Here is a 57671-nt window from a genome sequence, read left to right on the forward strand (position 1 = left end):
TTCCTCTGGCGGTTTCCAAGCAGATCGCCTTAAGCCGCAGCGGAAAGAGGCCGGGGGACGTAAAACGGGTGTTTGACTGCGGCATCGCCTTCGGAGTGATCACCGGCGGCGTGATGACGGCGGTGCTTTTGGCGGGGGCGGACCTCATTGCCAGCCTGCTGTTTCAAAGCCCCGGCAGCGCCCTGCCTCTGCGGGTGATGGCCCCCACCATCCTGGTGTTTGCGGTGATGGGCGTGTTCCGCGGCTTTTTCCAGGGGCGGGGAAATATGATCCCCACCTCCGTCTCCCAGATCATCGAGCAGGTGGTTCACGCCGGCGTGAGCATCTGGGCCTCCTACGATTTCATGAACCGGTTCGCGGACAAGCCAAACCCCGCCTCCTACGGGGCGGCGGGCGGCACCCTGGGCACCTTTGTGGGGGCTTTGGCGGCCTTTTTGTTCCTGGCGGCGATGATGGCCCTCTACAGCCGGGGGCGGCGCAGGCGGGATCCTGGCCGCTGTTCCTCCTATAAGAGGGTGGCCCTGGCCCTGTTCCTCACCGTGGTCCCCATTATTTTAAGCCAGACGGTGTACCAGTTGAGCGGGACGGTGGATAACTCCATGTTCGGCATCATCATGGGTGGAAAAGGGTTTGCGGAGAAGGAGAGAATGGAGCTTTTGGGCATTTACAGCGGCAAATACCGCTTGCTCACCAATGTGCCGGTGGCCATCGCCACCTCCTTAGGCGCCTCCATGATCCCCAGCATCGTCACCTCCAAGACCACGAAAAAGTACGGCGAGGTGCGGCGAAAAATCTACATGACCATCAAGTTCAATATGCTCATCGCCATCCCCTGCGCCGTGGGAATGGGCGTTCTGGCATCCCCCATTTTGCAGCTCCTCTTTGGGGACAGCCGGGAGATGTCGGCCAGGCTTTTGATGATGGGCGCGTCGGCGGTGGTATTCTTCTCCCTGTCCACGGTGACCAACGCCGTGCTTCAGGGCATTGACCTGATGGCAAAATCCGTGACCCACTCCGCCATTTCCCTGGCCATCCACGTGGTGCTGGTATACGTGATGCTGGATCTGCTGGAGTGGGGCGTCTACGGCCTGGTGGTGGGAAATGTGACCTTCGCCCTGGTGGTCTGCGTGCTGAACTGGGTGTCCATTGGAACGGCCATGCGCTACCGCCAGGAGGTGATTTCCACCTTTGTAAAGCCCCTGCTGGTGTCGGTGGTGATGGGAGTGGTGGCCTTTGGGGCCTACCATCTGGTGCATTTCCTGATCCATTCCAACACTGTGGCCCTTCTGATTTCCGTGCCCCTGGCGATGGTGGTCTACGGAGTGGGCATCGTGGTCACGGGGACGGTGCGGAAAAAGGAGCTGATGGAAATGCCCATGGGCAGCCGCCTGTACCGGCTCTGCCGCAAAGTACATCTGATGTAAGATTTGAGATCCATGGTAGTTTTGACACTGCCAGATACAGTTTGGAGGGATAAAAAATGAGAATGGTCATTCAGCGGGTCACCTCCGCGTCCGTGACAGTGGACGGTCAGGTGATCGGAGAGATTGGAAAGGGATTTCTGGTGCTTTTAGGGGTCCAGGAGACGGACAGCGAGGAAATCGCCGATAAAATGGTGGATAAAATGTGCCGCCTGCGCATTTTTGAGGATGAAAACGGAAAGACAAACCGGGCGCTGGCGGATGTGGGCGGGGAGCTTTTGGTGGTGAGCCAGTTCACCCTCTACGCCGACTGCCGCAAGGGCAACCGCCCCAGCTTTATCAAGGCCGGCCCGCCGGATATGGCAGACCGGCTGTACCAGTACGTGCTGGAAAAGTGCCGCGGCTACGCCGGAAAGGTGGAGAGCGGCAGCTTTGGCGCCCATATGGAAGTGAAACTGGTAAACGACGGGCCCTTTACGGTGGTGCTGGACAGCGACGAGCTGTGGAAACAGACGGAGGACAGACGGTGAGACGAGAGGTGCGCATGGAGGACATCTCCGACGGGAAACTTTACACGGCGGAGGATATGGTGCGGGCCGGCTGCGGGGACTGCGCCGGCTGTTCCGCCTGCTGCCGCGGGATGGGGGATTCCCTGGTTTTGGATCCTCTGGACGTATATCGCCTGAATATTGAGGGAAAAGTGGGGCTTAACGAGCTGTTTTCCCGGTATTTGGACTTCCATGTGGAGGATGGCCTCATTCTCCCCCACATGAAGATGACGGAGGCCTGCGGCTTTCTGGATGAGAACGGCCGCTGTCAGGTCCACCCCTTCCGGCCGGGGATCTGCCGGCTGTTTCCCCTGGGGCGGTTTTACGAAAACGGCGGGTTCCGCTATTTTTTACAGGTGAACGAGTGTAAAAAGAAAAACCGTTCCAAGGGAAAGGTCAAACACTTCTTAGACACCCCCGACCTGCCCCGGTATGAGAAGTACGTGGCGGACTGGCACTATTTTCTGCTGGACGCGCAGAAGGGGATCAGGGCCATGGGAGACCAGGGGCGGGCGAAGGCGGCGAATCTGTACCTGCTGAACCGGTTTTTCCTCACACCCTATGACGGGAACCGGGAGTTTTACGGGCAGTTTTATGAGCGGCTGGAGGAGGCCCGCGCCAGATGGGAGGAGCTATGAGAGAAAACCGGTACGACGACCCGAAATTTTTTGAAAAATACAGCCAGATGGACCGCTCTGTAAAAGGCCTTTCCGGGGCGGGAGAGTGGGAGACCCTGCGGCCTCTGCTCCCGGATTTTGCGGGGAAGCGGGTGTTGGACATGGGCTGCGGCTACGGCTGGCACTGCCGCTACGCCGCGGAGCAGGGGGCGGCTTACGTCCTGGGCTTTGACCTGTCAGAGAAAATGCTTCAGACGGCAAAGGAAAAGACGGACAGCCCGGTGGTGGAATACCGCCGCCTGGCCATGGAGGATATGGACTTCCCGGCGGAAAGCTTTGACGTGGCCTTAAGCTCCCTGGCCCTTCACTACGTGGAGGACTACCGGGGCGTGGTGGAGCAGGTGAAAAGGGCGCTGGTTTCCGGAGGATCGTTCATTTTCTCCGTGGAACACCCGGTGTTTACCGCCGCCGGAAGCCAGGACTGGTATTACGGGGAAAACGGGGAGATTCTCCATTTTCCCGTGGACAACTACTATTATGAGGGAAAACGGAACGCGGTGTTTTTAGGGGAACAGGTGGTGAAGTACCACCGCACCTTGACCACCTATCTGGGGGGGTTGCAGGACTGCGGATTTTTGCTGAGCCGGGTGGCGGAGCCCATGCCTCCGGCATCCATGCTGGACACCGTTCCGGGAATGCGGGATGAGATGCGCCGGCCCATGATGCTCATTGTGGCGGCGGAAAAGAGATAGGAGGAGCTATGGAGTGCAATTATTTTGCCCTGGATCACGCGGTGGCCCGATGGGCGGGACGGACGGTGCGCTACGACGGCCCCACGGAGGCCCTGCAGGGAAAGACGGGCCGCCTGGAGGTGGTCTTTGATGAGAACTGCTGCGCCCCCACCCAGGAGCAGCGCTACCTTTTTCAGGGAAAGGACGCCACCTGGATGATGACGGGGGAGGAGTTTGAGCGGGAGCTGCCCCATTTTTCCTGCCCGGAGCCGGAGGCGGGGCTGTGAGGATCTACGCCGCCCCCATGGAGGGGATCACGGGATACATTTACCGGAACGCCCATTTCCGGTGGTTCGGCGGGGTGGACCGGTATTTTACCCCCTTTATCGTGCCGGGGAAAAAGCGGGGGTTCCGCTCCCGGGAGTTAAACGACATCCTTCCGGCCCACAACGAGGGGGTGCCGGTGACGCCCCAGATCCTCACCAACGACAGCGAGGACTTTCTCCACACCGCCGCCATTTTGCGGGATTACGGCTATGAGGAAGTGAATCTGAATCTGGGCTGCCCGTCGGGGACGGTGGTGTCCAAAGGCCGCGGCTCCGGGTTTCTGGCGGTTCCGGAGGAGCTGGACGGCTTTTTGGAGCGGATTTTTTCCGGAACGGAGATGAACATTTCCATCAAAACCAGGATCGGCCTGGAGGAGCCGGAGGAATTTGACCGGCTGTTGGAGATCTATAAAAAATACCCCATCCGGGAGCTGACGGTGCACCCGCGGGTACAACGGGATCTGTACCGGAACGAGCCGCGGTGGCAGGTGTTTGCCAAGGCCCTGGAGCTGCCTGGGATCCCCGTCTGCTATAACGGCGACCTGTTTTCCGTGGCGGACGCCGCCGCCTTCCGGGAGGAATTTCCCCAGGTGGAGGCGGTGATGCTGGGCCGCGGGCTCATCGCCGGTCCGGGGCTGGCAGCCGGGGTGCGGGCGCAGGCCCCTGTCACCGCGAAAAAAGAAACCTTTGCCGCCTTCCACCAGGAGCTGCTGGAGGGCTACTGCCGGGAAATGTCCGGGGACCGGAACGTGCTGTTTAAGATGAAGGAGCTGTGGGCCTACATGATCCACCTGTTTCCCGACGCCGGCGGCTACGCCAAAAAGCTGCGCAAGGCCAGCCGGGTGACGGAATACAGCCTGTGGGTAAACCGTCTGCTGGCGGAGCGGGAGCTTTTGCCGGAGGCGGACACCTCCTTCCTGCGGCAGGGGCGGTGAACCCAGCAAGGACGGTAACCCGGCGGGGGCGGTGACCCGGCGGGAGACGGCGGCCTGCTCGGAACACGCCCCGCCCCGTCCGGAACCCTTCTGCTGCCTGTTTCCACGCACACCGGGGGCGGTTTTGCCGTCCCCGAAACCAGATTGGAGAATCCAACAAATGAAAATGACCCCGATCCGCCTGTCCATCAACAAAAAGCTGCTCCTTCTCTCCCTGGGGCTGGTGCTGCCTTTCTGCGTGCTGATCGTCTTTCTGCTGCTGTCCATGACCCGGTACAGCCGCACCTACGACCAGATCGTAAGCAATCTGACGGTGGCCAACAATTACAACTTAAACTTCAAGGAGGAGATGGACGAAAGCCTTTACAAGCTGGTGGTGGGCTATATCGACTACGAACACATTTCCGAGGACGGGACTTTAAAAGACCCTTACGCCCTCATCGGCGAGCTGCGGGATGAATTTACCGACCTGCGCGACATCACCACCGAGGCGGAGAGCCGGGTGTGGCTGGAGAGCCTGCTGCGCAACATCGACACCCTGGAAAAGCGGGTGGACGACATCATGGAAAACATCCGCATCGGCGGCCGCTACGACGAAAACATCCGGGAGCTGGACAACAACATCTACATCCTGACGGAGTTGATCCAGGACAACATCCAGCACTACATCTACTACCAGACGCGAAGCATGGAACAGACCACCGCGGACCTAAACCACCAGATCACCAGTTTCATCGTGGTCTGCGGCAGCCTTCTGCTGGCCTTAGCCTGCATGGCGGTGGCGGCGGCCTTTGTCATCACCTCCGGCATCCTGCGGCCGGTGGGAGAGCTCTACGAGGCCACAAAACGGGTGGCGGCGGGAGATCTGGACGCCAGGGCCAGGGTGGACTCCAAGGACGAGCTGGAGACCCTGGCAGTGGGCTTTAACGACATGGCGGAGCATATGCAGGACCTCATCGGCAAGATCAAGGAGGACGAGCAGCGGATGCGCCGGGCCGACCTGCGCCTTCTTCAGGAGCAGATCAACCCCCATTTCCTCTATAACACCCTGGACACCATCGTCTGGCTCATCGAGTGCAACCAGGACGACGAGGCGGTGAACATGGTGGTGACTCTGTCCAACTTTTTCCGCCTGGTGCTAAGCCGCGGCAAGGAGTTCATCTCCCTGCGGGAGGAGGAGCAGCACATCCGCAGCTACCTGGAAATCCAGGAGGTGCGCTACCGGGATATTTTAGACTACGAGATCCGCATTTCCCCCTCCCTCTACGAGTACCAGATTCTGAAACTGACCCTCCAGCCCCTGGTGGAAAATGCCCTCTACCACGGCATCAAGTACAAGCGGGCCAGGGGCTGCATCCGGGTCACCGGGGAAAAACAGGGGGAAAACCTCCTGCTCACCGTCAGCGACGACGGGGTGGGCATGGAGGAGGCGGATCTTCTGGAGCTGCGCCGGGAGATTAAACGCCCCTGCAGCGAGACGGAAAAGGGCTTTGGCCTGGCAAACGTCAACGAGCGCATCCATATGTATTTCGGCCCCCAGTACGGCATGGAGATCCAGTCGGAGAAGGGAAAGGGAACCACGGTGAAACTGACGATCCCGGCAGTCTTAGCCTGGGAGGGAAGACCCTTTCCCGCAGGGGCGGAAGGAAACCTACCGGAGGCAGGCAGAACCGGGATTTCCGGAACAGATGGGGAGGTGCAGGGATGAAGAAGGAAAGAAACAGGAAAAAACGGCGTTCTCTCCTCTGGCTGACGGCCGTTCTGGGAGCGGGAACCGTCCTGGGAGCCGGCCTTCTCTCCGGCTGCGGACAGCCGGGGCCGGAGACCGGCAGCCAGGGACTTCCTGCGGAGACGGAAACCCTTTTGCCGGAGGAGGATCTGGTGGTGGTGGGAATGTCCCAGGTTGGCAGTGAGTCCATGTGGAGGACGGCAAACACCAACTCCATTCAGAACGTGTTTACCCAGGAAAACGGCTATTTCCTGCTGTTTGACAACGCCAGGCAGAAACAGGAAAATCAGATCAAAGCCCTCCGCAGCTTTATTTCCCAGCGGGTGGATTACATCATCTTTTCCCCCATTACGGAATCGGGCTGGGATACGGTTCTCCAGGAGGCGAAGGAGGCGCAGATCCCCGTCATCATCATCGACCGGAAGGTGGATGTGAAGGATCCCTCCCTCTACGTCTCCTGGGTGGGCTCTGACTTTATGAGAGAGGGGCGCCAGGCGGGGGAGACCCTGGCGGCGTACCTGGAACAGCAGGGCCGCACGGAGGAGAGCATCCGCATTGTGGTGCTGCGGGGCACAGAAGGATCCACCGCCACCATCGGCCGCACAGACGGATTCCGGGAGGTGGCTGCGGAGCATGAAAACTGGCTGATCTTAGAGGAGGCGGACGGGGATTTCACCACCGCCAAGGGCCATGAGGAGATGGAACGGATGCTGGAAACCTACCAGGACATCGACGTGCTCATTTCCCAGAACGACGATATGACCTTCGGCGCCCTGGAGGCCATCCAGGACGCGGGAAAGACGGTGGGAACAGAGGGGGACATCATGGTGTTTTCCTTTGACGCCACCAAGAGCGCTCTAAAACTGGTGGAACAGGGGATGGTCACCGCCGACATCGAGTGCAATCCCAATCAGGGGGAGTACGCCGAGGAGGTGATCCGCCGGTTGGAACAGGGAAAACCGGTGGCAAAGCTCTATTTTGTGCCGGGACAGATCTTTACGGAAGACAATGTGTCAGACGCCATCGAAGGACGGGCGTACTAGAGAAAGGAAGGCCTTGTGTTAAAAGTATTTATTGTAGAAGACGAGACGGTTATCCGGGAGGGATTCCGGGATAAAATCCCGTGGGAGCAGTACGGCTTTCAGCTGGTGGGAGACGCGGGGGACGGGGAGGTGGCCCTTCCCCTGATCCGGAAAATCCGGCCGGACGTACTGATCACCGACATCAAAATGCCCTTTATGGACGGGCTGTCCTTGAGCGAGATCGTAAAAGAGGAATTTCCCAAGACGAAAATTATCATCATCAGCGGGTACGACGATTTTGAGTACGCCAGGCAGGCCATCCGGGCGGGTGTGGACCAGTACCTGCTAAAGCCCATCACCAGGCAGACTTTAAGAGGGGTGCTGGTGGAGCTGCGGGAAAAGATTGAGCAGGAGACGGAGCAGCAGGACTACCAGGACCAGTATCAGGACGAGATGCAGGAGTTTGAGCAGTTCGCCCTCCGACGGTTTTTTGAGAAGATCCTGGACGGAAAGCTGTCGGTAAAGGAGATTTACGAGGAGGCGGCCAGGCTTTCCCTGCCCCTGACGGCGGCCAGCTATAACCTTCTCCTCTTTTCCGTCTACGAAGCCAGCGAGTCCTCCTCCCTGGAGCGGCGGGAGTGGTTTACGAGAAAGCAGGAGGAGGTGTTTCACTACTTTCTGCGCCATCCCCAGTACATCCTGTTCCGTCTGGACGTCAACTGCTACGGTGTGCTGATCAAGTCGGAGACAGCCCTGATGGAGGATCTGGCGGACCGGGCCCTGGATCACATCAAGCGGGTGTGCGGCCCGGAGGAGGAGCGGATCCGCTGGTACGTGGCGGTGGGGACGCCGGTGGAGCGGCTCAGCTCCCTGCCCCAGTGCTATGAGCGGGTGAATCACTGTTTCGCCTACCGGTTTATCATGCCCGCCCTTCACATCCTGTCGGAGACCACCCTGGCAGGCTTTCTGGCGGACCAGGAGGAGAAAAACATCGGCCAGGTGGACTTTATGCAGATGGATCCCGACATTATCCGGGACTTCCTCTCCCGGGGGACGAAAAAGGAGATCCACGGCTTTGTGGAATCCTACCTCCAGAACATCCAGAACGCCTTAAAGTCCAGGATGTTCCGGGATTACGTGATTTTAAACATCCGTTTCGCGGTGGTGGCCTTTTTAGAGTCCATCGGGGCCAAGCAGGCGGAGTACATGGGGCGGATCGAGCAGGCGGTGCAGGCCATCCACAGAGAGGATCGGGAAATCTCCCTCTATTTTGTGGAAATGCTGGGGACAGCCATGGACCAGCGGGAGGAAATCAACAGCTATCAGGGCGGAAAAATGTTAAAGAAGGCCCTGGAGTACATCGACGCCAACTTTGACAGCGAGACCCTGTCCCTCAACCAGGCGGCGGAGAGCATCGGGGCCAGCGCCAACTATTTAAGCGCCGTGTTCAGCCAGGGGATGCAGAAAACCTTTGTGGAATATGTGACGGAGAAGCGGATCGAGAAGGCCAAAAAGCTCCTCCGCCACACAGACAAGACCTCCGGCGAGATCGCCAGGGAGGTGGGATATAAGGACGCCAGGTACTTTGGCTTTGTGTTTAAAAAGCTCCAGGGGTGCAGCCCCAGGGAGTACCGGGGAGAGGGCCGGAAATAACGCTGGAACCGGAGCTACCGTTTCAGCTTTGTGCTCTCCCTGATAATCAGTTCCCAGCGGGATTCCTGTAAAGAAACGGGGATCCCGTTTAATGTTTTTATGACCGTCTCCGCCGTCAGCCGTCCCATCTCATGGGGGCGGTGGGCGAGGGAGGTGAGGGGGAGGCTGCTGTGGCTGCTTAAGTAGGTGTTGTCAAAGGAGGCGATGGCCATGGCGGCGGGGAGCTCATACCCGGCCCGCCGGAAGGCTCCCGCCAGGCGGTAGGCGACCCGGTCGTCAAAGCAGATCACGGCGGTGCAGGAGGACAGAAGGCGGGTCATGATCACCCGGAAAACCCTCACCTCCTCCTCCGGGGAAAGGCGGCGCAGCTCCCCGGAGCTGTACCAGCAGACGTGGCTGTCCTGGAAGGGCAGGCCCAGGGAAAGCAGAGTCTCGGAAAAGCCCAGATACCGCTCCTGTCCCCGCAGGTCGTCCCAGGGAAGGACGGCCCCCATGGCCCGGTGGCCCTGGGAGGCCAGATGGCGGACCAGCAGGGAGCTGCCGGAATCGTTGTCATCCTTCACCGTCAGGACGCCGGAAAGCCCGGGATAGGAGCTGCCCAGAAACACGGGACGGCAGCCCTCCCGGATCAGGCGGCGGTAGAGATCCAGGTTGGGATTTGGGAGGGCGCTGCGGCAGGGCTCTGCGACCATGCCGCGGGGCGGCCGGCAAAGCAGGTCGGAGAGGATGTCCCTCTCCCTGGCCACAGAGCCCTCCGTCACCAGCACTTCAGAGGAAAATCCCCCCTCAGAGAGGCGGGAGCGGATGTCCTCCAAAAGGCCGGGATAAAGGTAGTCCTGATCCTCGGAAATGAGGATGGGGATGAGGTTTTCCTGGGGGGCGGCGGACAGGCCGGTGATGTAGGAGCCGCTGCCCCGCCGTTTGGAGATCACTCCCTCCTGCTCCAATAAGGCCAGGGCCGCCCGCACCGTCTGGCGGCTCACCCCGTAGGTGGAGCACAGCTCCTGCTCTGTGGGAAGGCGGTGGATCCCGTCCCGGATGCTTTGGCGGATCAGCAGGGAGAGCTGTTCCTTCAGCCATTCATATTTCAGCGCCATAAAAATTCCTCCTGAAGGGCCAGGCAGCGGACAGACCTCAAAATTTGGGCGGGTCTGCCCGCCGTCCCGGCCGAAAATACGTAAAAAATCATACATTCATCGTAAAATAACATACATTTTCCTTCCATTCTGAAAAAATACACAGGACAATAGGAGGAAAAAATCCGGAACAGTTCCGGTAAAATCCGAAAAAATCTTCATTTTGCGGAAGAAAATCGGTGTTTCATCAAAAGTTGTCCGCAATTCCCATTATATCACCCCGAATTTGTATTGTAAACTATTGCCAAATCCTGGAAACCAGAGGGATTGTCCATTGAACCCCGCCGCCGTCTGCTATATGATGGAATCACAGGGAGGACATCTCCCAGTAGCTCGAAAACCATAAAAAAGCGGAGGTAACAATCATGAAAAAGAAAGCATTGGCAACCATGTTGGTAGTGTCTATGGCAGCAGCAGGACTGGCAGGCTGCGGCGGCGGTGGCACCGAGACCACGGCAGCTCCCACCGAGGCAGCAGCAGCTGAGGACGACGCAACGGAAGCAGCGGCTGAGGACGATGCGGAAGAAGCAGCGGCACCGGCAGCAGACGGCGAGCTGATCCGCGTAGGCATCATCAACAACGACCCCAACGAGTCCGGCTACCGCACCGCCAACGACGCGGATTTAAAGGCAATGTTCACCGAGGAGAACGGCTATGACGCCTCCTTCGCATACAGCTTAAAGAACGACGAGCAGATCACCGCGGCTCAGAAGTTCATCCAGGACGAGGTAGATTACTTACTTCTGTCCGCAGCGGATACGTCCGGCTGGGACAGCGTGCTCCAGGACGCTCAGGACGCAGGCATCGGCGTAATCCTGTTTGACCGTACCATCGACGCCAGCGAGGATCTGTACCTGGCATCCATCGTATCCGACATGGACAAAGAGGGCGAGACCGCAGTCAACTGGCTGGCAGATCAGGGCCTTGACGAGTACAACATCATCCACATCCAGGGCGTAATGGGTTCCGCGGCACAGCAGGGACGTACCGGCGCTCTTGACGCGAAGGTAGCCGCTGAGGACAACTGGAATCTGGTAACCCAGCAGACCGCTGAGTGGAACTCTGAGAAGGCACAGCAGATCGTTCAGTCCGTAATCGACGCCGGCACCGAGTTCAACGTAATCTACGCTGAGAACGACGACATGGCCAAGGGCGCTGTGGCAGCTCTGGACAAGGCAAACATCTCTCACGGCGTTGGCAAAGACGTGATCATCATGGGCTTTGACTGCAACAAGTGGGCTCTTGAGGAGCTGTTAGCACAGAACTGGAACTACGACGGACAGTGCAACCCGTTCCAGGCATCCTACATCGACGAGGTTATCAAGAAGGTAGAGAGCGGCGAGGAGATCACCGAGAAGACCATCATCCTGGAGGAGAAGGGCTTTGACGCTACCACCATCACCGAGGAGGATGTGGAGAAGTACGGAATCTAATAGACGGATCCGGACACACATAAACCGATCATAAGGAGCGCGGCGCGGCATTCCTGTTATGGTATGGACGCCCGCGCTCTTGTTAAATCAAAACGCAGGTCCGAAGGAAAGGACCGGCAGGAGAGGAGTGAAGATTGCCGGTGAAAGAGAACGCGGTATTGGAAATGAAAAACATACACAAAAGTTTCCCCGGCGTGCGCGCTTTAGACGGCGTGGATTTTTCTCTGTGTGAGGGGGAAATCCATGCTCTCATGGGCGAGAACGGGGCCGGAAAGTCCACCCTGATCAAGGTGCTGACCGGTGTGTATGAAAAAGACGAGGGAGACATTTTCTTAAAAGGCCATGATAAGGCCGTGGCCATCCGGTCTCCCCAGGACGCTCAGAATCTGGGCATCAGCACGGTGTATCAGGAGATCACCCTGTGCCCCAATCTGACGGTAGCGGAAAATATGTATATCGGCCGCGGAAAGTCCAAGCTCACCAAGTGGAGAAAGATGAACGCGGACGCCGACCGGATTCTGGAGAACCTGGGAATCCCGGCAAAGGCAAACCAGCAGCTTTCCGACTGTTCCATCGCCGTCCAGCAGATGGTGGCCATCGCCAGGGCGGTGGATATGGACTGTAAGGTGCTGATCTTAGACGAGCCTACTTCCTCCTTAGACGAGTCCGAGGTGGAAAAGCTGTTCGGGCTGATGAAGGATTTGAGAGCCAGAGGGGTGGGCATCATCTTCGTTACCCACTTCTTAGACCAGGTGTACGAGGTCTGCGACAAAATCACCGTGCTCCGGGACGGCCGTCTGGTGGGCGAGTACGTTATCGAGGATCTTCCCAGAGTAAAGCTGGTGGCGAAAATGCTGGGCAAAGAGCTGGACGACATGGAGGAAATCAAGGACGAGAATCAGATGTACAAAGGGCCGGACGAGCGGGTCATCGAGGTAGAAGGCTTACAGAGCGACGCCGGCATCAAGCCCTTTGACTTCTATATCAAGAAGGGCGAGGTCAATGGCTTTACTGGACTTTTGGGCTCCGGCCGAAGCGAGTGCGTCCGCGCCATTTTCGCCGCCGACAAGGTGGTGGCCGGCACTGTGAAGAAGAACGGCAAGGCCGTGAAGATCACGAAACCTCTGGACGCCATGAAAAACGGCATCGCCTACCTGCCGGAGGACCGGAAACGGGACGGCATCGTGGGAGATCTGTCCGTGCGGGACAACATCATTCTGGCCGCCCAGGTACTCCGCGGATTCTTCCGCCCCTTCTCCAAGGCAGAGGCGAACAAGTTCGCCGACGAGTACATCAAGCTTTTGGAGATCAAGACGGCTTCCGCCGATACTCCCATTAAATCCCTCTCCGGAGGAAACCAGCAGAAGGTGATTTTAGCCCGCTGGCTGCTCACCCATCCGGAGTATTTGATCTTAGACGAGCCCACCAGGGGAATCGACATCGGAACGAAGATCGAGATCCAGAAACTGGTGCTGAAACTGGCCTCCGAGGGAATGAGCGTGACCTTTATCTCCTCTGAGACGGACGAGATGCTGCGCACCTGCTCCCGCCTGGTGGTCATGCGTGACCGGAAGGTGGTAGGCGAGCTGTCCAAGGACGAGCTGACCCAGAGCAAGGTAATGGAGACCATAGCAGGAGGTGGAATGGAATGAAAGTGAAAAATAAACAGATATTTATTCCCCTGGCGGCCCTGCTGCTCCTGGCCCTCTTTAACCTGGCCATGGATCCCAGCTTTTTCAAGATCAGCCTGGGAAACAACAGCGCGGGAGACCCGGTGCTCACCGGATACCTGATGACGATTCTGGACTACGGCTCTGAGGTGGCGATCTTAGCCATCGGCATGACCCTGGTGACGGCGGCCTGCGGCGGACAGGACATCAGCGTAGGCGCGGCAGTGGCCATCGCCGGCTCTGTGATCCTGCGGGTATTAGTGGGACAGGGAGGAGACGGAACCCTCCAGGCCCCCATTATCGTGGCGTTTCTCATCGCCTGCGTGGTGGCCATGCTCTTTGGCGCCTTCAACGGCGTGCTGGTGGCCATCTTTAATATCCAGCCCATGGTGGCGACCCTGATCCTCTACACGGCAGGCCGCTCCATCGCCGCCTGGATCAACAACAACGAGCTGCCCATCGTGACGGATCAGACTTTCACCTACTTCGGCGGCTTTATCCCGGGAATCCCGGTGCCCACCCCCTTCTTTCTGGCTGTGGTGTGCGTGGTGCTGATCCTGCTGGCCTTAAAATTCACAAACCTGGGCCTTTACACCCAGGCGGTGGGAATCAACGCCAGCTCCTCCCGGTTAAACGGCTTAAATCCCACCTTCATCAAGTGGCTGAGCTTTGTGATCCTGGGCCTGTGCGTGGCCGTGGTGGGACTGATCAAGACCAGCCGCCTGTCCACCATCAACTACTCCGTAATCGCCAAGGACATTGAGATGGATGCCATCCTGGCGGTGGCCCTGGGCGGAAATGCCCTGAGCGGAGGCAAGTTCAACATCATGGCCTCCATCCTGGGCGCCTACGTGATCCAGTTCCTGACCACGACGCTCTACAAGTTCAACGTGTCCTCGGACGCCCTTCCGGCGTACAAGGCCGTGGTGGTGATCATCCTGGTGGTGATCAGCGCGCCGGCAGTGAAGGACAAGCTTGCCGCTTACGGCAAGAAATGGAAAAAGCAGAAGGAGGTCGGATGAGATGGCAAAAAAGAATACAGCGGCAGGAAATGCGGCGGCTGGCCGTAAGAAACTGACGGAATCGAATCTCCTGCTTTTGATCACAGTGGTCATTTTCGTCGTCATGTACGCGGGAGCTATGGTCTTTCTGCAGAAAGGCTTTTTAAAGCCCCAGACCTTTTTCAATATCTTAAACGCCAACGCGGCCCTCATCATCACGGCCTGCGGCATGAGCCTGGTGATGATCACCGGCGGAATCGACATTTCCGTGGGCGGTGTGGTGGCTCTGGTCAGTATGTGCTGCGCCGTTTACCTGGACTACATGGGCGGAAACGTGTTCGTTTCCCTTCTGATCGCTCTGGGCATCGGCCTGGCCTTCGGCGTGGTACAGGGGTATCTGGTGGCCTACCTGGACATCCAGCCCTTCATCGTGTCCCTGGCGGGAATGTTCTTTGCCAGAGGCATGACCACCATCGTCCACACCGCTCCCTTCAACGTGGAGAATGAGACGTTCGTGGCCTTAAAAAATACGAGAATCTACGTCCCCGGAATGGGAACGGTGAACAAGCTGGGCAAATACGTGCCCGCCTATGTGGAGATCGGCGTGATCATCGCCCTGTTAGTGGTGGTGGTTCTGTTCTGTGCCCTGAAGTGGACGAAGGCCGGGCGGAATTTCTACGCCGTGGGCGGAAACCGCCAGAGTGCCCTGATGTTAGGCATCAACGTGAAACGGACCAGGTTCCTGGCCCAGCTCCTCTGCGGAGTGCTGGCAGGCATCGGCGGCTACGTATATTTCCTCCACGTGGGCTCCGGCTCCGCCTCCCATGCCAGCGGCATGGAGATGAACGCCATCGCCTCCTCCATCATCGGAGGAACGCTGCTCACCGGCGGTGTGGGAAATATCTTTGGCACCTTTGTAGGCGTGCTTTCTTTGAGTACCATCCAGAACATCGTGTCCTCCATCGGCCTGGATCAGGCGTGGTGGACGGGCATCACCGTGGCGGCCATGCTCTGTATCTTCCTGATTATCCAGAGCGTGATCCTGCGGAGAAGACAGTGACGGCAGAAATGGCAGGGAATTGGTAGGAAATTAATAAGAAATTAATGAGAAATTTGGCCGGCGGCCGGAGGAACGTGAGATCCGTTCTTCCGGCCGCCGGTTGTTTTCCTGTGACAGCGTTTCGTCATGGGGGGCTGCTCCTTTCTGTCTGCCGGCATAGAAAAGGGACAGTCGATTTTCTCGGCTGCCCCTTGTAGGTGGTTTATTTAACTTTATTGTGTGTTGCTCGATAAACTGGAAGTTGCTTAATCAATATTATTTTCATAATCTGATGTATCAATAATAATTTGTCGCGCTGTTTCTTTAGGAAAAGCATAGCACGAATCTGTAGACAAATCTACATCATTCCATCCCTCTCTTGCATTTCAAAAACGGATCGAATATACTGAAACAAGATAAAACGCCGCCCGGCGGGAGAAAGGGGGAGATGGAGTGAAAATAGGAAGGATTGTAAACCGCCTCCTCTGTTTTCTGATCTGCCTGGGAACGGCCAATCTGCCGGTGCTGGTGAGCGCCGGACTGCCGGGGGCGGCAGCGGCGGCGCTGGCAGCCGGCTTTCTGTGGTGCAATTTATTTCCCCTGGCGGCAAACCGCAGGCTCCCGGCCAGGCGGCTGCGGATCTGCGCCGACGGCTGTGAGCTGCTGGGCCTGTTTCTGGTGTCTGTGACGGTGTCGGCGGTGGGGACGCTGGCTCTGACGGGAATCCTGTTTCCGGAGCGGAAGGGGCTGTGGGCGCTCAACCTGGCGGTGACGGTGGCGGCAGAAACGGCCCTGTTCTGGAACGGGATTCTGCGGGTGTACATCACCTCCCTTCAGCTGGGAGTGAAATGGCGGGTGATCGGCATTCTCTGCGGGTGGGTTCCCGTGGCCAATCTGGTGGCTTTGTGTCATATCATCTCCGTGGCGTCCCGGGAGACGGCCTTTGAGAGTTTCCGGATCCGGCGGAACCGGGAGCGGAAGGAGGAGGCGGTCTGCCGGACCAAGTATCCGATTTTGATGGTGCACGGCGTATTTTTCCGGGATTTCCAGTATTTTAACTACTGGGGACGGATTCCGAAGGAGCTGGAGGAAAACGGGGCCACCATCTACTACGGAAATCACCAGTCCGCCGCCTCAGTGGAGACAAGCGGGGAGGAGCTGGCCAGCCGCATCTGGGAGATCGTGGAGGAGACGGGCTGCGGCCGGGTGAACGTGATCACCCATTCCAAGGGCGGCCTGGACACCCGCTATGCCGTCAGCCATTTGGGGATGGAGCCCTATGTGGCTTCCTTGACCACCATTAATACGCCCCATCGCGGCTGTGAGTTTGCCGACTACCTGCTGGATACGATCCCGGCACCGGCCAAGGAAAAGGTGGCGGAGAGCTACAACCGGGCCCTGAAAAAGCTGGGGGACGAGGAGCCGGATTTTCTGGCGGCGGTGGGGGATCTGACGGCCTCCGCCTGCGAGGCCTTTAACCGGGAAACCCCGGACCGGCCGGGGGTGTACTACCAGAGCGTGGGCTCGAAATTAAACCGGGCCTCCGGCGGCCGTTTCCCCTTAAATTTCTCCCACCGGCTGGTGGAGGTGTTTGACGGGCCAAACGACGGACTGGTGGCGGAGACCTCCTTCCCCTGGGGAGAGACCTTTCAGATGCTGACCGTGGAGGGAAAGCGGGGCATCTCCCACGGGGACATGATCGACTTAAACCGGGAGGACATACCCGGTTTCGACGTGCGGGAGTTTTATGTGGAGCTGGTGAAGGGGCTGAAAAGCAGGGGATTTTAGGAGCGAAGACAGATATGGAGCAGGCGGCCGGGCGAGCCGCCTGTTATGGTTAAAACAGCTTTCAGAGAGTGAAGATTTTTTTCACGAAATGCCGTACGGGAAATCCTGGAAGGGAGGGAATGGGGGCGCGAAAGCTGTTTTTTGTGGTTTTTTGGGGAATAGTGACTTTTCCAGGGGAACATCCGGGCAAAAAGAGTGGAATATTATCGAAAAATGGCTAAAAAGAGCGAAAATTGGGGAGAGATATTGAAAACATTTTTCTTTTTGTATATAATGGGGAAGCGTTATTGATTCGGAAATAAAAGCAAAAGCAAACACAGAAATGGGAATGGTAATGGGGACGAGCGTATGGAAGATGTATTGTTGACAACAGAGAGCGGTTCCGACCCTTCTGAGGAAATTATTCAGGAGACGGGGCTGCGGGTGATTCCCATGGGGATTGTGATGGGAAACGAGATCCGGGAGGATCGGAGCTTTCCGGTGACGGAGGTGTTTGAGGAGTATCGGAGGACGAAGAAGGTTCCCACCACCTCGGCGGTGAATCCGCAGGAGTATATCCAGTTTTTTTCAGAGCTTAGAAGGGAACGGCCGGAGGCGGCCATTTTCCATATTTCCTATACCTCCAAGGCGTCCTCCACCTACCGGAACGCCAAGATGGCCCTGCGGGAGCTGGGGGATGACAGGATTTATCTGATTGACTCGGAGAACGTGTCCGGGGGGATCAGCCTGCTGCTTTTACAGGCGGCCAGAATCCTTAAGGAGGCCGGAAACGCCGGGGAGGCGGTGGCCGGGATCCGGAAGGCGGCGTCCAGGATCCAGGCGGTATTTCTGCCGGATACCCTGGAGTATCTGCGGGCCGGAGGACGTGTGTCCAACGCCGCTTATCTGGGGGCGTCCCTGCTCAGCGTCAAACCGCTGATCCGCATTGAGGACGGGGCGTTAAAGGCATCCAAAAAGTACCGGGGGCGGATGGAGAAGGTGGCCTTTGAGGTATTGGACGACTATTTCAGGGAGTGCCGGCCGCAGAAGGAGGAGATGATCCTGTTTTATGTGGAGGGCTTTTCCCTGGAGCTTTTGGAACGGCTGAAACAGGAGACGCTCAGACGGGGCGTGAGGCGGGTGCTCACCTTTCCCATCGGCTGCGTCATTTCCTGCCATGGAGGTCCGGGGGCCTTTGGGATCGCCGGGATCAGGGAGGAATGAGGATGACGGGATGGATTCTGGGGCTGGCTGCCTTTGGGCTGTTTTTTCTGTATGACTGGAACCGGGTATTCTGGCGGCGGGCCTGGATGAAACCATGTTTCACGGCCGGCTGCCTTCTGCTCGTGGCGCTGGGGGCCGGCTTTTTGCGGGACGCGCTGGCGCGGGGGCTGTCTGTTCGGCTTTTGTGGCTGGCGCCTGGGGCCGTCAGCCTGTGGGCCTTGATTTACGCCCTGTTCTTTGCCCTTCCCTTTGACGATACGTACCGCCAGGACGCGGGAAACCGGAAGGTGTGCCGGGCGGGGATTTACGGAAAAAGCCGCCATCCGGGGATTTTAGCCTTCTTTTTCTGCTTTCTGTTTTTGGGCCTGGCGGCGGGAGAGAGGCAGCTGGCCCAGGGGATGTTTTATTCGGCCCTGAACCTGCTATACGCATGGTATCAGGATCGGGTGATTTTTGTGAGAGAGTTTTCTGATTACGACCGGTACAGGGAGGAGGTTCCGTTCCTGTTGCCTCTTGGAAGAAAGGCGGGACTATGACATTTGAGGAAAAGCTGAAAAATAAGGAGTACGAGCTGATCTGGCAGGAATACTGCGGCTTTCTGGACCTGACCATCGAGGAGTATATGACCATCCAGAACCGCCTGCTGAAGGAGCAGATCGACCTGTGGTGCGTCTCCCCTCTGGGGCAGAAGATCACGGGAGGGAGGCGGCCGGCGACCATTGAGGAGTTTCGGAACATGGTGCCTCTCACCACTTACGACGACTACGCCGATGTGCTGCTGATGAAGAAGGAGGAAATGCTGCCGGAAAAGCCCATTATCTGGATTCAGACCACCTGGGAGGGGGGCAAACATCCTATTAAGACGGCCCCCTACACCAAGGGGATGCTGAAGACCTACAAGACCAACGTGCTGGCCTGCATGATCCTCTCCACCAGCAGCAAAAAAGGGGAGTTTGACATTGAGCCGGGGGATACCTTTCTCTATGCCCTGGCGCCTCTGCCCTACACTACGGGGTTAATCCCCCTGGGATTGAAGGATGAGATCAGCGTGGAGTTTCTGCCGCCGGTGTCGGAGGCGGTGAACATGACGTTTTCCGAGCGGAACAAGCGGGGCTTTAAGATGGGAATGAAGAAGGGGATCGACTTCTTCTTCGGCCTGGGAAGCGTGGCCTACTACGTGAGCCTGAGCGTGGCCGCCATGTCTGAAGGAGGAAAGAGCGGCTCCAAGCTGAAGAAAATGATGTCCATGTCCCCGGACATGGTTCTTCGCTATCTGAAGGCGAAAAAGCAGTGCCGGAGGGAGAACCGGGACTTAAAGCCGAAGGATCTGTTTACCTTAAAAGGGTTCGTGTGCGCGGGGACGGACAACCGCTGCTACAAGGATGATCTGGAGGATCTGTGGGGCGTGCGGCCCATCGAGGTGTTTTCCGGCACGGAGCCCAGCTGCATCGGCATTGAGACCTGGAGCAGGAACGGCCTGTATTTCTTCCCGGACACCTGCTTTTACGAGTTTATCCCGGAGGAGGAAATGCGCCGGAACATGGAGGATCCCACCTACCGGCCGAGAACCCTTTTAATGGACGAGGTACAGCCGGGGGAGGTGTACGAGATCGTTCTCACCGTGTTAAAGGGAGGGGCCTTTGCCAGATACCGGGTGGGGGATATGTACCGCTGCCTGGGGCTGACCAGCCGGGAGGACGAGACCAGGATCCCCAGGTTTGAGTACATCGACCGGGTTCCGGACATCATTGACATTGCCGGTTTCACCAGGATCTCGAAAAACTCCATTGAAAACGTGATCCAGCTCTCCGGCCTGGGAATCCAGGACTGGACGGCTTTGAAGGAATTTACCCCGGACAAGGGGCGCCCCTACCTTCATCTCTATGTGGAGCTGACGCCGGAGGCGGCCGTCCATTCGGCGGTGAGCCGGGAGATCTTAAAGGAACATCTGACAATCTATTTTAAATATGTGGATCAGGATTACCACGACCTGAAACGGATTCTGGGAATGGACCCGTTAAAGGTGACGGTGTTAAAATGCGGCACCTTTGCCCGCTACAGGGAGTATCGGGGAAAGCAGCTGCGGCGCATCAATCCCGACATTCATGACGTGAAGGAGATGGTGCGGATGCAGGAGGAGCTTTATATGCAAAGGAGACATCAAAGATGAGCGGGTATGTATACATTTCGCTGGCAGCTCTGTACTGCTATCTGTTTTTTATGGCCGTATTCCTTCCCGCGAAGAAAAACAGGCTGATTTTCAACTTTATGGCGGTGTTGCTGACCATGATCCTGTGGACCGGCGGCTCCCTGCTCATGCGGCTGCAGGTACTTCCGTCCTACCGGTTCTGGTATCACGTATCTCTGGCGGGGATCTGGCTGCTGCCTTACTCCTACTTCTGCTTTATCCGGGAGTTTTGCCGCATTCCCGCGAAGGGGAGCCACAGGCTCTGGGGGATTCTGCTCCTGGCGGGCACGGTGATCAATTTTGCCACAGAGTGGTTTCTGGCGGCGCCGGAGCTGGTGGAATCGAACGGAAGGATGTATTTTGTATACCATATGGGTCCCCAGGTCTGCATTATGTACGGGCTGTGTGTGGGGGCTGTGGTCCATATGTTCCGGTTAGTGCGAAAGACGAGAAAGCGGGACCCGGAGCGGGCGGGAAAGTTAAACGCCCTTCTCCTGGGAATTGTGATCCTGATCCTGGGAAATGTGGGAATCAGCGTGATCAACAATTTCCCCCTGGACATCTTAGCCGGCATATTCAACGCGGTGATCATGTTTTACAGCCTGTACAGCCTGCGGCTGTTTACCCTTACCGGTATCGGCTCCAGAGGGAGCTGCTATGTCCTGGCCATCGGCATCAGCGTGATGGCGTTTTACAACCTGGCCCAGACCATGAACGAGGTGATTCAGGAGAAGATCCCGTCCATGGGCTCAGTCAGCGTGATGGTGGTGGTCGTGGTCACCACCGTGGCCACCTGGCTCATTTACCTGGTGATGAAAATGCTCTTTGACCGCATTTTTATCGGCGAGGAGGCCAGCCGGACGGAGAAACTCAGCGAGTACACCATGGCGGTGTCCTCCAGCCTGCGGATGAACGAGATTTTTCAGGCCATGGTTTCCGTGCTGGAGCGCGTGCTGAATGTGAAGAAGATTTACATCTGTGTGGAGGACGAGGACGGGCGCTATCCCATGGTGTACAGCAGCAGCCCCCTGGACGACCGCAGCTTTTCCATGACCGGGGACCATCCCCTTGTGAGGATCATGGAGCGGGAGGGAGAATGCCTGCTGCTGCGGGATTTTAAGCGCACGGTGGAGTACAAATCCCTGTGGGAGGACGAGAAGGAGCAGATCGACGCCATGAAGGTGGAGTGCTTTCTGCCTCTGAAGGACAACGGAGAGCTGGTGGGCGTGGTATTTTTGGGCCCCAGAGAGGGAAAACGGGGCCGCCGGGAGCGGTTTGACAACGATGACATCAGTTTCCTCCGTTCCATCCAGTCGGTGAGCTCCATTGCGGTGAAAAACTCCAGGATGTATGAGCGGACGTACCGGGAGGCCTGCACGGACCGGCTCACCGGGCTGCTAAACCGGGAGCATTTTCTAAAAACCATGGATGAGTTTTATGAAAAGTATAAAAATTCGTCCCTGGCCCTGATCATTTTCAGCGTGGATGATTTTAAGCTCTACAACCAGCTTTACGGAGAGGCGGAAGGGGATGAGGCCCTGCGCCACATTGCCCAGATCATCCGGGGAACGGTGGGGGAGAGCGGCCGCTCCTGCCGCTACAGCGGAAAAGAGTTTGCCGTGCTGCTGCCGGGCTACGACATTTTCTCCGCCAGGGGCCTGGCGGAAAATATCAGCGCCCAGATCAATGACATCAACCGGCAGCGGGGAGAGGACGATACGTATTTCAAGGCTCTGACGGTGAGCTGCGGCATCTGCGCCATCCCCTACGCGGCCACCACGGCGCGGGAGCTTTTGTCCAACGCGGATCTGGCGGTGTACCATGTGAAACGGACGGGAAAGAACGGGATCATGGTGTATTCCGACCAGTTTATCAGTGAAAAGACAGGCGGGGCCGCCAGGGATCAGCACCGGAGCAAGTACGAGGAGTACGCCCCCACCATTTACGCCCTGACGGCGGCCATCGACGCCAAGGACCACTATACCTTCCAGCACTCCAAGAGCGTGGCCCACTACGCGGAGGCCCTGGCCAGGGAGGCGGGAGGCAGCGAGGAGTTCCAGGAGATCGTAAAGGAGGCGGGACTTCTTCACGACATTGGAAAAATCGGCATTCCGGAAAACATTTTAAATAAAAAGGGAAAGCTGACGGACGAGGAGTATGAGGTGATGAAAAAGCACGTGGCCTCCTCCGTGGAGATTATCCGTCATCTGCCCCTGATGGACTACGTGATTCCGGCGGTTATCGGTCACCACGAGCGCTACGACGGGCGGGGCTATCCCAGACGGGTGGCGGGAAAGGACATCCCTCTGGCGGCCCGGATCCTCTGCATCGTGGATTCTTTCGACGCCATGGTGTCCAAGCGCTGCTACAAGCAGAGTATGCCGGTGGACGAGGCGGTAAAAGAGCTGGAGCGGGGCGCCGGCACCCAGTTCGACCCGGAGCTGGTGCCTATCTTCTGCGAGATGATCCGGAGCGGGCGGCTGAAACCGATTTTGGAGTATCATGTGGATGGGGCGGAGGAGAATGCTCTGTAAGGAGGCGGACTCCGCCCAAAGGAATATGGCTGCTGGCGTAGCCGCGCTCCGGCGCGAGTGTGCGCCAAGCGCACACTTTTTATGAGTCTTAGGAACATGGAACCAAGCGGTTACTGCGGCTGTATTTTTTTGCCGGTATGGGTTTCCTTATATGGCGTTTTATAGGTCTGCGCGGTTATGGTGCGGACAAAGGCGGCTGCGGCAGTGGGCAGCCGCTTCTTTTTTATGCGGGCGATTCCGATGGACAGGCTGGGGGCGTCTGTCAGAGGGAGAGCGGTCAGACGCGAGGAACGAAAGAGACGAAAGCTTTCTTCCGCCAGGAGACCGATACCTTCTCCGGCCTCCGCCGCTCCGATCAGGGTCTCCGCTCTCAGGGTCTGAAAGACGGTGGGTCGGATTCCCTGTTCGGTGAAAAGTTCTATGCAGAACCGATAAAGAGAGGTGTGGGAAGGCATGAGGAGCAAGGGCTCTCCGGCCAGTTCCCGTACAGAGACAGCCGTTTGCCCGGCGAGCCGGTGAGCGGTGGGAAACACAGCCACAATGCGGTCTTCCGCCAGAGGAGAAAATGTGATTTGGCGAAGATCCAGCATATTTTTTCGCGCGATGATGAGGTCAAAAACACCTTGTTCCAGTCCGTTTAATAGCTCCTGTTCCTCCACTTCGGTCAAAGAGAGGTGGATTTCCGGATGAAGACAGGAAAAGGAGTGGATTCGGGGGGACAGCTGATATTGGGACAGAATGGGAAGGGTTCCTACCCGCAAGGTCTGGGAAAGGGTCTCTCGAAACTGTTCCAGGGTGGCAAGGGACTTGCGATATTCTGACATTAAATGCAGAGCCTCCTTATAAAAAACCTCTCCTGCGGGAGTGAGCACCGCGGAGCGCCGGCTGCGGTCCCAGAGCGTTAGATCCAGTTCCCGCTCCAGTTTCATAATCTGCTTGGATAAGGTGGATTGGGTGATATGCAGCGTTTCTGCCGCGTGGAAAAAGCTGCTGCACTCTACGGCTGCGATAAAGCAGTCCAGCTGTTCAAAAGTCATTGCGTCACCGTCTCTTTCTGAATGTTTATTCATTCCAATATGGAAACAATTATACTACAGATGGAATTGATTGGCCATAGGGAAAGGAATACAATGGAAGGAGAAAAGGAGGACAAACGATGAAAAATGAGGTGAGAGATCTGCGGAGTGCCCTGAAACTCCTGGAGAGTATGGATGGACAGCTGGTGGAAACCGATGTGGAGGTAGATCCTATGGCGGAGCTGGCCGGGGTATATCGGTACGTGGGAGCAGGAGGTACTGTAAAAAGACCCACAAAAGAGGGGCCGGCGATGATATTCCGGAATGTGAAGGGACATCCGGATGCGAGCGTGGTCATCGGCGTCCTGGCCAGCCGGATGCGGGTGGCGGCTCTGCTGGGCTGCCGTCCGGAGGAACTGGGCAGACTGCTGTATAAAAGTGTGGAGACTCCGGTACCGCCGGTGAAGTGCAAAAAAGCTCCTTTATGCCAGCAGGTGATTCATCGGGCAGAGGAGCCGGATTTTGATTTATACCGTCTTCTTCCCGCTCCTACCAACACACCGGATGACGCCGGACCTTATATTACGCTGGGGATGTGTTATGCCACCCATCCGGACACGGGAGCTCACGATGTGACGATTCACCGTCTCTGCATTCAGGGAAAGGATGAATTGTCCATCTTCTTTACTCCCGGGGCGAGACATATCGGAGCTATGGCGGAGCGGGCAGAGGAACTGGGGCGGCGTCTGCCGGTATCCATTAGCATTGGGGTGGATCCGGCCATTGAAATCGGCTCCTGCTTTGAGCCTCCGACCACTCCTTTGGGATATGATGAGCTGGCGGTGGCCGGCGCCCTGCGGGGAGAACCGGTAGAACTGTGCCCCTGTCTGACCGTGGATGAAATGGCGATTGCAAACGCGGAGTATGTGATCGAGGGAGAAGTGGTGCCGGGAGTAAGGGTGAAAGAGGATCAAAACAGCGGAACCGGATACGCGATGCCGGAGTTTCCCGGCTATACCGGCCCCGCCAGCGATCAGTGCTGGCTGATCAAGGTAAAGGCGGTGACACACAGAAGGAACCCTATTATGCAGACCTGCATTGGGCCCAGTGAGGAACACGTTTCCATGGCGGGAATCCCTACGGAAGCCAGTATTTACGCCATGGTGGAGAAAGCCATGCCGGGGCGGCTTAAGAATGTGTACTGCGGCTCGGCCGGAGGAGGAAAGTATATGGCGGTGCTGCAGTTTCAAAAGCTGTCCTCCAGTGACGAAGGCAGACAGCGGCAGGCGGCGCTGCTGGCGTTTTCGGCTTTCAGTGAGCTTAAGCATATTTTTCTGGTGGATGAGGACGTGGACTGTTTCGACATGAACGATGTGCTGTGGGCAATGAATACCAGATTTCAGGGAGACGCGGACATTATCACGATCCCGGGAGTGCGCTGTCATCCGCTGGATCCCTCCAACGATCCTTCCTGTTCCCCGAGCATCCGGGATCACGGGATTGCCTGCAAGACCATTTTCGACTGTACGGTGCCCTATGACCAGAAGAACCGGTTTGTGAGGGCCAGATTTTTGGAGGTGGATCCCGGGAAATGGTTAAAGCAGGCGGAAAAATGAAAAAGAGGATTATTGTAGGAGCTACGGGGGCCAGCGGGATGCCGGTGCTGGTCAAATGTCTGGAGCTTATAAGGGAGCAGCGGGAAATGGAGTCTTATCTGATCATGAGTGAGAGCGCGAAACTCACTCTGGTACAGGAGACGGAAATGACGCCAGAGCAGGTGGGAAACCTTGCGGACGTGGTACTGGAGGAGCGAGACATCGGCGCCCGGCCAGCCAGCGGCTCCTTTCAGACGGAAGGAATGCTGATTGTGCCGTGCAGCATGAAGACAGTGGCAGGGATTCACAGCGGGTATGGGGAGAATCTGATCCTTCGGGCGGCAGATGTGACGGTGAAGGAGCACCGCACTCTGGTGCTGGCAGCCCGGGAAACGCCGCTGAGCGGGATCCACCTGCGCAATCTTCAGGAGCTTTCCATGCTGCCCGGTGTGAGAATCATTCCTCCCATGATGACATTCTACCACCGGCCTCAGACCATCGACGAGATGGTGTATCATGTGGCGGCCCGGCTGGTGGAACCATTCGGAATTGAGGCAAAGGAGTATCGAAGATGGAATGGATGGTAACGGTGCGGGAGAAGGCAGCGGGCACTGCCCTGGAAGTGAGCGCGGCCTTGGTGGGGAAGGATGTATTGCTGTGCGTACAGGGGGGAGCTTCCCACCTTGGCTGTGTGGTTCAGTCGCTGCCCCGTCCATCGCTTTCCGGGGACGGAACCATCAGCGCGACCTCGTCAGTGCTCAACTGCCTGGGGCATAAGGATGAGACCATCTGCCGCAGGATCGCGGAGCAGGTGTGCGCTGCATTGGGACGCGCCGTGATCTGTGTGGGAGGATTCCATGTAGATGGAATCACGGAGAATGAAATCCGGGAAGTGATAGCCGTTTCAGACCAGGTGGGGATACGGCTGGCGCGGGAATTGGCAGGACGAGTGTGAGAAGAAGGGGGATGTAAATGGAACTGCTGCAGATCCAATATTTTGAGAAAATTGCCAAATATCAGAATATGTCCAAGGCGGCGGAAGAACTGCACGTATCCCAGCCGGCTCTGAGCAGCTGCCTTCTCCGCCTGGAGGCGGAGCTGGGGGCAAAGCTCTTTGACCGCAATGGGAAAAAACTGGTGCTCAACAGCTATGGAAGGTATTTTTTGAGATTATCTCAGCAGATTTTAAATCTGGTCAATGAGAGCCGGGTGCCCATTGACGGAAACAAGCTGCGGGAGAGGATTAATGTGGGATTTATGGTGTATAATGAAAAACTGTTTTCTTATATCTGTGATTTTCAGCGGGAAAATCCAGATATTGCCTTCAATGTCCACGGCAGCACCATGAATAGTGCCTTCGCGTATTCGGCGTACGATTTTATCGTGGGATTATCTACAGAGAGTGTGGTGGGAGCGCCGAATGAATTAACGCTGGAGCCGATTATGGATTACGTGATTGTGCCGAGAGAGCATCCCTTGGCGTCACGGGATAAAATATCTCTGGAGGAGCTGAAGGATGAGGAATTTTGCTTTCTGAAGGATGAGGAGGGCGGTTATGAGGCGGAGTACAAGGCCTGTGTGCTCAGCGGGTTTATTCCCAAATGTCTGTTTGTGACGGACAACGCCTTTATGAAACTGCGTTTTATCTCTCAGGGGACGTCCTTTGGATTCATTCCTCATTCCTGGAAACGGGTTTATGAAGCGTGTGACAAGATCGTACTGATTCCTGAAAAAAATGCGCTGAAAGAGGCCAGAACAAAACTGTACTGGTCAGATATGGCCATGTACTCGGAGGCTAACCGAAGGTTTTTAAAATATGTAAGGGAGAGGCTGGAAACCGAAGACTGAAAGCCAGAGGATGCAAGGGACTATCTGTTTGATACCGGTAGTTCCTTTTTATTATGTCTATGACATAATAGCCTCCGGCACGCAGAAAAATTCATATTTGAAGATGCTTTCTTATAAGATCTGTTTTATAAGCAAATCGAAAATGGGTATTGGACTAAATAAGCATAAGAGAGTACAATTTAGTAAAAATAAATAATAAATGAAGGAAATTTGCAGGGTTTTGCGCAAATATTCCCAAAACAACGCGTCAATGATTCATAAAAAGAAAGGGGAAGGAATTATGGGAGATCGGAACAGGAAACGGGTGAGATGGAGACAGGGAAACAGGGATCGAGAGTGGAGAGACAGAATAAATGAGGAAAGGAAGTTGAGAAAGACATGATTCGGTATATTGGAAAACGCTTGCTGTGGATGATCCCAGTGCTGTTCGGAGTGACTCTTTTGATTTTTACCCTTCTTTATTTTGCCAATGGCGATCCGGCAAGAAATCTGCTGGGGCCGGATGCCTCAGAGGAGGAAGTGCAGGAGCTGCGGGATGAATGGGGATTAGACGACCCGTATTTGACCCGTTACGGAAACTATATCAAACAGCTTTTGGTGGACAAGAGCCTGGGCACGTCCTACGTCACAAAGCAGGACGTTTCCCAGGAGATCGTCAGCCGGTTTAAGGTGACATTCCTGCTGGCTCTGGAGAGTACGGCGGTAGCGGTGCTGTTCGGCACGGTGATGGGGATTTTAGCTGCCGTGCATCAGGGATCGGTGTTAGATAATGTGTCCATGGTAGTTGCCCTGGTGGGGGCGGCTATGCCGGGATTCTGGATTGGCCTTCTTCTTTCTATATTATTTGCGTTAAAGCTGGGCTGGTTTCCCGCCAGCGGATGGGGAGGCTTTAAAGAATCCATCCTGCCATGTTTATCCCTGGCCATCGGCAGCGCCGGTTCCATCGCCCGTCAAACCAGATCTGCGATGTTAGAAGTAATCCGGCAGGATTACATTACCACGGCCAAGGCGAAGGGCGTTTCCCGTATTGTGATTATTTGTTCCCATGCCCTGAGAAACGCATTAATGCCCATTGTCACCTCCGCCGGGATGACGCTGGCATGGCTGATTGGCGGTGTGGTGGTGACGGAAACCGTATTCTCCATTCCGGGATTGGGGATGTATATGGTGTCAGCCATCAACAAGAGAGATTATCCGGCCATTCAGGGAAGTGTGCTGTTTATCGCGGTGGTATTCAGCCTGGTAATGCTGGTGGTAGACATTCTTTACGCCTACATTGATCCCAGGATCAAGGCAAAATATAAGAATTCGTAAGGCGGGGGTGAAAACATGACAAAAGAACGGAAAACGGCAAAAAAAGAAAGTATGTTCCGCCTGACGTTTGAACGTCTGATGAGGAATAAAATGGCGATTGCCGGGCTGATTTTTTTAGGAATTGTGGTTTTGATGGCTCTGGCGGCCCCGGTGATTGCGCCCTACAGCTACGAGGAACAGGACCTGTTCAACACCTTAAAGGGACCGAGCGGAGAGCACATTTTTGGAACGGATAACCTGGGACGGGACATTTTCAGCCGGATCTTATACGGCGGCAGAAACTCCCTGATCATTGGATTTGTCTCTGTGGGGATTTCCGCAGTGATCGGTGTGGTGCTGGGGGCTGTAGCGGGATATTACGGCGGTAAAGTGGACATGGTGATTATGCGTCTGCTGGACGTGCTGCAATCCGTGCCGGCGATCCTGTTGGCCATCGCCATCGCGGCCACAATGGGGCCTGGATTTAAAAACTGTATTATCGCGCTTACCGTTTCTTCAGTCCCTGGGTTTGTGAGAATGACCAGAGCCTCCTGTATGAATGTGCAGGGGTTGGAATACGTGGAGGCAGCCAGGTCCATTAACGCGCGAGAGAGCCGTATTATTTTTAAACATATCCTTCCAAACGCCATTTCGCCGATTTTTGTTCATGCCACCATGAGTGTGGCTACGGCGATTCTTACCTCGGCCTCCTTAAGCTTTATTGGACTGGGAGTGCAGCCGCCGGCGGCGGAGTGGGGAGCGATGCTGGCAGAGGGGAGAAACTACATCAGAGGATATTCTCATATTGTCATTTTCCCTGGACTGACGATCATGCTGGTGGTGCTGTCATTGAATATGCTGGGCGACGGTCTGAGAGATGCGATGGACCCGCGTCTGAAAAATTGACGGATAGGAGGAGCCGCTTGTTATGGAATCGAAAGAATTGTTATTGAGTGTAAAGGAGCTGGCTGTCTCATACCGGACCAGTGAGGAGATCGTAAGGGCGGTAAATGGAGTTTCTTTTTCCGTCAACCGGAAAGAGACTCTGGGTCTGGTGGGAGAGACGGGCGCGGGGAAGACAACGATTGCCAAGGCTATTATGTCTATTTTACCGGATCCACCGGCGAGCGTGGACGGGGGAGAGATTCTGTTTGAGGAAAACGATCTGCTGCATATGCCGGAAAAGGAGATCAGAAAGATAAGAGGAAAAAAGATTTCCATGATCTTTCAGGATCCCATGACCGCTTTAAACCCGGTTTTTACAGTGGGAGATCAGATCGCGGAAGGGATCCGCATCCACGAAAATGTGAGCAGAAAGGAGTCGGAGGAGAGGGCGAAGGCAATGCTGGAGATGGTGGGAATTCCCAGTTCCCGTTACGGGGAATATCCTCATCAGTTTTCCGGAGGAATGAAACAGAGGGTTGTGATCGCGATTGCCCTGTCCTGTAATCCGGAGCTGCTCATCGCGGACGAGCCCACCACGGCGCTGGACGTGACGATCCAGGCGCAGGTCCTTGAGATGATTGGAAATTTAAAGGAGCAGATGGGAACGGCTATGATTCTAATTACCCACGATCTGGGGATTGTGGCGGAGGTCTGTGACAACGTGGCTGTGGTTTACGCAGGAGAAATTGTGGAGATGGGGAGCAAAGAGGACTTGTTTGACCGGCCGGCCCATCCTTATACCAACGGCCTGTTCGCGGCTTTGCCAAGCCTTGCCGGTGATCAGAAACGGCTGAAACCCATTAAAGGGCTGACGCCGAACCCGGCAAATCTGCCGGAGGGGTGCAAATTCTGGCCCAGATGTCCCTATGCCACAGAGGAATGCCGTCAGGAAAACCCAGGTTTAAGGGAAATCGGCCCCGGCCATTTCTCAAGATGCACCAGGAAAAGTCAGGAGGGATGTTGATATGGAAAGGCTGCTGGAGGTTCAGCATCTGAAAAAGTATTTTAAAACCCCAGGAGGAATGCTCCATGCGGTGGATGACGTAAGTTTTCATATCGAAAAGGGGAAAACAGTGGGAATCGTAGGGGAGTCTGGCTGCGGGAAATCCACCTTAGGACGCACTCTGATTCATTTGCTGGAAAGCACAGATGGAAAGATCTATTTTCATGGGGAAGACATTACCCATGTGGACAAGCATAAATTGAGAAAACTGCGGGAGCATATGCAGATTATTTTTCAGGACCCTTTTTCTTCCTTAAATCCGAGAATGACGACCGTGGAAACCATTGAGGAACCGCTGCGCCTGACAGGGCGGTACGGAAAGGAAGAAATCCGGGAGCTGACAAGGAAGATGATGGAAACCGTGGGGCTGGATGAGAGGCTGTACCATGCCTATCCTCATGAGCTGGATGGAGGACGGCGCCAGAGGATCGGCATTGCCAGGGCATTGATTTTAAATCCGGAATTTGTCGTGTGTGATGAGCCGGTTTCCGCTCTGGATGTGTCCATTCAGGCCCAGATCCTCAACCTGATGCAGGATCTTCAGGAGGAGCGGAATTTCACCTATGTATTTATTACCCACGACCTTTCCGTAGTACGCCATATTTCCGATGAAATCTGTGTCATGTATTTAGGACAGATGATTGAGAAATGCGGGGCAAAGGAGCTGTTTGAAAATCCGCTGCATCCATACACGAAAGCGCTGCTGTCCGCGATTCCCATTCCGGATATACACGTAAAGAGGAACCGTATTATCTTAAAGGGGGAGATTACCTCACCGGTAGAGCCGAAACCAGGATGCCGGTTTGCGGCCAGGTGTCCGTATTGCAGGGAGGAATGCAGCATTCCTCAGAGTCTTCAGGACATGGGAGAGGGACATATGGTAGCCTGCGGGAGAGTGAAGGAAATCAACAGGTAAAAGAAACCTGTGATCAATAAGAAGGGAGAATGATGATGAGAAAAAGAGGTTACATGACAGGAACAATGATGGCCCTCGCCTTATTTGCGGCGGCAGCTATGACAGGCTGCGGAGGGGAAACGGGAAACGGGGAGACTTCCGGAACGGAAGTGGCGGAGGCACCTGCGGATGGGACGTCCACCGTCTATGTACAGTTAAAGGGAGACTTTGCCAATTTCCAGCCGTCCACCAAGAATCATGAGGACAATGTGAGCACCAGGCTAAGCTATTATGAGACCCTGTTCCAGTGGGACTACAACGGGGAGTGCACTCCCTTGCTGGCAGAGAGCTATGAGTGGGTGGATGGAAACCACATTAAGATTAAAATTCACGACAATATTCACACCCATGACGGCAATCCCATTACGGCGGCAGATGTGCTCTGGAGCATTCAGTACGCGGCGGATTCTCCGGAATTTATGCGCCACACGCAGAATATCAATTTTGGTGAGACAGAGATTCTGGACGACTATACCATTCAGATCGCCATCAACACACCGAATGTATTGTTTTTAAACGATCTGAGCCGAATTGACATCACATCGGAGAAATCCTTTAACGACAGTCCGGATCATATGCTTACCTGCGGAATCGGTACCGGGCCTTATAAGATGGTTTCTTATACTCCGGGAGTGGAATTTGTGCTGGAGAAGTATGAGGATTACTGGAATAACGATACGGGGCGGGAGGATCAGCTCCAGAATGTGGACAAGATCGTTTACAAGTTCATTCCAGAGGAGGCCCAGCGTTCCATTGAGCTGGAGAGCGGCGGCGTGGATATTGTCACTACGACAGCGATTTCCGATGTAGACCGTTTTATGGAGGACGATACCTACAATGTATCAGAATTTGCGCTGACTCAGACCCAGGCGCTGTACTTTAACTGTTCCGATCAGTCTGTTTGTCAGAATAAAGAGCTGAGGCAGGCCATCAGCTACGCCATTGATAACACTGCAATGGTCGCGGGGATTTATAACGGCCATGCCCATCCGGCAGTCTCTGTGGTAATGCCTGGAGTGCGGGAGTGGAAGGACGAGATGGAGGATAACTGGAAGTACGCTTACAATCTGGACAAGGCAAAAGAGCTGCTGTCCCAGGCTGGCTACGCTCCCGGAGAGCTGACCCTTCGTTTGGCTACAGGTGATAACAGCAGCTGGAAAAGCATCGCCCAGATCCTTCAGGCAGAGCTTTCGGAAATGGGAGTCAACGTGGAGATTCAGATTCATGATACGGGAACGTATATGTCTGTATTCAGCGATTTTTCTCAGTGGGATCTGTTTGTAAATGAGTACGCGGCGAAGGGAACCATTATGTTCTACTTCTATAATCAGATGAACAATAATACGAGGAACGCTGTAGGCTGGCAAAACGATGAATTCCAGGAGCTGCTGGCGGAGGCGATTCAGACGGATGATCAGGCTACCATTGACCGGCTGGTGGAAATTTACGAGGAGGAGATTCCTTCCCGCCCCATCATCAATCTGACCAGGTACTACACCTATCGGAAGGGAATCGACAACATGAGGCTGAAGGATGACTATACCATGCTGTCCGGAGATCTGACTTATACAGACGAGGCAAATTCCTGGTTATACGATTAATAGGAAAAGAGGAGGAATTGCAGTGAGTGGAATGAAACAAAATCCCCCCCTGGAATGTGACGTTCTGGTGGCGGGCGGAGGCGTGGCCGGCCTGATGGCGGCCATCGCCGCCGCAGATCGCGGGGCGAAGGTGATTGTAGCGGAAAAGGCAAATTCAAAAAGAAGCGGTTCGGGTGCCACGGGAAATGATCATTTTCTCTGCTATATCCCGGAGGTTCACGGGGAAGATCCGTCTGAGTTTATTCAGGAGATGGAATCGTCCCAGATCGGTGGAAATAACGATATGGATCTGGTACGCCGCTATGTGGATGAATGCTTTGACCGGGTGAAGGACTGGGACGCCTGGGGAGTTGGAATGCGGGAGCACGGGGACTGGGAATTTAACGGTCACGCCAAACCAGGGCACTTAAAGGTTTGGCTGAAGTATGCCGGCAGAGAACAGAAACCGATTTTTACAAGAGAGGCGCTGAAACGCGGCGTCACCATCCTCAATCACCATCCGTTTGCGGAGGTTATCACAGGCGAGGATGGGACCGTAGCAGGGGGAATCTGCGTGGATCTCACGGAGGAGATCCCGAAAATGCAGGTAATCCGGGCAAAGAGCGTAGTGCTGGCCACAGGAAACGTAAATCGTCTGTTTGGATCCAGAACCATGGGCTGGATGTTTAATATGGCCGGCTGCCCCTCCGATGTCTGCACCGGCCGGGCGGCTGCCTACAGGGCTGGAGCCAGATTGGTGAATCTGGATATGACTGGCATGGGGGCAGGATGCAAATACTTTAACCGGGGCGGGAAAGCCACATGGATCGGTGTGTACAGCGATATAGAAGGAAAGCCCTTAGGCCCATTTGTGACAAAGCCTTCAAAGGAGTACGGCGATTTGGCGGGAGATGTGTGGCGGGAAATGTTCACGCTGAAAAACTCCCAGGGAGAACCGGTGTTTATGAATTGTTCGGAAATTCAGGACGAGGATCTGGACTATATGCTGTGGGGCCTTACAAATGAAGGAAACGTAGCGACTATGGACCATTTGAAGGAAGAAGGCTTTGATTTTAAGAAACATATGGTGGAGTTTGACGCGAAGGACGGCGGTTCCCTGGGAGGCGGCATTGATATTGATATAAACGCCGGATGTACCGTCCCGGGACTCTATGCTGCCGGGGATGAAACAGGAAATTTCCGGGCGGATATGGGAGGCGCGGCCACGTTTGGCCATATAGCGGGAGTCAGCGCAGCCGAGTACAGTCAGGGAAAAGAAAACAGGAACGCGGAACAGATGCCGGCGGCAGCGGAGTGGCTGGAGAAACACAGCCAGATCCTGGAACGCCCCGCGGACAATTCCTGTCCGTCCTGGAAGGAGCTGAATGTGGCGGTTCAGCAGGTCATGAGCGATTACTGCGGCCCCTATGTCCGCAGCGAACATATGATGCAAACAGGTCTGACCCATTTGAAACGTCTCCAGAAACAGGTGGAGCGGATGTGCGCAAAAAACAGCCATGAGTTTATGCGCTGCATTGAGGTGGAGGATATGTTCCTCATGGGAGAGCTGGCATTCTACAGCGCGATGGAGAGAAAGGAAACCAGAGGACGCCACCGGAGGGTGGATTACCCCTTTACCAATTCCCTGCTGAATCAGAAGTTTGTCACAATCGAAAAAAGTGATAAAGGACCGTCTGTGGGTTGGCGGGATAAACATAAATAGGAGGTGAAAGGTATGCCGCCGATCATTGAGAAAGATAAATGTATAGGCTGTCACAAATGTGTGGACCTCTGTCCGGTGGATGTATATGGGGTTCAGGAGAAAAAAGGCTGTCCGCCGGTCATCCGCTATCCGGAGGAGTGCTGGCATTGCAACGCCTGCGTATTTGACTGCCCGGCAAAGGCCATCCGCCTGCGGGTTCCGGCCCCCCTTGCCATGGTATTTGTGGATGCGCCGGAGAGAAAACGGGAAAATTAAAGGACAGACAGGGGAATTCAGATGGAAATTTCATTAGAATTTGACGGACAGGGCGGCCAGATCCGGGAGGCTGAGGCCGATGGACGAAAGGTGCGCTACCGTTCGTTTGAAAATATTGTGTATGTAAAGCATCCGGTAAATCCAGAGGTGCAGAGATTAAATATTTACGTGCCGGAAGGATGTCCCGAGGGAGGGAAACAGCCTCCCATCCTGTTCCCAAACGGCGTGGGAGGCTATATGCCTTCCGCGCCGGTGACGCCGGGGCCGCGGCCGGAAGGAGGTCCCAACGCGGCGTTTGAAGGTCTTTTGAGAGGCTATGTAGTAGTGTCAGCCGGCGCGAGAGGCCGTGGGACGAAGGATGAAAACGGCAGATACACAGGCGGTGCCCCGGCCTGCATCGTGGATCAGAAAGCGGCCATCCGCTATCTGCGCCATAACCGCGGCGTGATTCCGGGGGATACGGAACGAATCATTTCCAACGGGACCAGCGCAGGCGGTGCCATATCTGCTCTCCTTGGAAGTACGGGAAATCATCCGGATTACGAACCGTATCTAAGGGAAATCGGGGCGGCAGATGAAAGAGATGATGTATTTGCCGCGTCCTGCTATTGTCCCATCACGGATTTGGAGCACGGGGATATGGCTTACGAGTGGGAATTTTGCGGAAGGAATCACTGGAGCGGAAGAATCGGGGAAGGGGATTTGAGCGAGGAGCAGATCCGGCTCTCAGACATGGAAAAATCCCTCTTTCCGGCTTATGTAAACAGTCTTGGACTGGAGGATGAGGCCGGCCATTCTTTGACTCTGGATCGGCAGGGAAATGGATCGTTCCAGGAATGGATCAAAAAACTGGCGGAACAGTCCGCCCAGAGGGCAGAGTCAGCCGGGGAAACGCTGCCGGACGCGCCTTGGATCATCAAAGAGCCAGCGGGGACCTTAAAACTGGACTGGGATGGATACATTGATTTCCGAGGCCGGATGAAACCGGTACCTGCTTTTGACGCGCTGGATTTGAGTACGCCGGAAAATGAACTGTTTGGCATGAAGACAGGAGAAAACTGTCACTTTACCGCGTTCAGCGCGGAGCATGGCAGCGGAGAAGGAAGACTGGCGGAGAGCAGACGAATCCATCTGATGAACCCCCTTTCCTACATCGGAGATCCTCAGGCCAGGACGGCGGATTATGTAAGGATCCGTCATGGCGCCTCGGACTGCGATACCTCTCTGGCGATTTCGTCAATTCTGGCAATCCGGCTGAGAATGGCGGGAAAAAGAGTGGATCATCGCCTGCCGTGGGGCGTGATCCATACGGGGGACTATGATCTGGACGAGTTGTTTGAATGGATAGAGGATGTATGCGGGCAGGAAGATCAGAAACACACGATGTAAAAAGAGATTTTTTCAGGTTTTTGGTTTTCTTTTATCAGTTTCGCAGGGTAAAAGGATCTGACGCAGTCAGGCGTGGGCTATTTTGGAATGTAGACGAAAAATCCTGCCGGAAGGCAGGATTTTTTGTGGTATAAAAAACGATGTTTCCTATGCCATGAAAGTCTCCGGCGAGAGGCAGGCTCTGCGCAGTGGAAAATTCCGCCCCTCCTACCCCCGCGGAACCTCCGGCAGCGCCGGCTCCTGCAGGCGGCTGCGGCCGCGGCGGACCAGCTCCAGCAGCCGTTTTTCGTCGGTGATGACCAGGCAGCCGTCGATTCGGCTTAATATGCCCTGGTTTCGCAGGTTTCCGGCGATGCGGCTCACGGTTACCGGGTGCATTCCCAGATATTTTGCCACCTCCGTGAAGGTGAAGGTCTTGGGCACAATGCTCAGGCCGTTTCGCTTCACCCGGCAGCTGAGGAGCCACTCGCAGAACAGGGTTTCCTTGTCCACGTTCCGGGTGTGCTGTACCTTGTTGATGATCTCCAGATAGTTTAGGGAGATGGCCTCCAGCACCGCGCCGGCAAAGCGGATGTCCTCGTCCAGCAGCCTGGAAAAAACAGGCTCCTTCATGGTGTAGTACACACAGTCCGACTTGGCGGTGATCCAGAAGGCAGCCGGAGGGATGAACAGGCTGGCAGAAGGGCTGTATCGGTATTTCCGGGCCAGAATCTCCGCGAAACCGATGATGCGCTGTTCGTTAAAATAAAGATAAACCATTTCCTCGCCTTCCTCGTTTAAGGCGGTGAGAGATGCCACTCCCTCCACCAGGAAATAGGCCTCACTCATGTTCCTGGAAACAGTAGGGTCAAAGATAAACTGGTTTTTTTGCTTTTTCATGGGGGTACCGTGTTTCATAAACAGGTCCCGTATCGTACATTCTTCCATATCTATATCCCTCCACGCTGTTACTATAACACAGCGGGTTATTTTTTTCCACATATTCATGGATTCTTAACCGGCGCTATTGGTATCTGGAAAAAAAGAATGTTAATATAATAACAAATTTCGCTTGGGAGGTTATTAGTATGCCAAAGAAAAAGGTAGAAATGGTGTATGTACACTTTGTTGTGGGCCTGGCGATCATGCTTTTGATCCGGTTTATGCCGGTGGAGCTGCCGGGCGTTACGCCAGTGGGAAAGCAGATCCTGGGAATCTTTATCGGGACGCTGTATCTGTGGACGACGGCGGATCCGGTGTGGTCCAGCCTGTTTTGTATTTTCATGATCGGAGCGTCGGACTACGGCCCCATGGGTTCCGTGCTCAGCGCCACCTTTGGAAACCCGACGGTGGTTCAGATTTTCTTCCTGATGATTATTATGAACACTCTGCAGGTGCACCGGCTGAGCGCTTACATCGGCCGTTTCTTCCTGACGAGAAAGGTGATCGTGGGAAGGCCCTGGGCGTTTACGGCCGTGCTGTTTATCGGTTCCGTGCTGATTGCGGCCTTTGTGGGTTGCTTTGCCCCCATTTTCCTGTTCTGGCCCATCCTGTATGATATTTTCCAGGATACGGGCATGAAACCGAAGGAGGCGTACCCCACCATCATGATCATCCTCATCGCTGTGGGTGCTGCCATCGGTTTCCCCGTTCCGCCGTACATGAGCAACGGACTGGCCCTGATTTCCAACTACGCCACCATCACCACCAACATCCTGGGAACCAGCGTGGTGATCAACAATGCCCAGTGGCTCCTGGTGGCCCTGGTTTACGGCTTTGTCTGTGCCGGCGCCATCATCCTGTTTGCCAAGTTTGTGCTGCGGCCGGATGTGAGCAAGCTGCAGGATCTGACTCTGGAGCAGTTAAATAAGAATCCCCTTCCGCCCCTGTCCAAGGAGCAGAAGATGGTTGCGGTGGTCATCGTATGTTTCCTGCTCAGCATGATGCTTCCCAGCATCTTCCCGTTCCTTCCGGGAATGGCCTGGCTGAGTGCCAACTCCTACGGCGTCGCCATCCTGTTTATGGTAATCCTCTGTGTGCTGCGCTCTGACGGAAAGCCGGTGTTCTCCGTGAAGGACAACATGGTTCCCTTTGCCTGGGGCACGTATTTCCTGGTGACCTCTGCCATCCTTTTAGGCAGTGTGCTGACCAACGACAGCACCGGTGTGATCACCTTCTTAAATACGGTCCTGTCCCCGATTTTCCAGAACATGAGCCCGATGGTGTTCAGTATTGTGGTATTGGTGATCGGCTGTGTGCTCACCAATATCTGCAACTCCCTGGTAATCGGTATGATCCTTCAGCCGGTTATCGCCACCTACTGCCTGTCCGTGGGTGTAAATTCCGCCCCCATCGCGGCGATCATGAGTATGTTCGTGCTGGCCTGCGCCATCGCCACTCCGGCGGCGTCCCCCTTCGCGGCGATGCTGTTCGGAAACAAAGAGTGGCTGCGCGCCAAGGATATTTACAAATATGACCTGATGTTCGTAGCCATTGAGCTGGTCCTGGTTTTAGTGGTGGGACTGCCGTTAGCGAATATGTTTATCCGCTGATCCCAAGGGATCGGGAAGAATGCCTGCTGTGGCGAGATGCCGCGGCGGGCGTTTTTTAGTGTGAAAGCCCGGATGGCGCCGATATATCTGGGCGCGCTTGCGTGCCCAGATATATCGGCATCAGACGGGCAAGACGGTATGAGAAAGTAGGGCGGCAGCCCGGATTTCGAATACCGTCGGCAGATGGCGGGAACGCCGTAGGCGTGAAGCCATCTGGCTTTCATGATTCGCGATGACCGCGTTAGCGGTCATGTCCGTTTTGTGTCGCGGGAAAATGCGTCCCATATCCAGCCTCTCCAAACTATTTGCTTGCGCACGCAATAAAAATATGGTAAAATAGTCAAGTCTTGACAGCGATACGGAGTCCGGCGCGGCCGGAGAGAGGAGGAGATATGGAAAAAGAGGTACTGCGGTGGCTGGCGGTGGCGGACCGGTACAAGCGGATGTATCTGGACAAGCAGCTTGCCCCTTTAGGGATAAACAGCAGCCAGCATATGTATGTGCTGAAGGTGTGCGCGGAGCCGGGCATCACCCAGGACCAGTTTCTGCAAAGCTTTTACGTGCACCCCAGCAACGTGACCAGGGCGGTGGCGGCTCTGGAAAAAGGGGGATTTCTGCGGCGGGAAACCTGTGAGGAAGACAAGCGGAAGTGGCGGCTCTACCCCACGGATCACTCCCGGAACTTGTACCCGGAGATCGTTCGGATCTGCCGGGAAACGGAGGATATTTTGCAGGAGGGGTTTTCCGGGGAAGAACGGGAGCTGTTCCGAACTCTGTTAAAACGGGCGGGGAAAAATATGCTGGACTGTGTTTCCCTGCAGGGAGGACATCCGGAAGAAATAATCAGGGAGAAAGGAAAGGTTTGAGTACGAATGAAAGAAGAACAACGGGAAAATCCATTGGGATATGAAAAAATTTCCACACTGTTAAAGGGATTTGCCATCCCCAGCGTCATTGCCATGCTGGTGAGCTCCCTCTACAACATTGTGGATCAGATCTTTATCGGCCAGGGCGTGGGCTATCTGGGAAACGCCGCCACCAACGTGGCGTACCCCCTCACAACCATCTGCCTGGCCATCGCGCTGCTCATCGGCATCGGGAGCGCCTCCCGCTTTTCCCTCTACTTAGGGGGCGGGATGAAGGACAAAGCGGCGAAGGTGGTGGGAAACGGTGTCTGCATGATGTTTGCCTTCGGCATTTTGTATACGGTGCTGGTGGAGATTTTTCTTGTGCCTATGCTCACCGCGTTCGGAGCCACAGCGGATGTCATGCCCTACGCCATCAGCTACACCAGGATCACCGCGGTGGGAATGCCTCTGCTCATTGTGACCAACGCCATGAGCAACCTGGCCAGGGCCGACGGCAGCCCCAAATACTCCATGACCTGTATGCTGGTGGGAGCCATTTTAAACACCATTCTGGATCCCATTTTCATTTTCGTGTTTGATATGGGAGTGGCAGGGGCGGCCATCGCCACGGTAATCGGGCAGTTTTTTTCCTTCCTGATGGCCCTGCGCTACATCTGGCATTTTAAAAATGTGGAGCTGGAGCGGAGCCATTTCCGGCTGAGCCTGGAGGAAAGCCTGTCCACCGCCTCCCTGGGGATGAGCAACAGCTTAAACCAGGTGGCCATCACCCTGGTGCAGATCGTGTTAAACAATTCTTTGACCTACTACGGCGCCCAGTCGGCCTACGGCATGGAAATCCCTCTGGCGGCCTGCGGCATTGTGATGAAGACAAACGCGATCCTGCTTTCCATTATCATTGGGATCTCCCAGGGCAGCCAGCCCATCATCGGATTTAACTATGGGGCGGCCCAGTATGACCGGGTGCGGAAAACCTATAAGCTGGCGATTCAGTGCGATCTGGTGATTTCCGCCATCGGCTTTTGCCTGTTCCAGTTTTTCCCACGGCAGATATTGTCCCTGTTCGGGAGCGGCGACGCCCTGTACTATGAATTTGCCACCCGGTTTATGCGGATTTTCCTGTTTATGATCATCGTAAACGGGATACAGATCATTTCCTCCAACTTTTTCGCAGCCATTGGGAAACCGGTGAAGGGGCTGCTCCTGTCCATGACGAGGCAGGTGATTTTCCTCATTCCCCTGATCCTGATACTGCCGCTGTTTTTGGGGATTGAGGGAATCGTGTTTGCCGGCCCGGTGGCCGATTTCGCAGCCTTCCTGGTGACGGCCACCTTTATCGCCAGGGAAATGAAGATGATGAAAGGGCTGGAGCGGGAGACGGCGTAGCCGCGGGGCTTTCGGCCGGGAGGGCTGAAAATGGGTCAGAGCAGGCGGAAATCCCGCTTGTCAAAGGAGATGACCCCCTCCTCCTTCAGCCGGTACAGCTCCACTGTCATGGCGCTGCGGTCCACGGACAGGTACTCCGCCAGCTGCTGCCTGGTAAAGGGGATGGTAAAGGCGGAGGAGCGGGCCAGGCGGGCCTGGGAGGAGAAATAGGAGAGCAGCTTTTCGCGGATGGTCCGCGGGGAGGTGCTCTCTATTTTTCTGGCCAGCCGCAGGTTGCTCTCCGCCAGCGCCGAGAGCAGGTTGCGGATGAGCCTGGCGTGAAAGGGGCAGGCGGAGGAACAGGTGGTGAGCACCCGGTTCACATCCAAAAACAGGGCGGACACAGGGGAGGCGGCCACGGCGGTGAAGGGAAAGGGCGTTTTCGCCGCGCAGGCGTAGGCCTCGCCGAAGCATTCCCCCGGCCCGATGGAGGCCATAAGGGTGCGCCGTCCCCAGTAGTCCTCCTTTACGATGTGGACGGAGCCGGAGAGCACCAGGCCGATCTGGACGATGGGATCCCCCTCCGGGAAAATGATTTCCTCCCGCCCAAACTCCCGTTTTCTGGCAGAGAGGCAGGAGAGCATGGAGTGCAGGTCCGCCTCCCCGATGGACTGAAACAGGGGGGAGGCGGCCAGGGTTTTGTCGTGGGTGTGGGATAACATTTTTTCCTCCTTTGTTGGAATTCCAACATACTTTTTGGAGGAATTATAGTATACTTGCCCCATAAGGTCAAGGGAAAGAGATTCAGAGGAGGAAGTATGATCAGAAAAATTATCACGATTGACGAGGAAAAATGCAATGGCTGCGGCCTGTGCGCCAGCGCCTGCAAAGAGGGAGCCATCGCCATGGTGGACGGGAAGGCGAAACTGATCCGGGACGACTACTGCGACGGCCTGGGCAACTGCCTGCCCGCCTGTCCCACAGGGGCCATCTCCTTCGAGGAGCGGGAGGCAGCGGCCTTTGACGAGGAGGCGGTGAAACGTCATATGGAAAACCTGGAGCGGGCAAAGGCGGAAACGGCGAAGGAGGCGTTCGCCTGCGGCTGCCCCGGAACGGCGCCCAGAATCCTGGGAGGAGGAAAAACGGCAGAGTCCGGCCATGGGGGATGTCCCGGAGCGGCCTCCAGAGCCCTTGGCGGGGCCGGTTCAGAAGATGGTTTGTCCGCTTGCCACGGACATTCCCCCAGGGCGGCAGTCAGCCAGCTGCGCCAGTGGCCAGTGCAGATCCAGCTGGCGCCCTTAGGCGCCCCCTATTTTCAGGGAGCGGACCTGCTCATCGCCGCGGACTGCACCGCCTACGCCTACGGGGATTTCCACAACCGTTTTATCCGGGATCACGTGGTGTTGGTGGGCTGTCCCAAGCTGGATCCCGTGGACTATTCGGAAAAGCTGACGGAGCTGTTCCGCAGAAATGAGATCCGCACCGTGACGGTGGCGCGCATGGAGGTGCCCTGCTGCGGCGGTTTGGAGCGGGCGGTAAGGACAGCCCTGGAGCGCAGCGGAAAATCCCTGCCCCTGGAGGTAGTGACCATTTCCGTGGAGGGAGACATTCTTTCTTAAGAAACAGTGGAGAGATCGGTATGGAGAGAACGAAACCATTGGAACGGCTCCTGGGAGCGGCAGTGGGGCTGGCGCGCACCGCGGACCGGATCCCGGCGGACGGGGAGACCATGGGGCTGATCCGTGAGGCCCTGGTGATGATGTTCGCGCCGGAGAGTTCCGGGGAGAATGGGCGTTTGGAGGGGGCGGAAGATCCGGTTTCCGCCCTGGAGGCCCGCATTCACGAGAAAAAGGCGCGGCTGCTGCCGGACTGCACCGTCTGCAAAAACCCCTGCGGCCGGTTCTTTGACTATGAGGCGGGAGAGCTCTGGACGGGCCCTCTGGAGATCCGGGACGGGAAAATAGGGATTCTGGAACGGTTAAAATGCCTCACGGACCGGGGAGAGATCGGGGAAAACAGGGACCTGGTGTGCCGGGCCCTCTTTGCCCTGGGAGAGGATTGCAGCGGGGAATGGCTGCAAATGATTGCGGAGGAGCTGGAAAATGTGATATACTGTCCGGGTAGGCAGTGAGGAACGGGACTCCTGTCTTCAAAAGTTTACCCAAGGAGAGGACAGAGAAAGATGGATATGTTATTCTTACTCAGCGGAGTGGCCTGCGCTGTTGAGACGGTAATGCTGTTTATGAACAAGGATTTCCTGATTTTTATGGGAAATAAAAATGGAACGGGGCTGCGGGAGGAGGAATTTGACCTTCCCAGGCTTTACCGGGCGGAGCGGTGGCTGTTTCTCATCGACGCCGTCACCTGCATTGTGCTGGGGCTGAACCTGGGGAATATGCTGGCAGAGTGGATCTGCATTGCCCTGTGCCTGGTCACCCTGGTCATTCATTTCAACAATTTCCGCAGTGATCTGTATAAAAAGAGAAAAAGAAGATAGAGGGAGACCTCTGATGCCGCCAGGGATGGCTGGAGTTTGCTGAGAAAGCAGCTTCGGCCGTCCCTGGCGGCTTTTTATTGTGAAAGCCCCGGATGGCGGCGATATAGATGGGCGTGCTCACGCGCACAGATATATCGGATTTGTGTAGTGGGAAAAAGGCTATCCCATCCCCGCCCCTAAAATTTCCATAAACACAATCTTTAGACTTATTTTATGGTTTGAACATAAAAAAGACACAAATCAGGTATAATATAGAAAATACTTAATTTAAGTATAATTTACAGAGGAGGGATCCGATGAACGCGGGAGAGTTTCGCAATGAGCTCCTGGCGGCGTCCATGGCGATCAAGGACGCCCTGGACGGGTATTTTGTCCCGGCCTGCCGCCGGTATGGACTGACCATACAGCAGTTTCACGTGCTGGCGGTGTTAGAGGGGGACGGCCCCCAGAGCGTGGGGGAATTAAGCGGCAGAGTGGGGGTGCTCCGCGGAAATATCACCGCAGTCTGCAAAAAGCTGGAGCAGAGAGAGCTCATCGTCCGCAGCCGCAGCCCGGAGGACGAGCGCGTGGTGGTGGTGACTATCAGCGGTCGGGGCCGGGAGGTATTAAACGGACTGACCGGGGAGCTGGAGAGCTGCTGCGGGGAGGCCTTCCGGCAGCAGCCGCCGGAGGACATGGAAGACATTTTAAAAGGATTAAAAAAGCTTTGCGCGTTAGTGCAGAAACTGAGAAAGGAATAGGATATGCAAGAGGTAAAAACACCAAAAAAACCATTGATTTTTTATTACCTGATTGTGATGGCGGTGCTGCTGCTGTTCAATCTTCTGGTGACGCCGTCTCTGTTTTCCGCCCAGGTCCAGGAAGTGGACTACGGCGTGTTTCTCCAGATGGCGGAGGACGGGGATCTGGACGAGGTCCAGGTGACGGACGGAGAGATCATTTTCAGCGACAACGGCACGCCCCAGCGGTTTTACAAGACGGGGCGGATGGACGACGGCTTTTTAGTGGACCGCCTGTATAACGCCGGGATCCGCAATTTCGGCGAACCCATCGTAAAGGAGATGTCCCCTCTGCTGCAGACTCTGCTCAGCTGGGTGCTGCCGGTGGTGTTCTTTGTGGTGATGGGGCAGCTTTTGTCCCGCTGGATGATGAAAAAAATGGGGCCGGGGGGCATGGGAAACGCCATGACCTTCGGAAAGAGCAACGCCAAGGTTTACGTCCAGTCCACAGAGGGGATCCGGTTCTCCGACGTGGCCGGTGAGGACGAGGCCAAGGAGCTGTTAAAGGAAATCGTGGACTACCTCCACAACCCCGGCCGCTACGCGGAAATCGGCGCCTCCATCCCCAAGGGCGCCCTGCTTGTAGGCCCTCCTGGAACGGGAAAAACCCTTCTGGCAAAGGCGGTGGCCGGCGAGGCCAACGTGCCCTTTTTCTCCATCTCCGGTTCAGAATTTGTGGAAATGTTTGTGGGCATGGGCGCCGCCAAGGTGCGGGATCTGTTTAAGCAGGCCAACGAGAAGGCCCCCTGTATCGTGTTTATCGACGAGATCGACACCATCGGCAAAAAGAGGGATACGGGCGTCATGGGCGGAAACGATGAGAGAGAGCAGACCTTGAACCAGCTTCTCACGGAGATGGACGGTTTCGACGCCAAAAAGGGAGTGATTATCCTGGCGGCGACCAACCGGCCGGACTCCCTGGATCCGGCCCTTCTGCGCCCCGGCCGTTTTGACCGGAGGATCCCGGTGGAGCTGCCGGACCTTCAGGGGCGGGAAGATATTCTGAAGGTGCACGGGAAAAAGGTGAAACTTTCCGATGACGTGGATTTCGCGGCCATCGCCAGGGCCGCCGCCGGAGCCTCCGGCGCGGAGTTGGCCAACATGGTGAACGAGGCAGCCCTTCACGCGGTGCGAAACGGCCGCAAGGTGGTGACCCAGGCCGATCTGGAGGAGAGCGTGGAGGTGGTCATCGCCGGCTATCAGAAGAAGAACAAGATCATGTCCGACCACGAAAAGATGGTGGTTTCTTACCATGAGATCGGACACGCCCTGGTGGCGGCCCTGCAGACCCATTCGGCCCCGGTGACGAAAATCACCATCATTCCCAGAACCTCCGGCGCCCTGGGCTACACCATGCAGGTGGAACAGGACGAGCACAACCTGATGACGAAGGAGGAGCTGGAAAACAAGATCGCCACCTATACCGGCGGCCGCGTGGCGGAGGATCTGATCTTCCACTCCATCACCACAGGAGCGTCCAACGATATTGAGCAGGCCACAAAGCTGGCGCGGGCCATGATCACAAGGTTTGGCATGAGCGACTTTGGCATGGTGGCTCTCGAGACCGTGGGAAATCAGTACCTGGGCGGGGATTCGTCCCTGGCCTGTTCCCCGGAGACGGCCACGGAGATTGACCGGAAGGTGATCGAGGTGGTGAGAGCCCAGTATCAGAAGGCGGAGGAACTGTTGAGGGCCCATATGAGGGAGTTAAATTCCCTGGCCCAATACCTGTACGCCCATGAGACCATCACGGGAGAGGAATTTATGGACATTCTCCAGGACAGCCTGGATCAGAAAACGGCGGAGTGACAGGCCGGAAAAACGAACAGGAACCAATAGAGGAACGGACAGAAAGCAGGCGGATTCACGCCTGCTTTTTGCTGTGCCCGCAGGGCGGAGACGGCGGCGGGAAAGGGAAGAAACCGACTGTAGAGGAGGCAGAAATTTCCTTTTTCCGGGAATGGGTTCCGTAAAGAAAAGGGAGGAACGGGGGCGGAAGGAGGGGCGGGGAAAAATGTTAAGAAAGTTGACATATTTTTAGAGGGAAATCTGTGATATACTGTCTCTATGGCGCCGGGCGCTCTGCCCGGATTCTGATAAACATTACGAAAATCACAGGAGATTATACATATGAAACGACGCAGTTCTATTTTGATCATGGCACTCTGCGCCAGTCTGGCGCTTTCCCAGGCATCCTACGCCGCCATCACGGCGCCGCCCGTGCCCACGGGGAACGTATCCTCAGGCACCGGCTCCTCCGCGCCCTCATCCTCCCAGACTCCGGGAAATACGGGAGGGTCATCTTCCACCCAGACTCCGGGAACCGGTGCGGACATCACCACGCAGGGACCTGGCGGATCGCCCCAGACAGGAAATACCACCCCGTCCGGTACGTCCACCCCGGGAGGTAGCGGCCAGTCCGGAACCCCAAATACCCCTTCTTCCGGCACCCAGAACGTGGGCCCGGGATCGGTGCTGGGAAATGGCGGCGGAGCCACCACGGCCGGAACGGGAGCCGGAGCTCAGGTTTCCACCGTGAAAGCCCCGGAGATCCAGGCGGAGGGCGCGGCCCTCATTGACGCCGGCACGGGAAAGCTTCTGTACGGAAAAAATGAGAACGCCCAGTTTTACCCGGCCAGCATCACCAAGCTGATGACGGCCCTGCTGGTGGCGGAAAACTGCGATTTAAACGAGGTCGTCACCTTCTCAAAGACGGCCACCACCAATCTGGAGTCCGGCGCGGTGACCATCAATCTGGTAGAGGGAGACAAGCTGACGGTACAGGACTGCTTATACGCCCTGCTCTTAAAGTCTGCCAACGAGGTGGCCAACGGCCTGGCGGAGCATATGGATGGGAGCGTGAGCGCCTTCGCGGCTCGGATGAACGCCAGGGCCAAGGAGTTAGGATGCCAAAACACCAATTTTGAAAATCCCAACGGTCTGAACAACGCGGACCATAAAACCACGCCCTACGACATGGCTCTGATCGCCAGGGCGGCGTTTAGCAACCCCACTGTTCAGAAGGTGGCCTCCACCTTAAGCTATAAAATTGCCCCCACGTCGAAAAATCCGTCGGGCAAGACGGTGACCATGGGGCACAAGATGTTTTACTCCACCGATTCCCGGTATTATCCCGGCATCATCGGCGGAAAGACGGGCTACACCTCCAAGGCAGGCAATACCCTGGTGACTGCCGCGGAGAAAAACGGCGTGCGCCTGATCGCGGTGATTATGAAAAGTTCTTCCACCCACTACGAGGACACGAAGGCCCTTTTGGATTACGGATTTGAATATTACAGCGCCCTGACCGGCGGCGCCTCCGTCTCCGGAAACCGCTGGGAACAGAGCGGGGAGAAGTGGTACTTTGTAAAGGCGGACGGCCGGAGAGCGGCGGGAGAGTGGATGACCATCGACGGCCAGGAATACTGGTTTGAGAGCGACGGGACCATGGCTACCGGCTGGCGGCAGGCTGCCAACGGAGAGTGGTACTATTTCCGCACCACCGGCGCCATGGCCAAGGACTACTGGGCCAAGAGCGGGGACAACTGGTACTACATGGGCTCCGACGGCGCCATGGTGAAGAACGCCTATACGCCGGACGGCTACTACGTGGACGCCAGCGGCGTGTGGGTCCAGTAGCCCATTTTCATCCGATATCCACAGGAAAAGGAGTCACCGGGGCGGCAGCTGTCTGCTGGCCCCGGTCTTTGTGTTTGTGGGGAAACGGCGGCGGAGGGCGGGGAAATGCCTGTTTCTGCCGCTGAGCGGCGCTGAATCCCAATAAAAGCACAAAAAACGAAGAAAATAGCAACCACATCAAATAATAACAAAAAATACCAAAAAATAACAGAAAGAGACATACGGAAGAATGATATTCAGCAGTTTTGATTTTTTATTCCGGTTCCTGCCGGTCTTTTTGTTTCTTTATTTTGCCTGTCCGGAACGGCACAGGAACCTCTGCCTGTTTGCGGGCAGCCTGGCATTTTACTTCTATGGGGTGAAAGACAACCCCCTGTATTTTCTCCTGTTTGCCGTCTCCATCGCGGTGAACTTTCAGGTGGGAGCCCTCATTGGGCGGAGAAACCGGGGGGCGGCGCGGGGGCGCTGGCTGGCGGTGGGGGTGGCCTACAACCTGTTCTGGCTGCTTTTGTTTAAATATTCCGCCTTTTTCGCGGAAAATCTGAATCAGATGTTTGCCCTTCTCAAGGTGGGGGTGACCCTTCCGGTGTACCGGCCGGCCCTTCCCATCGGGATCAGCTTTTACACCTTTCAGGCCATCGCCTATCTGGCAGACGTTTATCGCAGGGAGGCTAAGTATGAGCGTTCTTTTGTGAATTTCGGAATGTATCTGGGGATGTTTCCCCATCTGATTTCCGGCCCCATCGTCCGCTATCCAGACGAGGCTGAGGAGATTTCCGGGCGCGGCCTTTCCGCCGGGATGGTGGAGAGCGGCCTGCGGGAGCTGACCATCGGCCTGGGGTATAAGGTTTTGATTGCCGACCGTCTGGGCGGTTTGTGGAGCCAGGTGGGGGCCATCGGCTACGACAGCATTTCCACGCCTTTGGCCTGGATGGGGGCGGCGGCGTACAGCCTGCAGCTGTATTTTGACTTCTGCGGCTACTCCCTTATGGCGGTGGGCCTGGGGAGGATTCTGGGCTTTGAGCTGCCTCAGAACTTCGCCACCCCTTATATGTCCCTGTCCATGACGGAATTCTGGCGGCGCTGGCACATCACCCTGGGTAGCTGGTTCCGGGATTACGTGTACATTCCGCTGGGAGGAAACCGGCGGGGGACGGCGGTGATGCTCCGCAATATGCTGGCAGTGTGGCTCCTCACCGGATTCTGGCACGGCGCCAGCTGGAACTTCCTGTTCTGGGGTCTGACCCTTTTTGTGCTCATGACTCTGGAAAAGCTGGGCCTGGCCCGCCTGTTTCACCGGGTGCCGGCTCTGGGGCATCTGTATATGATGCTTGCCATTCCTCTGACGTGGATGATTTTTGCCATTGGGGACCCGGGACAGCTGGCGGTGTATTTCCAGCGCCTGTTCCCCTTTCTGGAGGGCGGCAAGGACGTGATGTATTTTGCGGGAGACTATCTGAAATATGGAAGGCTTTACGGGATTTCCCTGGCGGCGGGACTGATTTTCATGACCGGCTGGCCAAGAAGGCTCTATGACCGGTATCGGAATACGCTGGTGACGGCAGTGATTTTGCTGGCGGTATTCTGGATTTCCGTATACTGCATTCAGATGGGGGAGAATGACCCCTTCCTGTATTTCAGCTTTTAAATGTGACAATTCAGACCCATGGAGGATAAGTGATAGATGAAACAGCGACAGCATTGGTACAGCCTGCTTTTGACCGGGAGCCTGATCGTGGCCGCCGCGGTGGCGCTGCCGCCTGAGGGAAACGGATTTTTTGAGCGGGTGGCGGCGTTTGTGGGAGGAGAGATGGCGGACGCCGAAGGACCGGTATTTGAAACGGAAGGGAGTCTGCCGGGAGAGGAAGGCGCGCAGAGTGCCACCCCTTCCGAGGATGTGAGATTTGAAGGGCCCGGGCAGCAGCCCGCGGGAAATGGAGAAGGGGCAAAACGGGACGGCGGCGCCGGAAACGGAGGAGAGGCTCCGGAAACGCCGTTGGCCGCCGTGGCGGAAAACGGCGCGTTGACGCCGCTTTCCCAGGGACTTGACGCCTCAGCCCAGGGCGGGACAGAGGACGGAGCCCCGGCCCAGGCCGCGCCGGAACAGGAAACGAAGGATCAGACGTCCCCGGAAACCGGCGGGGAGGGCAGCTGGCAGGCGGATTTTTCCACGGCCCTCTTTATCGGGGACTCCCGGACGGTGGGGCTTTCTGAGTACGGCGGGCTGGACGGAGCCACCGTGTTTGCCAACAAGGGAATGAGCGTGTTCAACGTCCTCTCAGCGGAGGTGGAGGTGGACGGCCGGAAAACGGGCCTGGAGGCTCTGCTGGCGGAGCGGCAGTTTGCCACCATCTACCTTATGCTGGGGATCAATGAGCTGGGCTACTCTGATCCGTCCATTGTGAAACAGTATTCCAAGGTGGTGGATCTCATCCAATCGGCCCAGCCGGACGCCTACGTGATCCTGGGGGCAAACCTTCACGTCACGAAACAGAAATCCGACCAGAACCCGGCCTACGGAAACGACCGCATCAACGCGGTCAATCGGCAGGTCTATGAGATCGCCGTGGACAAGGGCTGCGGGTATATTGACGTGAACAGCCTGTTTGACGACGAAACCGGCAGTCTGGGAGCCGGCTATTCCTCTGACGGCGTCCATATTTTGGGGAAATACTACAGGACGTGGGCGGAGTGGATCCGGGAACAGAAGGCGTGATGGGGCGGGACGGCGTCTCGTAGGGAAAACGCTGGCTGTCTGCGCGGCCGTGTTCCGGCGCGGGCGGACAGCCAGCGTTCGGTGAAGACGCGCAGGCAATGCCCCGCGTTAGACCCAGTTCACATTGTTCATTTCTTTTTTTCTCTGGGAACATTTCCCTTCCACATTCCCCAGCGCTACAGCTACAAGGGGCTCATAGCCTTCCGGCAGGCAGAGGACAGACCGGATGGGTTCCTGAGAGAGGGCCATCACCGGTCCCATCATAAAACGGGAGCCGATGCCAAGCTCCGTGGCCGCGAGGCACATATTTTCCGCCGCGCAGGACACATTTGCCATGGCAAAGCCAATAGCGTCATGTCCGCCTGGTGCGGACAGCAGGATCATAGCCTGGGCGTTCCGGGTGGCGCTGTAGCCGGGGGTGTTCGCCATTTTCTCTGCGAATTCATTTCCGCTTTGTTTCATCATTTCAATGGAACGGTCATTTACCGCCTGAAGCAGTTCCGGGTCGGTGAGGACAGTAAAATGAATGTGCCCAAAGATGGGAGCGTAGTTCCCGGCCTCAGCGATGGCGGTGATGGTTTCCCGCTTTAGGGGGGTGGAAAGAAAGGTTTCCGGGCTTTTTCTAGATCGGATCGCAGTAAGTGTATTCATAAAAATTCCTCCTAGTATAAATGGATGTAACTGCCAGGTTGATTTCTTTTTTCAACATGGTATAATTATCGTACTATATTTTACAGAGAAATCAAGTACGCAGAAAAAACGTATGTGGTGCGAAAAAACGTACCGAAGGAGGAAAGAATGCTTACGTTGGAAGAATTCAGAGAGGGAATCAAGACGGCGGATCCCGGAAAGGACTGCCCGGTGGCGAAGACGCTGGAGCTCCTTGGGGGAAAGTGGACGTCCAGAGTGATTTTTGAGCTGCAGAGGCGGGATGCTGTGCGATTTGGAGAGCTGAAACGAAGTCTGGCGGATACCACTAACACCATGCTTTCTTCCACACTGAAACGCCTGGAGGAAGCAGGAATTGTGGAGCGGCGGCAGTACGAAGAAATGCCGGTGCGGGTGGAGTATTCCCTGACGGAAGCCGGGCGGGAGATGCTGCCGGTGTTTTACGAGATGGCAAAGTGGGGGAGCCGGTATTTTGGGATTGAGCTGGAGTGAAAAGGCGGAAAATAACGGTAACCGTTATGGATTCCCGGGAACAGAAAACTGGCCTCATCAAAAAGAAGGATTCTGGCTATTTCAAACCAAGCCACTTTTGCTATACTTCTCTATATGAAACACACGAGTTTCCGGGATTTTCCCAGGCGGCGGCCTGGGGGGCCCGGAAACCTGCATATCAGACATCAGACAGGGAGGTATTGATTTATGAAACGAATTATCACACTTCAGGATATATCCTGCGTTGGACGCTGTTCCATCACGGTGGCTCTGCCGGTGATTTCCGCCATGGGAGTGGAGTGCGGAATCCTGCCGACGGCGGTGCTGTCCAATCACACCATGTTCAAGCATTTCACCTGCAAGGATCTCTCCGACCAGATCGAGCCCATCGCCGATGTGTGGGAGAAGGAGGAGATCACCTTTGACGGGATCTATACGGGGTATCTGGCATCGGAGGAGCAGTGCGAACAGATCTGTCAGTTTTTTGACCGTTTCTCCACCAAAGAGGGGCTGACAATCGTGGATCCGGCCATGGCGGACAACGGAAAGCTCTATCCCGCCTTCGGGGAGAAGTTTCCGGCGGCCATGGCGAAGGTGTGCGCGAAGGCGGATGTGATCCTTCCCAACATCACAGAGGCCTGCCTCCTCACGGGAATGCCCTATAAAACGGAGTACGATGAAACCTACATCCGGGAGCTTTTGGAGAAACTGCTGGAGCTGGGCTGCGGAACGGCGGCGCTGACGGGAGTGAGCTATGAGCCGGACAAGCTGGGTGTGGCCTATCTGGATCGGAACGGAAAGGAATTTTCCTATTTTACGAGAAAATGCGCCCAGAGTTTTCACGGCACGGGAGATCTCTACGCGGCCACAGTGACCGGCGGCCTGATGAGAGGGCTGGAGCTGGGGGAGGCCCTGGCCCTGGCGGCGGATTTTGTGGTGGTGTGCATTGAGGCCACCGCGTCCTCCACGGAGCCCAGATGGTACGGCGTGGAATTTGAGTCCCAGATCCCGGAGCTTTGCAGGATGCTGGAGGAGCGGGTGAAGAAGTGAAACTGATTCAGCTGCTGTATTTTTGCACGGCGTGCAGGACGGGAAATATTACCAGGGCGGCAAATGAGCTCCACGTGTCTCAGCCGTCGGTTTCCATGGCAATCCGGGAGCTGGAGGAGGAGTTTGGACTGCTCCTCCTCCAGCGGAACAACAAGGGCTTTGAGATTACCCGGGAGGGAATGTATTTTTACGAGAGGGCCCAGGCGCTGCTGGAGCAGTCTGAGGAGCTCACCCAGATGATGTGCGACATGGGAAATCAGAGAAAACGGATCAATCTGGGGATTCCGCCCATGATCGGCACATATCTGTTTCCCAAGATGTATAAAAGCTTTAAGGACGCGTTTCCGGAGGTTATGTTAAACTCCAGGGAGGGAGGTAGCGAATACCTGCTGGGGCTTTTGGATGAGAGCGTGCTGGATTTCGCCATTCTCCCCATCAACGAGATTTCCAGAGAGGCCTACAACATTCTGGCAATGACGGACACAGAGACGGTTTTCTGCGTCTCTGCCGGCCATCCCCTGGCGGGAAACAGCTCCGTTTCCATTGAGGAGATTTATGGGGAACCGCTGGTGATGTTCAACGAGGGGTTTTATCAGAACGTGGTGATCAAGAAACGGTTCGCCCAGGCGGGACACAAGCCCAACATCATTCACTATTCCAGTCAGTTTTACACCATAAAGGAATTTATATCCAGCGGAATCGCCGCCGGGTTTATGTTTCGGGACATTGCGGAGACGGTGCCGGAGATTCAGGGAATTTCTCTGGAACAGCCGCTGCAGATCCAGATCGGGCTGGTCTGGAAGAAACGGCAGCATATGTTTCACGATGCCACCAGATTTCTGGAATTTACGAAACGATACGCGAAAGACCTGAGAGAAAAAAGAAGAAATGCCGAATAAGAGCTATGACAGGGAAGAAGATTCCTGTCATAGTTTTTTTTTATTAATCCATCGGAAAAATATATTTTACTGATAACAAAGAAAAGATTACTATGGAATCAGAAAATAATTGAGAAGGGGGTTGAAACATGAAGACACATCGAATCGCGGTCATACCGGGAGACGGGATCGGGCCGGAGGTGCTGGCTGAGGGGGTGAAGGTACTGAAGGAGGTGGCGAAGCGGGACGGCCGTTTCGCGTTTCAGTTTGAGTATTTCCCCTGGGGGTGCGAGTATTACCTGCGGACAGGGGAGATGATGGAGCCGGGAGGCATTGAAAAACTGAAGGAGTTTGAGGCCATTTTCCTGGGAGCTGTGGGCTATCCGGGAGTACCGGATCACATTTCCCTGTGGGGGCTGCTTCTGACGATCCGCAAAAATTTTGAGCAGTATGTAAACCTCCGTCCGGTGCGGCTGCTGGAAGGAGCTCCCTGTCCGTTAAAGGATGTGGACCGGAAGGACATTGACATGATCTTTGTCAGAGAGAACAGCGAAGGAGAGTACGCGGGAAATGGCAGCTGGCTGTTTAAGGGGAAACCTCATGAGGTGGTGCTGCAGGAGGGAGTATTTTCCCGCCATGGCTGCGAGCGGATCATCCGCTATGCCTATGAGCTGGCCAGGAAACAGGGGAAGACACTGACCAGCGTCAGCAAGGGGAACGCCTTAAACTATTCCATGGTGTTCTGGGATCAGATTTTCCAGGAAGTGGGACAGGAATATCCGGACGTGAAAACGCAGTCTTATCTGGTGGACGCGGCCAGTATGTTTATGGTGAAGGACCCGGGACGGTTTCAGATCGTAGTCACCTCCAACTTGTTCGGCGATATTTTGACGGATCTGGGCGCGGCGATTTCCGGAGGCATGGGGTTAGCCGCGGGGGCAAACTTAAATCCGGAGCGGGAGTTCCCGTCCATGTTTGAACCGATCCACGGCTCCGCGCCGGACATCGCGGGCCAGGGAAAGGCCAATCCGCTGGCTACGGTGTGGTCGGCAAGCCAGATGCTGGACTTTTTCGGATATGAGGATTGGGGAAAGAGGCTGATTGAAATCATTGAGGAAATTCTGAAGGAAAAACGTGTGCTGACGCCGGACCTGGGAGGAACGGCAACCACCTGCCAGGTGGGGGATGAGGTCGTGAAAAAGATCTGGCAGTGAGAGGAGGTTTCTTATGTGGAAAGAAAAAAATTGGGCGGATTATAAGTTTCATATCGTGATTTTGCTCTGCTGTATTCTGGCGGAGGCCATTGGCGCTATCAAGATTCCTGTGAGTGGGGTGACGATCACCCTGCTGCCCCTGCTGTATTCCATGATCTTTGTTCTCGTGGTCTACATGATCAAGCCCATACGGTTTGTCAAGGAGAAGCAGGCGGAGATCGGATCGGCCTTTCTGACCCTGAGCGTGGCGTTTTTGATGGCGAAGTTAGGCATCACCAGCGGAGCGTCCATCAACGACGTAATCAGCGCGGGCCCGGTGCTGATCCTTCAGAACCTGGGAAATGTGGGAACGCTTTTTGTGGCTCTGCCCATTGCCCTGCTGCTGGGAATGGGGCGGGAGTCAGTGGGAATGACCCACGCCATGAGCCGGGAGCCCAATGTGGCGCTGATCTCGGATATGTTCGGACCGGATTCCGCGGAGTTTAAGGGCGTGATGACCTGTTATATTGTGGGAACTATTTTCGGAACCATATTTATGAGCATTGTGCCTCCCATTTTTGTAAGCCTGGGCATCTTTTCGCCGGAGTCGGCGGCCATGGCAGTGGGAGCAGGCAGCGCGTCTATGATGACGGCAGGACTGGCGGGCATCATGGAGGCGGCGCCGGAGGCAAGCGCGGATGTGCTTACTGCGTTTGCCAGCATCAGCAACGTGATCTCGTCATCCATTTCCGTATATCTGGGGCTGTTTATCACGGTGCCCCTGGGGAATGTGATCTACAAGGCAATGCGCAAGGGAAGATAGGAGGAGCCAAATGGAACGAAAGAGCTTAAGGGAAGAATTCATAGACTGGTGTATGACGTTTGTGATCGTCGCCATCCTGTCGGTGGCCTGTAATGTGGTGGGCTATGGCGGAGTGCTGTTGGAGTCTCTGCCGGGAATGCTGATTTTCGCGGCCATCAGCCTGGCCGGGCTTACGATAAAACATTTTGTCCCGGGAGATTTGCCGGCGGTGGCCTATATCGCCCTGATCGGGATGGTGCTGGCGATGCCCTTTTCCCCGGTTTCCGGGTTTATTATCTACTGGGCCAACAAGGTGAACCTGATGGCAGTGGTGACGCCCATTCTCGCCTACGCCGGTGTGATCGTCGGCCGGGACTGGAGAGAATTTGTGAAAATCGGATGGAAGGGTGTGTTTGTTTCCCTGCTGGTTATTTTCGGAACCTTTTTCGTCTCCGGAGGGATGGCAGAGGTGCTGGGAAACGTGTTTGGAATGTAAACGTCCGGGAAGATAGGAGGAACGTGTATGGAGAATTTTCCGTTTGTAGAGATTGAGGGAACACCGTATGAGATCGGGTATCAGCACGGCAGTATATTTAAGGAAAAGGTGGCGGGGACCATCGCCTGCTACCAGGAAATGTTCCGGGATTACTCCAATCTGGAGTGGGAGCGGGCGAAGGAGCTGTCTTTAAAGTTCCGGGATATTATCATGGAGTACAATCCGGATTATATGGAGGAGATCAAAGGGGTCGCGGACGGTTCCGGCTTTTCCTTTGAGGATATTCTGGCCTTAAACTGCAGGAGTGAGCTGGTGTTTGTGGGAAATGAGATGGACAAGGCAGACGGCGGCTGCACGTCCATCGGAATCAGCAGCGATGCGGGAGCCGGAGGCCAGGCATTCCTGGCCCACAACTGGGACTGGAAGACCAGCCAGAGAAATTCCATGATTATGATGAAGATCCGGCAGAAAAACGGAAAACCGGACATCTTTATGGTCACAGAGGCGGGAATTATCGGGAAAACCGGAGTGAACAGTGCGGGAATCTGCCTTTATCTGAACGCCCTGTCCACAGATCAGGCGCCGAAGGGGCTGCCCCTTCATCTGGCCATGAGAGGAATCCTGGACTGCCGGACACTGGCGGAGGCCATCAGCGCCGCGGTGAGACTGCCCTTAGGCTGCTGCGCGAACTTTATGATCGGCCATAAAAACGGGGAATGCGTGGATATTGAAATTGAGAATGAGGATTTTGATGTCCTGTATCCAAAAGACGGCATTTTGGTTCATACCAACCATTTTGTCAGCCCCCGTCTTCCCATTCTTCCCAGGAAGGACACCTGCAAATATAAGTTTACAGACTCCTTCACCAGGCTGGGAAGGGCGGACAAGCTGCTGAGAAAGAAGGGGAAGGAGATCTCCGAAACGGACATTATGGAAGTGCTGAGAGATCATGTGGAGTATCCGTCCAGCATCTGCCGTCATGACGATATGGAACAGCCCAAGGGCAAGCGGATGGGAACGGTATTTTCCATGGTAGTCAACCTGACAGAGGGAAAGATTTATTTCTGCAAGGGAAATCCCTGCGAGAAATCTTATGAGGAGTATCAGATTTAGAAACGGATG

Annotated in this window: 53 protein-coding genes (1 of these 53 running past the window's edge); 48 read left to right on the forward strand and 5 right to left on the reverse strand. The window is 55.8% G+C overall.

What is annotated here, in order from left to right; genetic code table 11:
- The 9 genes from B5E84_RS03010 to B5E84_RS03050 form a co-directional block, all read left to right on the forward strand.
- On the forward strand, nucleotides 1-1424 hold the 3' portion of the coding sequence (locus tag B5E84_RS03010; RefSeq protein WP_087219030.1) for a putative polysaccharide biosynthesis protein. It extends 187 nt beyond the left edge of the window; only the last 1424 of its 1611 coding nucleotides appear in the window; the start codon falls outside the window, past its left edge; its stop codon occupies nucleotides 1422-1424.
- Nucleotides 1425-1480: 56 nt separating this feature from the next.
- A complete protein-coding gene (gene dtd / locus B5E84_RS03015) occupies nucleotides 1481-1951 on the forward strand; it encodes a D-aminoacyl-tRNA deacylase (RefSeq protein WP_087219032.1) in 471 nt (156 codons plus the stop codon).
- On the forward strand, nucleotides 1948-2607 hold the full coding sequence (locus B5E84_RS03020) for a YkgJ family cysteine cluster protein (protein WP_087219034.1): 660 nt from the start codon (nucleotides 1948-1950) through the stop codon (nucleotides 2605-2607). Before dtd ends, B5E84_RS03020 begins: the two co-directional genes overlap by 4 nt.
- Complete coding sequence (locus tag B5E84_RS03025; RefSeq protein ID WP_087219217.1) at nucleotides 2604-3338, forward strand: class I SAM-dependent methyltransferase; 735 nt, start codon at nucleotides 2604-2606, stop codon at nucleotides 3336-3338. Before B5E84_RS03020 ends, B5E84_RS03025 begins: the two co-directional genes overlap by 4 nt.
- Nucleotides 3339-3346: 8 nt before the next feature.
- Nucleotides 3347-3604, forward strand: a complete 258-nt coding sequence (locus B5E84_RS03030) for a hypothetical protein (RefSeq protein ID WP_087219036.1) — start codon at nucleotides 3347-3349, stop codon at nucleotides 3602-3604.
- Nucleotides 3601-4578 (forward strand): tRNA dihydrouridine synthase, encoded by a 978-nt coding sequence (locus tag B5E84_RS03035; RefSeq protein WP_087219040.1) that lies wholly within the window; start codon nucleotides 3601-3603, stop codon nucleotides 4576-4578. Before B5E84_RS03030 ends, B5E84_RS03035 begins: the two co-directional genes overlap by 4 nt.
- A gap of 160 nt (nucleotides 4579-4738) precedes the next feature.
- On the forward strand, nucleotides 4739-6286 hold the full coding sequence (locus tag B5E84_RS03040) for a sensor histidine kinase (protein WP_087219043.1): 1548 nt from the start codon (nucleotides 4739-4741) through the stop codon (nucleotides 6284-6286).
- Nucleotides 6283-7350, forward strand: coding sequence for an ABC transporter substrate-binding protein (locus B5E84_RS03045; RefSeq protein WP_087219045.1), 1068 nt, complete (start codon nucleotides 6283-6285; stop codon nucleotides 7348-7350). The genes B5E84_RS03040 and B5E84_RS03045 overlap by 4 nt, the downstream gene beginning before the upstream one ends.
- Before the next feature lie 15 nt (nucleotides 7351-7365).
- Nucleotides 7366-8982, forward strand: a complete 1617-nt coding sequence (locus B5E84_RS03050) for a response regulator (RefSeq protein WP_087219047.1) — start codon at nucleotides 7366-7368, stop codon at nucleotides 8980-8982.
- 14 nt (nucleotides 8983-8996) lie between these two features.
- On the opposite strand, the gene B5E84_RS03055 is transcribed toward B5E84_RS03050, so the two are convergent.
- Nucleotides 8997-10079 (reverse strand): GntR family transcriptional regulator, encoded by a 1083-nt coding sequence (locus B5E84_RS03055; protein ID WP_087219050.1) that lies wholly within the window; start codon nucleotides 10077-10079, stop codon nucleotides 8997-8999.
- Nucleotides 10080-10483: 404 nt separating this feature from the next.
- Between B5E84_RS03055 and B5E84_RS03060 the strand changes: the two genes are divergently transcribed.
- From B5E84_RS03060 to B5E84_RS03100, 9 genes are all read left to right on the forward strand, one after another.
- Nucleotides 10484-11551 (forward strand): ABC transporter substrate-binding protein, encoded by a 1068-nt coding sequence (locus B5E84_RS03060; protein WP_087219053.1) that lies wholly within the window; start codon nucleotides 10484-10486, stop codon nucleotides 11549-11551.
- Nucleotides 11552-11715: 164 nt separating this feature from the next.
- Nucleotides 11716-13203, forward strand: coding sequence for a sugar ABC transporter ATP-binding protein (locus B5E84_RS03065; protein WP_087219219.1), 1488 nt, complete (start codon nucleotides 11716-11718; stop codon nucleotides 13201-13203).
- Nucleotides 13200-14243, forward strand: coding sequence for an ABC transporter permease (locus B5E84_RS03070; RefSeq protein ID WP_087219055.1), 1044 nt, complete (start codon nucleotides 13200-13202; stop codon nucleotides 14241-14243). Before B5E84_RS03065 ends, B5E84_RS03070 begins: the two co-directional genes overlap by 4 nt.
- A gap of 1 nt (nucleotide 14244) precedes the next feature.
- Nucleotides 14245-15282 carry an ABC transporter permease subunit gene (locus tag B5E84_RS03075; protein WP_087219058.1) on the forward strand — a complete coding sequence of 346 codons (1038 nt, stop codon included), beginning with the start codon at nucleotides 14245-14247 and terminating at the stop codon, nucleotides 15280-15282.
- 432 nt (nucleotides 15283-15714) lie between these two features.
- Nucleotides 15715-17049: an esterase/lipase family protein gene (locus B5E84_RS03080; RefSeq protein WP_330374166.1), complete on the forward strand. Its 1335-nt coding sequence runs from the start codon at nucleotides 15715-15717 to the stop codon at nucleotides 17047-17049.
- Between the two features lie 348 nt (nucleotides 17050-17397).
- Complete coding sequence (locus B5E84_RS03085; RefSeq protein WP_087219060.1) at nucleotides 17398-18252, forward strand: DegV family protein; 855 nt, start codon at nucleotides 17398-17400, stop codon at nucleotides 18250-18252.
- 2 nt (nucleotides 18253-18254) lie between these two features.
- Nucleotides 18255-18788: a hypothetical protein gene (locus tag B5E84_RS03090; protein WP_087219063.1), complete on the forward strand. Its 534-nt coding sequence runs from the start codon at nucleotides 18255-18257 to the stop codon at nucleotides 18786-18788.
- Nucleotides 18785-20422: a GH3 domain-containing protein gene (locus B5E84_RS03095; RefSeq protein ID WP_087219066.1), complete on the forward strand. Its 1638-nt coding sequence runs from the start codon at nucleotides 18785-18787 to the stop codon at nucleotides 20420-20422. Before B5E84_RS03090 ends, B5E84_RS03095 begins: the two co-directional genes overlap by 4 nt.
- Complete coding sequence (locus tag B5E84_RS03100; protein ID WP_087219069.1) at nucleotides 20419-22974, forward strand: HD domain-containing phosphohydrolase; 2556 nt, start codon at nucleotides 20419-20421, stop codon at nucleotides 22972-22974. Before B5E84_RS03095 ends, B5E84_RS03100 begins: the two co-directional genes overlap by 4 nt.
- Before the next feature lie 110 nt (nucleotides 22975-23084).
- Here the strand turns inward: B5E84_RS03100 and B5E84_RS03105 are convergent, their stop codons facing one another.
- On the reverse strand, nucleotides 23085-24011 hold the full coding sequence (locus B5E84_RS03105; protein WP_087219072.1) for a LysR family transcriptional regulator: 927 nt from the start codon (nucleotides 24009-24011) through the stop codon (nucleotides 23085-23087).
- Nucleotides 24012-24130: 119 nt separating this feature from the next.
- Here B5E84_RS03105 and B5E84_RS03110 point away from each other — a divergent pair, with 119 nt between their 5' ends.
- From B5E84_RS03110 to B5E84_RS03170, 12 genes are all read left to right on the forward strand, one after another.
- A complete protein-coding gene (locus B5E84_RS03110; protein ID WP_087219075.1) occupies nucleotides 24131-25606 on the forward strand; it encodes a UbiD family decarboxylase in 1476 nt (491 codons plus the stop codon).
- Entirely contained in the window at nucleotides 25603-26172 is a 570-nt protein-coding gene (locus B5E84_RS03115) for a UbiX family flavin prenyltransferase (protein WP_087219078.1), read from the forward strand. The genes B5E84_RS03110 and B5E84_RS03115 overlap by 4 nt, the downstream gene beginning before the upstream one ends.
- Nucleotides 26157-26540 (forward strand): prenylated flavin chaperone LpdD, encoded by a 384-nt coding sequence (gene lpdD / locus B5E84_RS03120; protein WP_087219081.1) that lies wholly within the window; start codon nucleotides 26157-26159, stop codon nucleotides 26538-26540. Before B5E84_RS03115 ends, lpdD begins: the two co-directional genes overlap by 16 nt.
- A gap of 17 nt (nucleotides 26541-26557) precedes the next feature.
- On the forward strand, nucleotides 26558-27433 hold the full coding sequence (locus B5E84_RS03125) for a LysR family transcriptional regulator (protein ID WP_087219083.1): 876 nt from the start codon (nucleotides 26558-26560) through the stop codon (nucleotides 27431-27433).
- Nucleotides 27434-27811: 378 nt separating this feature from the next.
- Nucleotides 27812-28747 carry an ABC transporter permease gene (locus B5E84_RS03135; RefSeq protein ID WP_087219089.1) on the forward strand — a complete coding sequence of 312 codons (936 nt, stop codon included), beginning with the start codon at nucleotides 27812-27814 and terminating at the stop codon, nucleotides 28745-28747.
- 15 nt (nucleotides 28748-28762) lie between these two features.
- Nucleotides 28763-29632: an ABC transporter permease gene (locus tag B5E84_RS03140; RefSeq protein ID WP_087219092.1), complete on the forward strand. Its 870-nt coding sequence runs from the start codon at nucleotides 28763-28765 to the stop codon at nucleotides 29630-29632.
- 22 nt (nucleotides 29633-29654) lie between these two features.
- Complete coding sequence (locus tag B5E84_RS03145) at nucleotides 29655-30635, forward strand: ABC transporter ATP-binding protein (protein ID WP_087219094.1); 981 nt, start codon at nucleotides 29655-29657, stop codon at nucleotides 30633-30635.
- Nucleotide 30636: 1 nt separating this feature from the next.
- A complete protein-coding gene (locus B5E84_RS03150; RefSeq protein ID WP_087219097.1) occupies nucleotides 30637-31590 on the forward strand; it encodes an ABC transporter ATP-binding protein in 954 nt (317 codons plus the stop codon).
- A 53-nt stretch (nucleotides 31591-31643) separates the two neighbouring features.
- Nucleotides 31644-33230 (forward strand): ABC transporter substrate-binding protein, encoded by a 1587-nt coding sequence (locus B5E84_RS03155; protein WP_162612796.1) that lies wholly within the window; start codon nucleotides 31644-31646, stop codon nucleotides 33228-33230.
- Nucleotides 33231-33261: 31 nt separating this feature from the next.
- On the forward strand, nucleotides 33262-34932 hold the full coding sequence (locus B5E84_RS03160) for an FAD-binding protein (RefSeq protein WP_087219101.1): 1671 nt from the start codon (nucleotides 33262-33264) through the stop codon (nucleotides 34930-34932).
- A gap of 12 nt (nucleotides 34933-34944) precedes the next feature.
- Nucleotides 34945-35187 carry a 4Fe-4S dicluster domain-containing protein gene (locus B5E84_RS03165; RefSeq protein WP_087219104.1) on the forward strand — a complete coding sequence of 81 codons (243 nt, stop codon included), beginning with the start codon at nucleotides 34945-34947 and terminating at the stop codon, nucleotides 35185-35187.
- 21 nt (nucleotides 35188-35208) lie between these two features.
- Entirely contained in the window at nucleotides 35209-36576 is a 1368-nt protein-coding gene (locus tag B5E84_RS03170) for a subtype B tannase (RefSeq protein WP_087219107.1), read from the forward strand.
- A gap of 207 nt (nucleotides 36577-36783) precedes the next feature.
- Here the strand turns inward: B5E84_RS03170 and B5E84_RS03175 are convergent, their stop codons facing one another.
- Nucleotides 36784-37503 (reverse strand): Crp/Fnr family transcriptional regulator, encoded by a 720-nt coding sequence (locus B5E84_RS03175; protein ID WP_162612797.1) that lies wholly within the window; start codon nucleotides 37501-37503, stop codon nucleotides 36784-36786.
- A 140-nt stretch (nucleotides 37504-37643) separates the two neighbouring features.
- On the opposite strand from B5E84_RS03175, the gene B5E84_RS03180 reads away from it, so the two are divergent.
- From B5E84_RS03180 to B5E84_RS03190, 3 genes are all read left to right on the forward strand, one after another.
- A complete protein-coding gene (locus tag B5E84_RS03180; protein ID WP_204248528.1) occupies nucleotides 37644-39107 on the forward strand; it encodes an SLC13 family permease in 1464 nt (487 codons plus the stop codon).
- A gap of 392 nt (nucleotides 39108-39499) precedes the next feature.
- Nucleotides 39500-39973 (forward strand): MarR family winged helix-turn-helix transcriptional regulator, encoded by a 474-nt coding sequence (locus tag B5E84_RS03185; RefSeq protein ID WP_087219113.1) that lies wholly within the window; start codon nucleotides 39500-39502, stop codon nucleotides 39971-39973.
- A 6-nt stretch (nucleotides 39974-39979) separates the two neighbouring features.
- Nucleotides 39980-41359 carry an MATE family efflux transporter gene (locus B5E84_RS03190; protein ID WP_087219116.1) on the forward strand — a complete coding sequence of 460 codons (1380 nt, stop codon included), beginning with the start codon at nucleotides 39980-39982 and terminating at the stop codon, nucleotides 41357-41359.
- A 35-nt stretch (nucleotides 41360-41394) separates the two neighbouring features.
- Here the strand turns inward: B5E84_RS03190 and B5E84_RS03195 are convergent, their stop codons facing one another.
- Entirely contained in the window at nucleotides 41395-42060 is a 666-nt protein-coding gene (locus B5E84_RS03195; RefSeq protein ID WP_087219119.1) for a Crp/Fnr family transcriptional regulator, read from the reverse strand.
- Nucleotides 42061-42156: 96 nt separating this feature from the next.
- Between B5E84_RS03195 and B5E84_RS03200 the strand changes: the two genes are divergently transcribed.
- The 8 genes from B5E84_RS03200 (at nucleotide 42157) to B5E84_RS03235 (ending at nucleotide 50969) form a co-directional block, all read left to right on the forward strand.
- Nucleotides 42157-42957, forward strand: coding sequence for an ATP-binding protein (locus B5E84_RS03200; protein WP_087219122.1), 801 nt, complete (start codon nucleotides 42157-42159; stop codon nucleotides 42955-42957).
- Nucleotides 42958-42977: 20 nt separating this feature from the next.
- A complete protein-coding gene (locus tag B5E84_RS03205) occupies nucleotides 42978-43469 on the forward strand; it encodes a hypothetical protein (protein WP_087219125.1) in 492 nt (163 codons plus the stop codon).
- A gap of 51 nt (nucleotides 43470-43520) precedes the next feature.
- Nucleotides 43521-43835, forward strand: coding sequence for a hypothetical protein (locus B5E84_RS03210; RefSeq protein WP_087219128.1), 315 nt, complete (start codon nucleotides 43521-43523; stop codon nucleotides 43833-43835).
- A gap of 296 nt (nucleotides 43836-44131) precedes the next feature.
- Nucleotides 44132-44575, forward strand: coding sequence for a MarR family winged helix-turn-helix transcriptional regulator (locus tag B5E84_RS03215; RefSeq protein WP_087219131.1), 444 nt, complete (start codon nucleotides 44132-44134; stop codon nucleotides 44573-44575).
- Between the two features lie 3 nt (nucleotides 44576-44578).
- A complete protein-coding gene (gene ftsH, locus B5E84_RS03220) occupies nucleotides 44579-46423 on the forward strand; it encodes an ATP-dependent zinc metalloprotease FtsH (protein ID WP_087219134.1) in 1845 nt (614 codons plus the stop codon).
- A gap of 321 nt (nucleotides 46424-46744) precedes the next feature.
- The gene (locus B5E84_RS03225; RefSeq protein WP_087219137.1) at nucleotides 46745-48253 is read left to right on the forward strand and encodes a serine hydrolase; all 1509 of its coding nucleotides are present in this window, start codon (nucleotides 46745-46747) and stop codon (nucleotides 48251-48253) included.
- A 229-nt stretch (nucleotides 48254-48482) separates the two neighbouring features.
- The gene (locus B5E84_RS03230; protein ID WP_087219140.1) at nucleotides 48483-49901 is read left to right on the forward strand and encodes an MBOAT family O-acyltransferase; all 1419 of its coding nucleotides are present in this window, start codon (nucleotides 48483-48485) and stop codon (nucleotides 49899-49901) included.
- A 36-nt stretch (nucleotides 49902-49937) separates the two neighbouring features.
- On the forward strand, nucleotides 49938-50969 hold the full coding sequence (locus tag B5E84_RS03235) for a GDSL-type esterase/lipase family protein (RefSeq protein ID WP_242963244.1): 1032 nt from the start codon (nucleotides 49938-49940) through the stop codon (nucleotides 50967-50969).
- Nucleotides 50970-51077: 108 nt separating this feature from the next.
- Here the strand turns inward: B5E84_RS03235 and B5E84_RS03240 are convergent, their stop codons facing one another.
- Nucleotides 51078-51620: a nitroreductase family protein gene (locus B5E84_RS03240; protein WP_087219143.1), complete on the reverse strand. Its 543-nt coding sequence runs from the start codon at nucleotides 51618-51620 to the stop codon at nucleotides 51078-51080.
- A 147-nt stretch (nucleotides 51621-51767) separates the two neighbouring features.
- Between B5E84_RS03240 and B5E84_RS03245 the strand changes: the two genes are divergently transcribed.
- The 7 genes from B5E84_RS03245 (at nucleotide 51768) to B5E84_RS03280 (ending at nucleotide 57662) form a co-directional block, all read left to right on the forward strand.
- Nucleotides 51768-52130 carry a winged helix-turn-helix transcriptional regulator gene (locus B5E84_RS03245; RefSeq protein ID WP_087219146.1) on the forward strand — a complete coding sequence of 121 codons (363 nt, stop codon included), beginning with the start codon at nucleotides 51768-51770 and terminating at the stop codon, nucleotides 52128-52130.
- 207 nt (nucleotides 52131-52337) lie between these two features.
- The gene (locus tag B5E84_RS03250; RefSeq protein ID WP_087219149.1) at nucleotides 52338-53180 is read left to right on the forward strand and encodes a pyridoxamine kinase; all 843 of its coding nucleotides are present in this window, start codon (nucleotides 52338-52340) and stop codon (nucleotides 53178-53180) included.
- Complete coding sequence (locus B5E84_RS20290; RefSeq protein ID WP_162612798.1) at nucleotides 53177-54079, forward strand: LysR family transcriptional regulator; 903 nt, start codon at nucleotides 53177-53179, stop codon at nucleotides 54077-54079. Before B5E84_RS03250 ends, B5E84_RS20290 begins: the two co-directional genes overlap by 4 nt.
- 128 nt (nucleotides 54080-54207) lie before the next feature.
- The gene (locus tag B5E84_RS03265; protein WP_087219154.1) at nucleotides 54208-55272 is read left to right on the forward strand and encodes a tartrate dehydrogenase; all 1065 of its coding nucleotides are present in this window, start codon (nucleotides 54208-54210) and stop codon (nucleotides 55270-55272) included.
- Between the two features lie 13 nt (nucleotides 55273-55285).
- On the forward strand, nucleotides 55286-56074 hold the full coding sequence (locus tag B5E84_RS03270; RefSeq protein ID WP_087219157.1) for a DUF3100 domain-containing protein: 789 nt from the start codon (nucleotides 55286-55288) through the stop codon (nucleotides 56072-56074).
- Between the two features lie 10 nt (nucleotides 56075-56084).
- Nucleotides 56085-56549 carry a hypothetical protein gene (locus B5E84_RS03275; RefSeq protein WP_087219160.1) on the forward strand — a complete coding sequence of 155 codons (465 nt, stop codon included), beginning with the start codon at nucleotides 56085-56087 and terminating at the stop codon, nucleotides 56547-56549.
- Between the two features lie 27 nt (nucleotides 56550-56576).
- Complete coding sequence (locus B5E84_RS03280) at nucleotides 56577-57662, forward strand: C45 family autoproteolytic acyltransferase/hydrolase (protein ID WP_087219163.1); 1086 nt, start codon at nucleotides 56577-56579, stop codon at nucleotides 57660-57662.
- Nucleotides 57663-57671: the final 9 nt, after the last annotated feature.

It is taken from the genome of Lachnoclostridium sp. An14, from assembly GCF_002160755.1.
Taxonomy (GTDB): Bacteria; Bacillota; Clostridia; order Lachnospirales; family Lachnospiraceae; genus Lachnoclostridium_A.

What these genes read in the sequence shown, in the direction of transcription:
- dtd (WP_087219032.1), top strand. Translation starts at nt 1,481, where the DNA reads ATGAGAATGGTCATTCAGCGGGTCACCTCCGCGTCCGTGACAGTGGAC.
- B5E84_RS03025 (WP_087219217.1), top strand. Translation starts at nt 2,604, where the DNA reads ATGAGAGAAAACCGGTACGACGACCCGAAATTTTTTGAAAAATACAGC.
- B5E84_RS03030 (WP_087219036.1), top strand. Translation starts at nt 3,347, where the DNA reads ATGGAGTGCAATTATTTTGCCCTGGATCACGCGGTGGCCCGATGGGCG.
- B5E84_RS03040 (WP_087219043.1), top strand. Translation starts at nt 4,739, where the DNA reads ATGAAAATGACCCCGATCCGCCTGTCCATCAACAAAAAGCTGCTCCTT.
- B5E84_RS03045 (WP_087219045.1), top strand. Translation starts at nt 6,283, where the DNA reads ATGAAGAAGGAAAGAAACAGGAAAAAACGGCGTTCTCTCCTCTGGCTG.
- B5E84_RS03055 (WP_087219050.1), bottom strand. Translation starts at nt 10,079, where the DNA reads ATGGCGCTGAAATATGAATGGCTGAAGGAACAGCTCTCCCTGCTGATC.
- B5E84_RS03060 (WP_087219053.1), top strand. Translation starts at nt 10,484, where the DNA reads ATGAAAAAGAAAGCATTGGCAACCATGTTGGTAGTGTCTATGGCAGCA.
- B5E84_RS03065 (WP_087219219.1), top strand. Translation starts at nt 11,716, where the DNA reads ATGAAAAACATACACAAAAGTTTCCCCGGCGTGCGCGCTTTAGACGGC.
- B5E84_RS03070 (WP_087219055.1), top strand. Translation starts at nt 13,200, where the DNA reads ATGAAAGTGAAAAATAAACAGATATTTATTCCCCTGGCGGCCCTGCTG.
- B5E84_RS03075 (WP_087219058.1), top strand. Translation starts at nt 14,245, where the DNA reads ATGGCAAAAAAGAATACAGCGGCAGGAAATGCGGCGGCTGGCCGTAAG.
- B5E84_RS03085 (WP_087219060.1), top strand. Translation starts at nt 17,398, where the DNA reads ATGGAAGATGTATTGTTGACAACAGAGAGCGGTTCCGACCCTTCTGAG.
- B5E84_RS03090 (WP_087219063.1), top strand. Translation starts at nt 18,255, where the DNA reads ATGACGGGATGGATTCTGGGGCTGGCTGCCTTTGGGCTGTTTTTTCTG.
- B5E84_RS03095 (WP_087219066.1), top strand. Translation starts at nt 18,785, where the DNA reads ATGACATTTGAGGAAAAGCTGAAAAATAAGGAGTACGAGCTGATCTGG.
- B5E84_RS03100 (WP_087219069.1), top strand. Translation starts at nt 20,419, where the DNA reads ATGAGCGGGTATGTATACATTTCGCTGGCAGCTCTGTACTGCTATCTG.
- B5E84_RS03105 (WP_087219072.1), bottom strand. Translation starts at nt 24,011, where the DNA reads ATGACTTTTGAACAGCTGGACTGCTTTATCGCAGCCGTAGAGTGCAGC.
- B5E84_RS03110 (WP_087219075.1), top strand. Translation starts at nt 24,131, where the DNA reads ATGAAAAATGAGGTGAGAGATCTGCGGAGTGCCCTGAAACTCCTGGAG.
- B5E84_RS03115 (WP_087219078.1), top strand. Translation starts at nt 25,603, where the DNA reads ATGAAAAAGAGGATTATTGTAGGAGCTACGGGGGCCAGCGGGATGCCG.
- lpdD (WP_087219081.1), top strand. Translation starts at nt 26,157, where the DNA reads ATGGAATGGATGGTAACGGTGCGGGAGAAGGCAGCGGGCACTGCCCTG.
- B5E84_RS03125 (WP_087219083.1), top strand. Translation starts at nt 26,558, where the DNA reads ATGGAACTGCTGCAGATCCAATATTTTGAGAAAATTGCCAAATATCAG.
- B5E84_RS03135 (WP_087219089.1), top strand. Translation starts at nt 27,812, where the DNA reads ATGATTCGGTATATTGGAAAACGCTTGCTGTGGATGATCCCAGTGCTG.
- B5E84_RS03140 (WP_087219092.1), top strand. Translation starts at nt 28,763, where the DNA reads ATGACAAAAGAACGGAAAACGGCAAAAAAAGAAAGTATGTTCCGCCTG.
- B5E84_RS03145 (WP_087219094.1), top strand. Translation starts at nt 29,655, where the DNA reads ATGGAATCGAAAGAATTGTTATTGAGTGTAAAGGAGCTGGCTGTCTCA.
- B5E84_RS03150 (WP_087219097.1), top strand. Translation starts at nt 30,637, where the DNA reads ATGGAAAGGCTGCTGGAGGTTCAGCATCTGAAAAAGTATTTTAAAACC.
- B5E84_RS03155 (WP_162612796.1), top strand. Translation starts at nt 31,644, where the DNA reads ATGACAGGAACAATGATGGCCCTCGCCTTATTTGCGGCGGCAGCTATG.
- B5E84_RS03160 (WP_087219101.1), top strand. Translation starts at nt 33,262, where the DNA reads ATGAAACAAAATCCCCCCCTGGAATGTGACGTTCTGGTGGCGGGCGGA.
- B5E84_RS03165 (WP_087219104.1), top strand. Translation starts at nt 34,945, where the DNA reads ATGCCGCCGATCATTGAGAAAGATAAATGTATAGGCTGTCACAAATGT.
- B5E84_RS03170 (WP_087219107.1), top strand. Translation starts at nt 35,209, where the DNA reads ATGGAAATTTCATTAGAATTTGACGGACAGGGCGGCCAGATCCGGGAG.
- B5E84_RS03175 (WP_162612797.1), bottom strand. Translation starts at nt 37,503, where the DNA reads ATGGAAGAATGTACGATACGGGACCTGTTTATGAAACACGGTACCCCC.
- B5E84_RS03180 (WP_204248528.1), top strand. Translation starts at nt 37,644, where the DNA reads ATGCCAAAGAAAAAGGTAGAAATGGTGTATGTACACTTTGTTGTGGGC.
- B5E84_RS03185 (WP_087219113.1), top strand. Translation starts at nt 39,500, where the DNA reads ATGGAAAAAGAGGTACTGCGGTGGCTGGCGGTGGCGGACCGGTACAAG.
- B5E84_RS03190 (WP_087219116.1), top strand. Translation starts at nt 39,980, where the DNA reads ATGAAAGAAGAACAACGGGAAAATCCATTGGGATATGAAAAAATTTCC.
- B5E84_RS03195 (WP_087219119.1), bottom strand. Translation starts at nt 42,060, where the DNA reads ATGTTATCCCACACCCACGACAAAACCCTGGCCGCCTCCCCCCTGTTT.
- B5E84_RS03200 (WP_087219122.1), top strand. Translation starts at nt 42,157, where the DNA reads ATGATCAGAAAAATTATCACGATTGACGAGGAAAAATGCAATGGCTGC.
- B5E84_RS03205 (WP_087219125.1), top strand. Translation starts at nt 42,978, where the DNA reads ATGGAGAGAACGAAACCATTGGAACGGCTCCTGGGAGCGGCAGTGGGG.
- B5E84_RS03210 (WP_087219128.1), top strand. Translation starts at nt 43,521, where the DNA reads ATGGATATGTTATTCTTACTCAGCGGAGTGGCCTGCGCTGTTGAGACG.
- B5E84_RS03215 (WP_087219131.1), top strand. Translation starts at nt 44,132, where the DNA reads ATGAACGCGGGAGAGTTTCGCAATGAGCTCCTGGCGGCGTCCATGGCG.
- ftsH (WP_087219134.1), top strand. Translation starts at nt 44,579, where the DNA reads ATGCAAGAGGTAAAAACACCAAAAAAACCATTGATTTTTTATTACCTG.
- B5E84_RS03225 (WP_087219137.1), top strand. Translation starts at nt 46,745, where the DNA reads ATGAAACGACGCAGTTCTATTTTGATCATGGCACTCTGCGCCAGTCTG.
- B5E84_RS03230 (WP_087219140.1), top strand. Translation starts at nt 48,483, where the DNA reads ATGATATTCAGCAGTTTTGATTTTTTATTCCGGTTCCTGCCGGTCTTT.
- B5E84_RS03235 (WP_242963244.1), top strand. Translation starts at nt 49,938, where the DNA reads ATGAAACAGCGACAGCATTGGTACAGCCTGCTTTTGACCGGGAGCCTG.
- B5E84_RS03240 (WP_087219143.1), bottom strand. Translation starts at nt 51,620, where the DNA reads ATGAATACACTTACTGCGATCCGATCTAGAAAAAGCCCGGAAACCTTT.
- B5E84_RS03245 (WP_087219146.1), top strand. Translation starts at nt 51,768, where the DNA reads ATGCTTACGTTGGAAGAATTCAGAGAGGGAATCAAGACGGCGGATCCC.
- B5E84_RS03250 (WP_087219149.1), top strand. Translation starts at nt 52,338, where the DNA reads ATGAAACGAATTATCACACTTCAGGATATATCCTGCGTTGGACGCTGT.
- B5E84_RS03265 (WP_087219154.1), top strand. Translation starts at nt 54,208, where the DNA reads ATGAAGACACATCGAATCGCGGTCATACCGGGAGACGGGATCGGGCCG.
- B5E84_RS03270 (WP_087219157.1), top strand. Translation starts at nt 55,286, where the DNA reads ATGTGGAAAGAAAAAAATTGGGCGGATTATAAGTTTCATATCGTGATT.
- B5E84_RS03275 (WP_087219160.1), top strand. Translation starts at nt 56,085, where the DNA reads ATGGAACGAAAGAGCTTAAGGGAAGAATTCATAGACTGGTGTATGACG.
- B5E84_RS03280 (WP_087219163.1), top strand. Translation starts at nt 56,577, where the DNA reads ATGGAGAATTTTCCGTTTGTAGAGATTGAGGGAACACCGTATGAGATC.